At 62.4% G+C, this 50,062-nt stretch carries 45 protein-coding genes, 1 rRNA gene and 1 riboswitch (1 of these 47 cut by a window edge); of the genes, 18 read left to right on the forward strand and 28 right to left on the reverse strand.

The genetic code is table 11. From position 1 onward, the window contains the following. From BLQ92_RS28220 to BLQ92_RS28250, 7 genes are all read right to left on the reverse strand, one after another. Positions 1-343: the start of a hydantoinase B/oxoprolinase family protein gene (locus BLQ92_RS28220; protein WP_090689457.1), read on the reverse strand. 1,652 nt of this gene lie to the left of the window's left edge; only the first 343 of its 1,995 coding nucleotides appear in the window; its start codon is at positions 341-343; the stop codon falls past the left edge of the window. Positions 344-356: 13 nt separating this feature from the next. Then, the gene (locus BLQ92_RS28225; RefSeq protein ID WP_090689460.1) at positions 357-2,423 is read right to left on the reverse strand and encodes a hydantoinase/oxoprolinase family protein; all 2,067 of its coding nucleotides are present in this window, start codon (positions 2,421-2,423) and stop codon (positions 357-359) included. A gap of 61 nt (positions 2,424-2,484) precedes the next feature. Beyond that, a complete protein-coding gene (locus tag BLQ92_RS28230) occupies positions 2,485-4,356 on the reverse strand; it encodes an ABC transporter ATP-binding protein (protein ID WP_090689463.1) in 1,872 nt (623 codons plus the stop codon). Between the two features lies 1 nt (position 4,357). Continuing rightward, entirely contained in the window at positions 4,358-5,266 is a 909-nt protein-coding gene (locus BLQ92_RS28235) for an ABC transporter permease (protein ID WP_341807141.1), read from the reverse strand. A gap of 74 nt (positions 5,267-5,340) precedes the next feature. Further along, a complete protein-coding gene (locus tag BLQ92_RS28240; RefSeq protein WP_090689471.1) occupies positions 5,341-6,294 on the reverse strand; it encodes an ABC transporter permease in 954 nt (317 codons plus the stop codon). A gap of 110 nt (positions 6,295-6,404) precedes the next feature. Continuing rightward, a complete protein-coding gene (locus BLQ92_RS28245) occupies positions 6,405-7,979 on the reverse strand; it encodes an ABC transporter substrate-binding protein (RefSeq protein WP_090689475.1) in 1,575 nt (524 codons plus the stop codon). 539 nt (positions 7,980-8,518) lie between these two features. Beyond that, positions 8,519-9,667 carry a porin gene (locus BLQ92_RS28250; protein ID WP_090689478.1) on the reverse strand — a complete coding sequence of 383 codons (1,149 nt, stop codon included), beginning with the start codon at positions 9,665-9,667 and terminating at the stop codon, positions 8,519-8,521. 828 nt (positions 9,668-10,495) lie between these two features. Here BLQ92_RS28250 and BLQ92_RS28255 point away from each other — a divergent pair. From BLQ92_RS28255 to BLQ92_RS28265, 3 genes are all read left to right on the forward strand, one after another. Then, on the forward strand, positions 10,496-12,445 hold the full coding sequence (locus BLQ92_RS28255; protein ID WP_090689481.1) for an FUSC family protein: 1,950 nt from the start codon (positions 10,496-10,498) through the stop codon (positions 12,443-12,445). A gap of 322 nt (positions 12,446-12,767) precedes the next feature. Continuing rightward, positions 12,768-13,841 (forward strand): Dyp-type peroxidase, encoded by a 1,074-nt coding sequence (locus BLQ92_RS28260; protein WP_175772943.1) that lies wholly within the window; start codon positions 12,768-12,770, stop codon positions 13,839-13,841. Further along, the gene (locus BLQ92_RS28265; protein WP_090689484.1) at positions 13,834-14,634 is read left to right on the forward strand and encodes a family 1 encapsulin nanocompartment shell protein; all 801 of its coding nucleotides are present in this window, start codon (positions 13,834-13,836) and stop codon (positions 14,632-14,634) included. Before BLQ92_RS28260 ends, BLQ92_RS28265 begins: the two co-directional genes overlap by 8 nt. A gap of 309 nt (positions 14,635-14,943) precedes the next feature. On the opposite strand, the gene BLQ92_RS28270 is transcribed toward BLQ92_RS28265, so the two are convergent. Then, a complete protein-coding gene (locus tag BLQ92_RS28270; RefSeq protein ID WP_090689487.1) occupies positions 14,944-15,642 on the reverse strand; it encodes a DJ-1/PfpI family protein in 699 nt (232 codons plus the stop codon). Between the two features lie 85 nt (positions 15,643-15,727). On the opposite strand from BLQ92_RS28270, the gene BLQ92_RS28275 reads away from it, so the two are divergent. Further along, a complete protein-coding gene (locus tag BLQ92_RS28275; protein ID WP_090689490.1) occupies positions 15,728-16,711 on the forward strand; it encodes a GlxA family transcriptional regulator in 984 nt (327 codons plus the stop codon). An 11-nt stretch (positions 16,712-16,722) separates the two neighbouring features. Here the strand turns inward: BLQ92_RS28275 and BLQ92_RS28280 are convergent, their stop codons facing one another. After that, positions 16,723-17,169, reverse strand: a complete 447-nt coding sequence (locus tag BLQ92_RS28280; protein WP_090689492.1) for a hypothetical protein — start codon at positions 17,167-17,169, stop codon at positions 16,723-16,725. Between the two features lie 124 nt (positions 17,170-17,293). Then, a complete protein-coding gene (locus BLQ92_RS28285) occupies positions 17,294-18,145 on the reverse strand; it encodes a FadR/GntR family transcriptional regulator (protein WP_090689495.1) in 852 nt (283 codons plus the stop codon). 243 nt (positions 18,146-18,388) lie between these two features. Between BLQ92_RS28285 and BLQ92_RS28290 the strand changes: the two genes are divergently transcribed. The 6 genes from BLQ92_RS28290 to BLQ92_RS28315 all read left to right on the forward strand — a co-directional run bounded on the left by BLQ92_RS28290 (position 18,389) and on the right by BLQ92_RS28315 (position 24,579). After that, a complete protein-coding gene (locus BLQ92_RS28290) occupies positions 18,389-19,597 on the forward strand; it encodes an ABC transporter substrate-binding protein (protein WP_090689498.1) in 1,209 nt (402 codons plus the stop codon). 82 nt (positions 19,598-19,679) lie between these two features. After that, positions 19,680-20,540: a branched-chain amino acid ABC transporter permease gene (locus BLQ92_RS28295; RefSeq protein ID WP_090689501.1), complete on the forward strand. Its 861-nt coding sequence runs from the start codon at positions 19,680-19,682 to the stop codon at positions 20,538-20,540. Then, a complete protein-coding gene (locus BLQ92_RS28300; protein WP_090689504.1) occupies positions 20,537-21,589 on the forward strand; it encodes a branched-chain amino acid ABC transporter permease in 1,053 nt (350 codons plus the stop codon). Before BLQ92_RS28295 ends, BLQ92_RS28300 begins: the two co-directional genes overlap by 4 nt. Further along, positions 21,586-22,353: an ABC transporter ATP-binding protein gene (locus tag BLQ92_RS28305; protein WP_090689507.1), complete on the forward strand. Its 768-nt coding sequence runs from the start codon at positions 21,586-21,588 to the stop codon at positions 22,351-22,353. Before BLQ92_RS28300 ends, BLQ92_RS28305 begins: the two co-directional genes overlap by 4 nt. Next, positions 22,350-23,051, forward strand: a complete 702-nt coding sequence (locus BLQ92_RS28310; protein ID WP_090689509.1) for an ABC transporter ATP-binding protein — start codon at positions 22,350-22,352, stop codon at positions 23,049-23,051. The genes BLQ92_RS28305 and BLQ92_RS28310 overlap by 4 nt, the downstream gene beginning before the upstream one ends. Positions 23,052-23,082: 31 nt before the next feature. Further along, positions 23,083-24,579: a M81 family metallopeptidase gene (locus BLQ92_RS28315; RefSeq protein WP_090689512.1), complete on the forward strand. Its 1,497-nt coding sequence runs from the start codon at positions 23,083-23,085 to the stop codon at positions 24,577-24,579. 18 nt (positions 24,580-24,597) lie between these two features. On the opposite strand, the gene BLQ92_RS28320 is transcribed toward BLQ92_RS28315, so the two are convergent. Then, complete coding sequence (locus BLQ92_RS28320) at positions 24,598-25,497, reverse strand: LysR family transcriptional regulator (protein WP_090689515.1); 900 nt, start codon at positions 25,495-25,497, stop codon at positions 24,598-24,600. A gap of 104 nt (positions 25,498-25,601) precedes the next feature. On the opposite strand from BLQ92_RS28320, the gene BLQ92_RS28325 reads away from it, so the two are divergent. After that, the gene (locus tag BLQ92_RS28325; RefSeq protein WP_090689518.1) at positions 25,602-26,669 is read left to right on the forward strand and encodes an alkene reductase; all 1,068 of its coding nucleotides are present in this window, start codon (positions 25,602-25,604) and stop codon (positions 26,667-26,669) included. 247 nt (positions 26,670-26,916) lie between these two features. After that, positions 26,917-27,138: a hypothetical protein gene (locus BLQ92_RS28330; RefSeq protein WP_090689521.1), complete on the forward strand. Its 222-nt coding sequence runs from the start codon at positions 26,917-26,919 to the stop codon at positions 27,136-27,138. 72 nt (positions 27,139-27,210) lie between these two features. On the opposite strand, the gene BLQ92_RS28335 is transcribed toward BLQ92_RS28330, so the two are convergent. After that, entirely contained in the window at positions 27,211-28,320 is a 1,110-nt protein-coding gene (locus tag BLQ92_RS28335) for a CHAD domain-containing protein (protein WP_090689524.1), read from the reverse strand. Between the two features lie 83 nt (positions 28,321-28,403). Here BLQ92_RS28335 and BLQ92_RS28340 point away from each other — a divergent pair, with 83 nt between their 5' ends. Beyond that, complete coding sequence (locus BLQ92_RS28340) at positions 28,404-29,858, forward strand: alkaline phosphatase family protein (protein ID WP_090689527.1); 1,455 nt, start codon at positions 28,404-28,406, stop codon at positions 29,856-29,858. Between the two features lie 46 nt (positions 29,859-29,904). Here the strand turns inward: BLQ92_RS28340 and BLQ92_RS28345 are convergent, their stop codons facing one another. Beyond that, a complete protein-coding gene (locus BLQ92_RS28345; RefSeq protein ID WP_090689530.1) occupies positions 29,905-30,210 on the reverse strand; it encodes a putative quinol monooxygenase in 306 nt (101 codons plus the stop codon). A gap of 111 nt (positions 30,211-30,321) precedes the next feature. Between BLQ92_RS28345 and BLQ92_RS28350 the strand changes: the two genes are divergently transcribed. Then, entirely contained in the window at positions 30,322-31,281 is a 960-nt protein-coding gene (locus BLQ92_RS28350) for a GlxA family transcriptional regulator (protein WP_090689622.1), read from the forward strand. Between the two features lie 45 nt (positions 31,282-31,326). Here BLQ92_RS28350 and BLQ92_RS28355 read toward each other — a convergent pair whose 3' ends face one another. Then, positions 31,327-31,908 (reverse strand): TetR/AcrR family transcriptional regulator, encoded by a 582-nt coding sequence (locus tag BLQ92_RS28355; protein WP_090689533.1) that lies wholly within the window; start codon positions 31,906-31,908, stop codon positions 31,327-31,329. 224 nt (positions 31,909-32,132) lie between these two features. Between BLQ92_RS28355 and BLQ92_RS28360 the strand changes: the two genes are divergently transcribed. Beyond that, the gene (locus BLQ92_RS28360) at positions 32,133-32,909 is read left to right on the forward strand and encodes an SDR family NAD(P)-dependent oxidoreductase (RefSeq protein WP_090689535.1); all 777 of its coding nucleotides are present in this window, start codon (positions 32,133-32,135) and stop codon (positions 32,907-32,909) included. Between the two features lie 297 nt (positions 32,910-33,206). Here the strand turns inward: BLQ92_RS28360 and BLQ92_RS28365 are convergent, their stop codons facing one another. From BLQ92_RS28365 to BLQ92_RS28385, 5 genes are all read right to left on the reverse strand, one after another. Beyond that, positions 33,207-34,274 (reverse strand): FecCD family ABC transporter permease, encoded by a 1,068-nt coding sequence (locus tag BLQ92_RS28365; RefSeq protein WP_425194964.1) that lies wholly within the window; start codon positions 34,272-34,274, stop codon positions 33,207-33,209. Positions 34,275-34,337: 63 nt separating this feature from the next. Beyond that, positions 34,338-35,324: an ABC transporter substrate-binding protein gene (locus BLQ92_RS28370; protein ID WP_244106454.1), complete on the reverse strand. Its 987-nt coding sequence runs from the start codon at positions 35,322-35,324 to the stop codon at positions 34,338-34,340. Further along, the gene (locus tag BLQ92_RS28375) at positions 35,317-36,117 is read right to left on the reverse strand and encodes an ABC transporter ATP-binding protein (RefSeq protein ID WP_090689543.1); all 801 of its coding nucleotides are present in this window, start codon (positions 36,115-36,117) and stop codon (positions 35,317-35,319) included. The genes BLQ92_RS28370 and BLQ92_RS28375 overlap by 8 nt, the downstream gene beginning before the upstream one ends. 244 nt (positions 36,118-36,361) lie before the next feature. Further along, positions 36,362-36,512: riboswitch (adenosylcobalamin (AdoCbl) riboswitch) on the reverse strand. Between the two features lie 56 nt (positions 36,513-36,568). Then, positions 36,569-36,892 carry a hypothetical protein gene (locus BLQ92_RS28380; RefSeq protein WP_090689546.1) on the reverse strand — a complete coding sequence of 108 codons (324 nt, stop codon included), beginning with the start codon at positions 36,890-36,892 and terminating at the stop codon, positions 36,569-36,571. A gap of 50 nt (positions 36,893-36,942) precedes the next feature. Further along, on the reverse strand, positions 36,943-37,737 hold the full coding sequence (locus BLQ92_RS28385; protein ID WP_090689549.1) for an AraC family transcriptional regulator: 795 nt from the start codon (positions 37,735-37,737) through the stop codon (positions 36,943-36,945). Between the two features lie 151 nt (positions 37,738-37,888). Between BLQ92_RS28385 and BLQ92_RS28390 the strand changes: the two genes are divergently transcribed. The 3 genes from BLQ92_RS28390 to BLQ92_RS28400 all read left to right on the forward strand — a co-directional run bounded on the left by BLQ92_RS28390 (position 37,889) and on the right by BLQ92_RS28400 (position 40,328). Further along, entirely contained in the window at positions 37,889-39,112 is a 1,224-nt protein-coding gene (locus BLQ92_RS28390) for an FAD-dependent oxidoreductase (RefSeq protein WP_090689552.1), read from the forward strand. A 9-nt stretch (positions 39,113-39,121) separates the two neighbouring features. Continuing rightward, on the forward strand, positions 39,122-39,526 hold the full coding sequence (locus BLQ92_RS28395; RefSeq protein WP_090689554.1) for a hypothetical protein: 405 nt from the start codon (positions 39,122-39,124) through the stop codon (positions 39,524-39,526). 178 nt (positions 39,527-39,704) lie between these two features. Continuing rightward, the gene (locus BLQ92_RS28400; protein WP_090689556.1) at positions 39,705-40,328 is read left to right on the forward strand and encodes an ABC transporter ATP-binding protein; all 624 of its coding nucleotides are present in this window, start codon (positions 39,705-39,707) and stop codon (positions 40,326-40,328) included. 63 nt (positions 40,329-40,391) lie between these two features. Here BLQ92_RS28400 and BLQ92_RS28405 read toward each other — a convergent pair whose 3' ends face one another. The 9 genes from BLQ92_RS28405 to rrf all read right to left on the reverse strand — a co-directional run bounded on the left by BLQ92_RS28405 (position 40,392) and on the right by rrf (position 49,856). Beyond that, positions 40,392-40,802 carry a DUF2000 domain-containing protein gene (locus tag BLQ92_RS28405; protein WP_090689559.1) on the reverse strand — a complete coding sequence of 137 codons (411 nt, stop codon included), beginning with the start codon at positions 40,800-40,802 and terminating at the stop codon, positions 40,392-40,394. 145 nt (positions 40,803-40,947) lie between these two features. Further along, positions 40,948-41,787: an AraC family transcriptional regulator gene (locus BLQ92_RS28410; protein ID WP_090689562.1), complete on the reverse strand. Its 840-nt coding sequence runs from the start codon at positions 41,785-41,787 to the stop codon at positions 40,948-40,950. 11 nt (positions 41,788-41,798) lie between these two features. Continuing rightward, positions 41,799-43,085, reverse strand: coding sequence for a sugar efflux transporter (locus BLQ92_RS28415; RefSeq protein WP_090689565.1), 1,287 nt, complete (start codon positions 43,083-43,085; stop codon positions 41,799-41,801). Between the two features lie 352 nt (positions 43,086-43,437). Continuing rightward, the gene (gene cyoD / locus BLQ92_RS28420) at positions 43,438-43,770 is read right to left on the reverse strand and encodes a cytochrome o ubiquinol oxidase subunit IV (RefSeq protein ID WP_090689567.1); all 333 of its coding nucleotides are present in this window, start codon (positions 43,768-43,770) and stop codon (positions 43,438-43,440) included. Beyond that, on the reverse strand, positions 43,771-44,379 hold the full coding sequence (gene cyoC, locus BLQ92_RS28425; protein WP_090689570.1) for a cytochrome o ubiquinol oxidase subunit III: 609 nt from the start codon (positions 44,377-44,379) through the stop codon (positions 43,771-43,773). Next, entirely contained in the window at positions 44,379-46,370 is a 1,992-nt protein-coding gene (gene cyoB, locus BLQ92_RS28430) for a cytochrome o ubiquinol oxidase subunit I (protein ID WP_090689573.1), read from the reverse strand. Before cyoB ends, cyoC begins: the two co-directional genes overlap by 1 nt. Before the next feature lie 3 nt (positions 46,371-46,373). Further along, positions 46,374-47,267: a ubiquinol oxidase subunit II gene (gene cyoA, locus BLQ92_RS28435; RefSeq protein WP_090689576.1), complete on the reverse strand. Its 894-nt coding sequence runs from the start codon at positions 47,265-47,267 to the stop codon at positions 46,374-46,376. A 331-nt stretch (positions 47,268-47,598) separates the two neighbouring features. Then, a complete protein-coding gene (locus BLQ92_RS28440) occupies positions 47,599-49,146 on the reverse strand; it encodes a complex I subunit 4 family protein (RefSeq protein ID WP_090689578.1) in 1,548 nt (515 codons plus the stop codon). Positions 49,147-49,743: 597 nt separating this feature from the next. Continuing rightward, positions 49,744-49,856, reverse strand: a 5S ribosomal RNA gene (gene rrf, locus BLQ92_RS28445). Between the last annotated feature and the right edge of the window lie 206 nt (positions 49,857-50,062).

Consider the following 50,062-nt stretch of genomic DNA (forward strand, 5'->3'; position numbering starts at 1 on the left):
CAATCTCACCTTCGTAGAACACCGGCTTCCACAGCACGATATCGGGCGTGTGCGTGGCGACGAAGCCGCTGTATGCGTCGTTGGTCATGCCGATATCGCCCGGCTCGTAGTCATCGATCATGCCGATCACCGGCCCGTAGTCGAGGCCGACATACCAGGTGGCGCCGAGCGTTTTCGGCGACGCGAACGTGAGGCCATCCGGCGTCGTGATCGCGCACGAGAAGTCTTCCGTCTCTTTCACAAAGGTCGAGTGTGCGGTGCGCACCAGCGTGTACGCCATGCTTTCCGCCGCGGCGACGCAATAGTTGGCAAAAATCTGCAGCACTGCCTTGTTGAATTGCATTCCCGGCTCCGTTTCAGTTCGCGCCAACATAAGTAAGAATCAGATTGCCGTAGGTATCGACACGTCCAGTAAACCCGGGCAGCACACAGGTGGTGCAGTCGTCCTGCGCGATCACGGCCGGTCCGGCGATCCGCTGGCCAGCCAGCAGTTTGGCGCGGTGAAACAGCGCCGCGTCATGGAACGTGCCGTCCATCCAGACCTTCACCAAGGCATCCGGCACTGGCGCCTGCTCACTCGCTTCGATCGGTCGCAATGCGGGCTTGGGCGTCACTGAGGCAATCACGAGCCGCAGCGCCACCACCTGGATCTTTGCTGTCAGGTCGCTGTGGCCGTAGAGCCGCGCGTGCTCGCCGTGGAACGCATCGCTTAGTGCGGTCATGTTCCGTTCCTGAAGCCATGCCAGCTCAAGCGGGGTGTCGATCTCGAATGACTGCCCCTTGTAGCGCATGTCCGCCGAGACAGTGATGCGCGCCGAGCGCTCGCCTTCCGGCTGACCCGACCCACCCGTCTCAGCCGCGATCCACGCTCGCGCAGCAGTTTCCAGCGCACGGGCATCGTCGCGCAGCGCGTCGAGCGCAGCGGCATCGAGGTCGTAATAGGTGGTCTTGACGAAATCGTTCTTGGTGTCGGCAATCAAGCCGCCAAGCGCGCTCAGCACCCCGGGAGCCGTGGGCACGACAACCTGCTCCATGCCGAGCGCCCGCGCGAAATAGCACGCCAGCATCGGCCCCGCGCCGCCGAAAGGCAAAAGAGAGAACGTCCGCGGATCGATGCCGAAGCGCGAGACGATCCGGCTCACCCCCGCATACATGCCCGACACCGAGACGTTGACGATCGCTTCGGCAGTCCGGTGGCGATCGGAACCGAGCCGCTGGGCCAGCGCATCGATTGCGCGGCACGCGGCGTCGTGGTCGACCTTCACCGAGTTGTAGCCCAGGCTGGCGTTGCCGATCACGCCCATCACGGCAAAGGCGTCGGTGATGGTCGCACGCGTGCCGCCCCGCCCGTAACAGACGGGACCGGGGTTTGAGCCGGCGCTCTCCGGCCCGACCTTGAGCACGCCGAAGTCGTCGACCCACGCAATCGAGCCGCCGCCGTCGCCAATGGACGATACCGAGACCGACGGAATATGAATCTGAAAGTCGCCGATATATTCACCGGTTGCGTATTGCGGCTCGCCGTCGATGATCAGCGCGACGTCTGCGGTCGTGCCGCCGATGTCGAGGCTCATGCAATGCTTCAGGCCGCACAGTTGTGCAACATAAGCCGCGCCGATCACACCGGAAGCCGTGCCGGACAGGATCATCTGCACGCAGTTGGTCTTGCCGGTTTCGGCGCTCATCACGCCGCCGTTCGACTTGGTGACCTTCATGTCCGCCGCGATGCCGGTTTCGCGCAGCGCACGCTGCAGCGACGACAGATAGTGCGACACCTTGGGCTGCACATACCCGCCAATCACCGCCGTCGAGGTGCGTTCATACTCGCGGATGATCGGCCAGACGTCGCAGGAACACGAGACGAAAAGGCCCGGCTCGGCACGCTCGATGATCGCCTTGACCGCATGTTCATGCGCCGGATTGCGATACGAATGCAGCAGCGACACCACCACGCCTTCACAGCCGGCGCGACGCAGCTTCTCGAGTGCGTCAAGCACGCTCGCTTGATCCACCGGCGTCTCGACCGTGCCGTCCGCGTTGAGCCGCTCCACGATGCCGAAGACGCGCTCGCGCGGCACTAGCGGCGCAGGGCGCTTCGACATCAGGTTGTACATATCGGGGCCTTTCAGCCGCGCGATATCCAGCACATCTTCGAAGTGACGTGTCGTGATCAGGCCGAGCTTCAACCCCTTGCGCTGAACCACGGCGTTGACGCCCACCGTCGTCCCGTGCGTGAAATAGGCAACCTCACGGGGATCGACACCGTAGCGCTCGGCAAGCCCTTCCATACCGCGCAGGACTTCGGCACCTGGACTGTCTGGCCGGGAAAACACCTTCAGCGTCTTTAGTTCACCCGTCTCATCATTCAGTACTGCGAAGTCGGCAAACGAGCCACCGATATCCACGCCGATTCTCAAGCCCATGAAGTTTTTTCCTTTTGCGCGGCTTAGGTCAGTTCAGGTTGGGCAGATGCGGTATCCCGGCTCATACCACTGTGCCTTCGCGCACCGCCGGAATCTGCTTCTGCAGGCTTATCAAATCCAGTTCCGTGCGATGGCACAACACTTCAGCGCCGTTCGACAGTTGCCGGCGCGCCGGTGCCGTGGTGTTGCACAAGCCATCTACACGCAACGGACAGCGCCCGAGGAACGTGCACAGCTCCGAATGCTCCGCACGCGGCCCGATCGACGGCAACTCGCTATGACAGCGGACGGTCGCCTCGTCGAGCCAGCCCGTGCGCAACTCCGGCGCCGACGAAATCAGCAGATCGGCATACGGATGGAACGGCGGCGCACACAACGCTGCGCGATCGCCCGCCTCGACGCGACGCCCTGAATACAGCACGACGATGTCATCGCTGATGGCGCGCATCTTGCCGATGTCGTGAGTAATGAACAGGTACGAGACGCCCAGCTTGCGTTGCAGATCGGCGAGCAGATCGAGAATCGCCGCCCCCACCACCGTATCGAGCGCCGAGGTCACCTCGTCGCACAGAATCAGGTCAGGCTCGGCCGCCAGCGCCCGCGCCAGGTTGATCCGTTGCTTCTGCCCACCGGACAATTCGCCGGAGCGGCGCGTCGCAAGCGCAGCAGGCAGGCGTACCAGATCCAGCAACTCGACAACGCGCTGCCGCGCGCGCTCGCCCTTCATGCCGTGATAGAACGCGAGCGGCCTCGACAGAATCCGTTCAACCGTATGCACGGGGTTCAAGGCCGTATCGGCGTTCTGAAACACGATCTGGATACGCCGGAACTGTTCCTTGGTGCGCCCGTTAAGACGCTTGGGCATCGGTTCGCCGTCGAGCAGCAACGAACCGCTTGCCACCGGCACCAGCCCCGCGATGACCTTCGCAAGGGTGGTCTTGCCGGAACCGGATTCGCCGATCACGCCGACGGTTTTGCCGCGGTGAATCACCAGATCCACGTCGTCCAGAATGCGCGCGGCAGGAAAGCCCTTCGCATCGACCTTGCCGTAACCCGCAACCAGACGTTTGACCTCCAGCAACGGCCGCTCGTCGGCTCCGGCCACAGGACGAACGTCAGGACGCGCACCACGCGGTGTGGGCATGACCGCGGCGATCAGGCTTTGCGTATATGCATGGGCTGGCGCATTGAGAATCTGCGCCGTGCCGCCCACTTCGCGAATCTCGCCATCGCTCAACACCACGATGCGGTCAGCCATCTGTGCAACCACCGCCAGATCATGCGACACATAGACAGCCGTCGTGCCGAGCTCTTTCACAACCCGCTTGAACGCCTGCAGCACGTCGATCTGCGTGGTGACGTCGAGCGCCGTGGTCGGCTCGTCGAGAATCACCAGTTCCGGGTCTGTGATCAGCGCCATCGCCGCCAGCAGCCGTTGCAACTGTCCGCCCGATACCTGGTGCGGATAGCGCTTGCCGATCCGTTCGGGGTCGGGCAGCGCCAGCGCGCGGAACAACTCAATGGCTTTGGCCTGTGCCGCGGACTTGCTCATGAGCCGATGGATCAGCGCGCTCTCGATCACCTGATCGAGAATCGTGCGCGCCGGATTGAAGGCCGCTGCCGCGCTTTGCGCAATATAGGCAACCTTGCGGCCGCGAAGCGAGGCCAGTTGCTCGGGCGAGAGCGCACGCACGTCGCACTCGCCCACCCGGATCGAGCCGCCGGCAATCCGGCAACCGGTGCGGGCGTGGCCCATCAGCGACAGCGCGATCGTCGTCTTGCCCGAGCCGGATTCGCCGATCAGCGCGAGCACCTCACCGCGCGCCACCGTAAAGTCGATATCGTGCACGATGGTGGTTTCGGGCCGCCCTTCACTGCTGCCCACTACTCGCAAGCCGCGCACTTCAACGAGGTTATCGTGTGTCGTAGTCATTTCAGCGAGCCTCCGCGGCACGGCGCAAACGCAGACGCTTGCCACGCCCAGGCAAACCGTCGATCAGCAGGTTGACGCCGACCGTCAGGATTGCAATCGCAATGGCCGGCATCAACACCACGGGCGCGCCGTCACCCAGCCCGGCGATGTTTTCTCGCACCAGCGACCCGAGGTCCGCATTCGGCGGCTGGACGCCCAGGCCAAGGAAGCTCAAGCTGCTCAGCAACAGCACCACGAACACGAAACGCAAGCCGAGATCGGCTAGCATCGGATGAATCATGTTCGGCAGGATTTCCACGCAGCAGATATAGATGGCGTTTTCGCCGCGCACCTTTGCCACCTGCACGTATTCGAGCGCGCTGATGTTCACCGCGAGCGAACGCGCAATGCGATAAGCGCCAGGCGTATAGCTGATTCCTGCCGTCAGCACCAGCAAGGTCAGCGACGAACCGAACGCCGCCACGATCATCAGCGCGAACATCTTGGTCGGAATCGAACTCACCGCATCAAGGACGCGGCTCATGGTCTCATCCACTGCGCGTCCCGCGACGGCGGCCAGCAAGCCGAGCCCGGTCCCGCACAGGGCGGCAAACAGGGCCGCCGCCAAGGCCAGCAACACGGTGAGGCGGGTGCCGTACATAATGCGGCTCAGCATATCGCGCCCCAGGTAGTCCGAGCCGAGCGGCAGATGGGAGCTGAACGGCGCGAACACGTCCTGCGTGACGATCGCGCCGACCGGATAGGGCGCGAGCCACGGTCCGAAGATCGCCACCAGCAATGCCAGCGCCACCATGGCAGCGCCGATCCAGCCACTCAGCGAGAGCGACGGCATGCGGCGCGCAGGCCGCTTGACCGGGGGCGTCGGCGCAGCGCCGCCGCCGGACGGCACGGGTGAGTGAGGGGCGGGCATGGCAGAACTCCTTCTGAGCGCCGCATCGGCATGCGTCGGTGAACCAGGATCGACGGGGGACGGATGTGGAATATTCATGTCCGCAACCTCGGGTTGGAAACGATCGCGCACAGATCCGCCAGCAGCACCAGAATCAGATAGCCGAGGCAAAAGATCAGCGTGCAGGCCTGTACTAATGGCATGTCGCGATTGCTGACCGCATCCACCATCAGGCGCGCGAGGCCGGGATAGTTGTAGATCGTCTCGACGATGATCACCCCACCCAGCAGATACGACAGGCTCAGCGCTACCGCATTGGCAATCGGGCCGATCGCGTTCGGCAGCGCGTGCAGCAGCACCACGCGGGCCGGGCGGGCGCCCTTGAGAATCGCCATCTCCACATACGAGGAGCCGAGCTGTTCGATCACTGCCGCCCGCGTCATCCGCGCCATCTGCGCGATGATCACGCAGCACAGCGTAATGACCGGCATCGCATAGGCACGCATGAAGTGGTCGAAACTGTCGATCTCGCCGCCGTACGACAGGGCCGACAGCCAATGCAACTTGACCGCGAACACCAGCACCGCGAACGTGGCGATCAGGAATTCGGGCGTCGCCACCAGCGCCAGCGTGCCGAGACTGACGATGCGATCGAGCAGCGAGCCGCGCTTCACCGCGGCGAGGATGCCCAGTGAAATCGCAATCGGCACCGAGACGAGCGTGGTGATGGCGGCGAGTTGCAGCGACTTCGGCAAGCGGCCGGCAATCATCTCGCTGACCGGCAGGTTGCTCGACAGGGACAGTCCAAAATCGCCGCGCATCAAGCCTACGAGCCAGTGCAGATAGCGCAGGTAGGCCGGCTGGTCGAGGCCGAACTGCAGCCGCAAGGCGGCGATCGTTTCCGGCGTCGCCGCCTGACCGAGCGCCTGTTGCGCAGCGTCGCCGGGCAGCAGGTTGGTAATCGTGAAGATGATCATCGACACGATCAGCAGAATCAGCAGCGTCAGCGCAATGCGCCTGACGATCAACGCCGCAATGGTCTGGTTCATCGCACAGGCCTCCTGGGAGGAATGCAGGGGCAGTGGCGGAACTCGCGCTCCGCCACTGGCAAGCCGGATTACCGGGTGACCGGCTAACCGGTCCGCAAGCGTCTAGCGGGTCAGGCTTCCCACCAGACGTTCTCGGCAAACGAAAAGCCCATCATCCCGCCGGTCGGAATCGAGCCGAGACCCTTGAGGCGCTTGTCGTAGCCGTCGAGCAGGCTGATGAACGACGGAATGCCGATACCGCCCTGGTTGCTGACGATGGTCTGCATATCAGCGTACATCTGCTTGCGCTTGGCTTCGTCGGTTTCGGCGCGTGCTGCCAGCAGCAACTGGTCGAATTGCGGATTCTTCCAGCCGGATTCGTTCCACGGGGCATCCGACTTGAAGAACTGGGTGAACAGCACGTCCGCGCTCGGCCGCGGGTTGATGCTGCCGAAGCCGAGCGGATGCTTCATCCAGTGGTTCGACCAGTAGCCGTCGGGCGGCACGCGGTTCACGGTCAGGTTGACACCGATCTTCTGCGCCGACAATTGCATCATCTCGGCCATTTCGATCGAACCGTTGGCGTCCGAGGTCGCGTAGATCGGCGGCAGCGTCAAACCGATAGCGCCGGCTTTCTGCAGATGGAACTTGGCCTTGTCCGGGTCGTACGGACGCTGCGGCAAGCCAGCGAAGTAGTAGCGGTGGCCCGGAGGAATCGGCTGATCGTTGCCGATCACCGCGTAACCGCGGAACACCGCCGTGCGGATCTGCTCGCGGTCGAACAGGTACTTCATGCCCTGCACGAAGTCCGGGTTGCCAGTGAGCGGATTGTCGCGCCGCATGATGAGGTCGGTGTAGAGACCCGATTTGGTCTCCTTGATCGCATAGCCAGGTGTCGACGCGACGCGCTGCGTGGCACGCGGATCGACCGCGCTGATCAGATGGACGTCGCCCGAGAGCAGCGCGTTCACGCGTGCCGAGTCGTCGCCGATGCCGATCAGCTCCACCTCATCGAGGTAGGGCTTGCCCGGACGCCAGTAGTTGTCGTTACGTGCGCCCACCGTGCTGACACCCGGCTTGAAGGTCTTCAGCTTGTACGGTCCGGTACCCACCGCCGTCGAAAAGTCCGTGGTGCCGTCCTTGATGATGACGAGCTGCGGCGTGGCGAGAATCGCCGGCAGGTCGGCGTTCGGCGTCGTCAAGGTAATCTGCACTTCGTCCGGACCGCTCGCCTTGACCTCGTCGAACTGGTCAGCCACCGACTTCACTTTCGAGGCCGTCGCCGGGTTCTTGTGACGCGTCAACGAGTACGCCACGTCGGCGGGCGTCAGCGGCTTGCCGTCATGGAAGGTCACGCCCTTGCGCAGCTTGAGGGTCCAGACCTTGGCATCGCTGGTGGTGAACGACTCGGCCAGCGCCGGCTGGGGTGTCAGGCTGCTGTCGAACTGCGTCAGCCCGCTATAGAACATGAAGAAGCGGATGTAATCGGCGCCTGTCGAGCCTTTGGCCGGATCAAGCGTGTCCGCGGTCGAACTGGAGTCATAGGCAGCCCGAATCTTGCCCCCCTTCTTCGGCGTGTCGGCAAAGGCGCTGGTGGCGCCTACCAGCATCCCGCCCGCGCCCGTGGCAAGCATGCCGCCCGCAGCCAATACACGCATCATGTCGCGGCGGCTGAAACCGGCTCGTTTGATTTCGTCGTCGTTCATGGACTCTGCTCCTGGGACCAAGGGAAGAATGAATACAGCTTGTATGAGGCTGCTTGCCCGTCAAGTCGCGAAACGTTGCGGGTTGAGTGAATTTAAGCACCGCAAAATTAACGGAATGTCCTGATTCGGCATCGCGCGCAAGCGAAACGAATCGTTTTGATGGCGCTTCACAGCATGAATTGCTGCGCGCGTTGCGGCATGCGGCTCTCAGGCCGGCGGGGCGGGCGTTGCGGGGATTGCACGGTACATGCAAGCGGGCCGCAGCTGATTGGGCGTCCATTCTGCGGCGCGTTGGCACGCCCGGGATGGCGGCTATCAGCCGTGAAGGGCAGAATTAAGCGTTTACTGCGGCGGGCGACGGCATGATATGCCGCGTTCGCCGACGGCTAGTTCGGGATGCCGGCGTTCAAACGGCCACCTCATCGCGGCCGCCCAAACAAAAAAAGCCCATCGCGTATCTCTCGATGCACGATGAGCCGACTAAAGGCATCACGTCACACACTTCGCGTCACGCAATGCCGCGTGGCGGAGCAAAAAACTTAGAACTGGTGACGCAGGGCGACACGAACGACGGTCTGGTTCGAGTTCGAAGACGGTGCGTCGGTACCGAGCACAAAACCACCGTCGAGAACAGAGTTCGTCTTGTCGCCGCCCACGTACTGGTACACGCCCTGGATGTAGACGTCGGTACGCTTCGAGAGGTTGTAGTCAGCCATCAGGCCCACTGTCTGAATCTTCGGTTTCACGTTGCCCGTCGAGGCATCGAAGTTTTCGAGCGTGTAGACGTACTCCGCGCCAACGTAGAACGCCGGGGTGATCTGGTATTTGCCGTTCACTTCGAAGTTCTGGAACTTCAGGGTATTGAGCGTCGCGCCCGTTACAAGGGGAGCCGTCGTGCTGATGTAGCCGTTCGCCGCCGGGTTCTTGTAGTTCGAGTTGGTGTACGCGAAGCCCACGGTGGCCGGGCCGAACGTGTAGTTGATACCGGCGCCGAAGACGCGCATGCGCTCGGCGATGAAGCTCGCGTCGTTGGTGGTGATCGCGCCGCTGGTGGTCACGCCAGGATTGTCAGCCTGCATATAGGCGGCTGCCACCAGCAGGCCACCGTTGGTGTATTGGCCGCCGAAGCTATAAGCACGGTCGTTGGCGAAGTTGGTGTCGTTACTGAACGCATAAGCACCGCCGAACTGGAAGCCGCCGATATTCGGGCTTGCGTACTTGACGGCATTGCCCAGACGGAACGAGTTGTCGGTGTTGTCGTTGTCGTACGGGTGGGCGAACAGATAGCCGGCCCAGTTGCCATTAGCCGTGGTTTGCGCAAGGTAGTCCACCACGGAGTCGTACTGGCGACCGAACGTGAGCGTGCCGTAGGTGTTGTCCGCGAGGCCAACGTACGCCTGACGGCCGAACATGCGGCCACCTTGACCCAGTTTGCCGGTGTTCACGTCAAAGCCGTTTTCCAACTGGAAGATCGCCTTCAGGCCGCCGCCCAGATCTTCCGTACCCTTGAGCCCCCAACGGCTGCCCTGTGCATAGCCGCTCTCCATCTCGTACGCGGCGTTACCGCCTACATTGCTCGTGTAGTTGAAACCTTCGTCGATCACGCCATACAACGTGACACTGCTTTGAGCGAATACAGGGGCGGCAAATGCTGCGGATACAGCCAGTGCAATGACTTGCTTTTTCATTACGATCTCCGGGCTCTTGAATATTTAAACGACGCGTTTTTCGAACTGCCATTGCGGGACAACGGCAAACCTGGTTGGCAGTTGCGGGGTCGGCAACACACAACGCGGGACGGATGCTTGCATGCCGATAACGGGTCGTCTATCCGGACAAGACGCGAAGCGAATAAAACGTTGTGAAATACCAACCGGAAGCGATGCAATCCTCAGGATTGACTTTGCTATGAGACCTTGAATGAAGTCATTTCCGCGCTTTGCCACCCTTTCTGCGAGGTCTTGATTTTCCATGCAGTGAGCGTGCTTCACGCTTTCGCAATGCACAAAATCAAGGTCACAAAATAATCCGCCTTCGCTTAATGATCGATCATATAAATTTACTAAGGATGGCGTATTAACTGCCGTTTTATAACGAGTGGATTTTGTTTTGGCGATCTCGTTCGGCAGGCTGCGGCATCCTCTGCACGCCAGCGCATCGACATCGTTTTCGAGGCCGCCAGCTCAGTCCGAAACCGCGCCCGCCGGTTCGCGCCGCCAGTGCCGCCTTTCAAAATGCCTTCATCCGGCGCCAGAAATTTGTCTCGCTTTGCTAGACACAGCCAATTTTGAGCAGATATGATCCGGGAAAACCCGAACATGCCGCCGCTCCGCAGAGTCTTTTCCCTGCGGCCGATGCGGTCATGCGCGGGCCGTCGTTTGTCGTCGAAAGGACGGTTAGCCGGTGATCCCGGTTAACCGCCCATTTCGTCGGCTTGAAGCAAGCGGGTCTCACCCCCGCTCTGTCGCAGTCGGCCACAAGCCGGACTCGACCTCTTAGCCTGGATATCATCGATCATGATTGTTGTCGCGTTTTCACGCGTCGCCGGCCGCCTGCTGGTTGCAGACCCGGGACTCGTACGCCTCCAGACCGCGCTGCGCGCCGCGCTTGCCTGCCTGTTAAGCGGCATCGCCTGCGTAGCGTGGACGACCGGTCACCATCTGCCGATCACCCTGGCCGCCCTGGGCGTCCTGTTCAGCATGATTGCCCCGCTGTTCGTGCGCGATGCGCGCCGTGGCGCGTGGTTCACCACCCTGCTCTACCTCTATCTGTGTGGTTGCGCGAATTTCGCCGTTGCCGCGGCACTGAGCCGCTACCCGCTGGCGGGCGACGCCGGCTTCCTGCTCGTCATGTTTAGCGGCATGCTCTGCCAGGCGTGCGGCCCACGCGCGCTCGGCTGCGCGATGATCGGCGTCGTCACCTTTTATCTCGGGCTGTATCTGCACCCAACGGCGCTCGAGGTCGGGCAATCGATCGCCTTATCGGTTGCCGGCCCCGCGATGGTGGCGCTGGTCGGGCGCGTGCTCGTCCCCATGCAGGCAGCGCGGACCTTGCGACTGGCCGTGCATACCGTCACGCTGCGCGCCGAGCGGGTGCTGGCTGCCGCGCGCACTGCACAGACACCAGGCATGCTCACTGCCGCACGCGTCTCCGAGCTGAACGAGGCCGCGCTGGCGCTCGAAGAACAGCTTGCGCTGCTCAATCCGCCCGATGCGGCCATGCTTCGCGAACGGCTTGTCGAACTGGAAGTGGCGGCCGGCCACAACAGCTTTGACACCGCTTCGCTCACGGCCGGGCATGACCCGCTGCGCCACGCCATCGACCGGCTCAAGGAGGCCGCCCGGCGACAACGCGCCACGCCGGCGCCGCCGGTAGTGCGCGGCACGAGAAGCGCCGCTACATGGTTCGGCGAGATCCGCGCCAGGTTGGCGTGGCTGCCGGCGGCACGCGCCACCACTGCGGCGTTGCTGGCCATGGTGATCGGCCATTCGCTGTCACCGGAACGCTGGTTCTGGGCGGTGATTACGACCTTCGTCGTGTTTCTCGGCACGCGCTCACGCGCCGACACCGTCTACCGCGGCGCGCAACGGCTTGCTGGCACGTTCGCGGGGGCGCTTGCGAGCGTGCTGCTGGCATTGTCGCTGCACGACGCGCCAATGTTGATGGCCGCGGCGATGGTGCTGTGCGTATTTGGCTGGGCGTACTACATCCTGAATGCCTACGCGCCCGGCGTGTTCTTTATCACCGTGCTGGTCGGCCTCGTTTATGGACAACTCGGCTTTGCGATGGGGCCGCTAGTCGAACTGCGTATCGAGGAGGTACTGGTGGGCTGCATCGTCTCGTTTGCCGTCGCGATCCTGATGATGCCGCTGGCAGCCACACGCCACGTCGAAGCGCGGCTCGCAGCCGTGCTCGCAGCGCTCAGGCAGGTGGTGCGGCTCGCAACCGCAACCGATGCGCCAGCAGACACCGCGGCAGCAAGCGCGGCGATGCGTGCGCTCGATCGTAGCTGGCACGACCTGCGCGTCGCCTTGCGGCCGTTGCAAACCCAGCGGGTCTTTGTATGGAATCCGGGTGTCGAGCTCGCGACCGGCTCGTTGCTCAGTTGCCTGCACTGGGCGCGCGTGCTGAGCCGCCCCAATGAAACTGCGCTTGCTGTCGGGGACGCTAGCGATCCGGCCTCGCAGGCTGCGAGCGTGGTGCATGCCACGTCGATTCTCGCGCGGCTCGATGCCATGATTGCCCGCTATCAGACGAGCGCTCCCGTATCGGCTGCGGGCGAACAGGTCGGACAGCCAACCAAAGACGCTCGATACGCGCCGGGCATGATGCCAGGCGATCCCGGCCATGCCCAGACTCTCGCGCAACTGGATGGCGCTGTGGCCCAGCTTGCCGAGCGTCTCGCCCATCCTAACGCCTGCATGCACAAACGCTTGAACTGGGCTCTGCGCACAAGGAACGCTTAAGACCTCCCGATGCCGATACTTCATATCGCCCCAACGGCCGTTGGGCAATATGTATAACGCAACACGCCACCGTTAGAATCGGACTGGGGAACCGGCAGCAAAGCCCTCAGTCCGCGCCGATTCAAACGGAGCATTCAATCCGTTTCGCCAAACCCGTGCGAGTGCCCCCGGCAAATTCCCCGTACATCTGTGGCGCATACGGATTCGACGCAGCAAAACCCACTCCCTGCTACGCTTGTCATTCTCCGCCCCTTTGGGTGTTATATCCTGTGGTCCAGCGTCCCGTGGCCCTCCCACTTCCCTGCCCTAAAAGGCCGAAGCGATGTCCGACATCCCGATCCCCGCTGCTGTCACCCCCGAACCTCAAGACGTCTCCACCCAAGTGAGGCGCAGTGCGATCTTCCTCGTCGCCACCGTCAACCCGGACCCGGCAAGTCATGAAACCGTCCGCGCATGGTGCGCCGATATCGCCGCACTGGTGCGAGCGGTCGGCAAGCGCGTGCCGGCCGGCGGCCTCTCTTGCGTCTGTGCGTTCAGCTCGGATGCCTGGGACACCCTGTTCGGCGCGCCGCGCCCCGCCGGCCTCCACCCGTTCCGCGAATTCGGCTCGGGCGAGCGCGTCGCGGTGGCGACGCCCGGCGACATCCTGCTGCACATTCGCGCCGACCACATGGATCTGTGCTTCGAACTGGCCACGCAACTGATGAACCGGATCGGCACGGCCGTGACCACCGTCGATGAAGTCCACGGCTTTCGCTTTTTCGATCAGCGCAGCATTATCGGCTTCGTCGACGGCACCGAGAACCCGACCGGTAACGAGGCCCTCACGTTTACCGTGGTCGGCGAAGAGGACCCGGAGTTTGCCGGCGGCAGCTATGTGCTCGTGCAAAAGTACCTGCACAACATGACCGCCTGGAATGCGCTCACGGTCGAAGCGCAGGAGCGTGTGATCGGCCGCACCAAACTCGCCGATATCGAACTCGACGAGGCCGTTAAGCCCACCTGCTCGCACAGCTCGCTCACGACACTCGAAGAGAACGGCCAGGAGATCAAGATTCTGCGCGACAACATGCCGTTCGGCCGGCCAGGTTCCGCCGAGTTCGGCACGTTCTTTATCGGCTATGCGCGCTCACCGGCACCGATCGAACAGATGCTCGAAAACATGTTTGTCGGCCGCCCGCCCGGCAACTACGACCGGCTGCTCGATTTCAGCCGCGCGGTCACCGGCGGCCTATTCTTTGTGCCGTCTGAGACGCTGCTCGAAGCGCTGGCCGAGCGCAGCCCCGCCGTGGCAGCGAACGCATCCGGCGCCGCCGAATCCCTACCGTCTGCCGAGCCCGTCAGCGATGGTTCGCTGAAAATCGGCTCTCTCAAAGGAGCACCTAAGTATGAATAATCTGCATCGCGAGCTCGCCCCCATCTCTGCGGCCGCCTGGTCGGAAATCGAGGAGGAAGTCGCGCGCACCTTCAAGCGCTCCGTGGCCGGACGCCGCGTGGTCGATCTGAAGGGTCCCGGCGGCGCCAGTCTGAGCGCAGTTGGTACCGGCCATCAATCAGCCATCGCCGCGCCGCAGGACGGCGTCAGCGCCCGCCAGCGCGAAGTGAAAGCGCTGGTGGAACTGCGCGTGCCGTTCGAATTGCAACGCGACGCCATCGACGACGTGGAGCGCGGCGCGCTCGACTCCGACTGGCAGCCCGCCAAAGATGCCGCGCAACAACTGGCCTACGCGGAAGACCGGGCGATTTTCGATGGCTACAAGGCGGCCGGCATCGTCGGCATCCGCGAAGGTTCGTCGAACCCCACGCTGCCCTTGCCGGCGAATGTCAGCGATTATCCGGCCGTAATCGCGAAGGCGCTCGAGCAGTTGCGTCTTGCCGGCGTAGACGGCCCGTACTCGGTCCTGCTGGGTGCGGATGCCTACACCGCCGTTAGCGAGGCGAGCGATCAGGGTTACCCGGTGCTCGAACATCTCAAGCGGCTGGTGAACGGCGAGATTATCTGGGCGCCGGCTATCGACGGCGGCAGTGTGCTGTCCACCCGTGGTGGCGACTTCGACCTGCATATCGGCCAGGACTTGTCGATCGGCTATCTGAGCCATACGGATCAGGTGGTGCGGCTGTACTTGCAGGAGACGCTGACCTTCCTGTTGCTGACGAGCGAAGCGTCGGTGGCGGTGCTGCCGGAATAAGCGAATCGTCTGCGGCTAAAGTTCTCCACAGAAATTGTCCATAAGCTTGTGGATATCCTGCGGACTGCTAGCTCAAGTGCTTGATCGGGCTGGACTTGTTGGACTTGCGTCAGACGCCTTGTGCCCGACCCGCGACGGTTATCAACAGAAATTGTTCGCAAGGCTGTGGATAACATTAGGGCAAGCGCGCCAAGCCATTGATGCAATGGGGTTCTGGCGCGCTGCTTCAGGGATGCGATTTTTGGTGTGCGGCTAAGCCGGCCCTCCGAAGGTCCAGGCGGTCCCTCTTCAAGTCTTTAAGGCCAGTGATTAGCGCGGTCCCACGCGCCGATACTCGGCGGCCACCTTCTCAGTCACCGGACGACGCAATGGCAGCGTCTGCGCGTTGCGCGCCAATACCCGTTCGAGCACTTCGGCCGGAGCCGTCTCGGGACGTCCCGCATCGAAAGGCGGCTGCGGTGCGTACTCGAGGCCAAGCTGCACCGACTGCGCGGTGAAATCGTCGGTCAACTCGGCAACGAGCGTCAGCGCGAAATCGATCCCCGCCGTCACCCCGCCGCCCGTGATCACGTTGCCGTCCCGAACGACCCGTCCATCATCGGCAATGGCGCCGAACAACGGCAGCATGTCGCGCCATGCCCAATGGCACGTCGCGCGCTTGCCCTCGAGCAAACCCGCCGCGCCGAGTATCAGCGAGCCGGTACATACCGACGTGATGTAGCGCGCCTCGAGCGCCAGACGCCGGACGTGATGCATGAAGAGGTCGTCGAGCATCGCGTCGGTCACGCCACCTCCGCCGGGGACACACACCACGTCACAACGCTCGATCGCTTCGAGGGGCGCAAGGTCCGCAAATGTCAGCCCGTCCGCGCGTACGGGCCTGCCGCCGACCGATGCCACCGTGACGCTTATGCCCGGCGTGCGCGCCAGCACCTGCTGCGGGCCGGTGAAGTCCAGGTGAGTGACGCCTGGGTAAATGGGAAACACAACTGTGAATGGCTGAGTCATCGAGCAGTTCTCCGTGGGATTGACGAAACCCAGTCTAGCGGCTCAGACTCGCGTCTGAAATGACATTGATCCCATGATTACTGACATGACGCGCGTCATCGCTATTCCGCTCTTTCCAAAGTTCCAGTTGCTCGATATGAGCGGCCCAGTCACCGCGTTCGATTACGCCGGATCGATCGTTCCTGACGCCTATCGCATCAAGCTTGTCTCGGCCCAGGGCGGCGCGGTTGTGAGTTCGAGCGGCGTGAGCGTCGCGACCGAACGGCCGGGCAAGGAAGCGCCGGACACGCTGCTGGTTCCAGGTGGTCTGGGCGTGCATGCCTATGCGGCCTCAGAGGAAGGATTGGCGCTGGTGCGCAGCCTGGCGGCGCAGGCACGGCGCACCGCAAGCGTGTGCACTGGCGCCTTCCTGCTGGCGGCCGCAGGTTTGCTGGAGCGGCGCCGTGTGACGACGCACTGGCGGCACACGGCGCGTTTGCAGGCGGCCTATCCGGCTTTACGGGTCGATCCAGACAAGATTTTTATCGCGGACGGCCCGGTGTGGAGTTCAGCCGGCGTGAGCGCCGGCATCGATCTGGCGCTTGCAATGATCGACGAAGACCTGGGCCTCGAAGTCTCGCGCACCATAGCGCGCGACATGGTGGTCTATCATCGCCGCCCCGGCGGGCAGACGCAGTTCTCTGCGCTGCTCGAGCTCGAACCCGCGTCCGACCGCATCCGCGACGTCTTGCGCTTTGCCCGCGAGCATCTGCGGGAATCGCTGCCGGTCGAGCGGCTCGCGGAGGTCGCACGGCTCAGTCCGCGGCAATTTGCGCGCGCCTTTCTGGCGGAAACCGGACAGACCCCGGCGAAAGCAGTCGAGCGCTTGCGCGCCGAGGTGGCGCGCCCGGCCGTTGAAGACAGCAAGACGCAACTCGAATGCATTGCGCGCGAGGTCGGTTTTGGCGATCCGGAGCGGATGCGGCAGGCTTTTATCCGCGCGTTCGGCCAACCGCCGCAAGCGTTGCGGCGCGCGGCGCAGGCGCAGTTACACGCCCCAGCACAGTACATTGATCAGGATGCCGACTGAATTCTAACCGCTTACTTGCCGCTAACCACCAGCTTTAGCTTGGTTGGACCGGCCGTGGTTGCGGTGATCTGCGTGCGCTGGTCACGCGCACCAAGGTAGAAATGCTGGCGCGCCGGCGAGTTCTGGTCGTGGGTTGCATCGGGCAAACATGAGGCGATATCCGCCGCGACCGACTGCAACGCATCGGCGCTCGATCCCGCATCGTGATGCGGCGTCCACAGGCACTGATAGCTGTCATGGCTGGCGCTGCATTGCGCGTCGTCGCCGTACGGCTGTGCGACACCGTTCACGTCCGCCTGGCTCAGGCCGGTAAAGCCGCCCGGCGCCGCGGCCACGATTCGTTTGAGGGCTGCGCAGGGCGACGGGGCGTCGTCGGCCGTCGCGATGGCCGGCAACAAGGCAGCCACTAGCGCTGTCGCGAAGGCCATACGCAGCATAGGGCGATGAATGGGTTTCATTGGCGTGGTTCCTTCGGGAAGATCGTTCAGGTGACTGCGGGCTAAGCGCAGCCTTTCGCTTCCTCTGTACCAGCACAATTCATGCCGCGTGGGCCGACAACCACGCCGTTACGCACCCGTGCCGTCACTCCTCCGAAGCGTCGCCATCCTCCACAGGCGCCGCGCTGCGCGTACGCAGCCTTTTGCGAATTTCCGAATCCAGAATCAACCGTCCGCGCAACTTGCCCTTCATCCGCTTCACGTAACGCGGAGCCTCGGTCATATGAATCACCATCAACTCGCGCACCTTCTCGACATCCCGCGCACGCGCCGCTTTGGTGATCGCCTTGTGGATCTTCACGTTGGCCTCGCCGAAGCGCTCATGTTCGGACTGCGGCGTATCGTTACGAAACTCGATCAACTGACGGATCATCTCGTTGATCAACTCACAGCTAAAGCGCAGGAACGGATTCGGATTCGCGGCCGCGAGGATGTCGTGGAAATTGACGTCCTCCTGACGTTGCTTGACGATATCGCCGCTACCGTGTGCCGAAGCCGGTTTATCGCAACACGCAATGCTTGCCTCGAGCGCGGCAAAATCCTGCTCGGTCAGATGCGGCACCGCGCCTGCCGCCAGTTCCGGTTCGAGCAACTGGCGCACGGTATAGATGTCGTCGATCGACACATCTTTGAAGAACAGATAGTTCTGCATCAACTGTAGCGTGCGGGCGAGCGGCACCTCGACCACCATGCCGCCGCCGTTCGGCCCGGTCGTCACCTTGATGAGGCCCTGCACCTCCAGCGACTTAAGCGCTTCACGAATCGTGCTCTTGCTCACTGAAAACAGCGCCTGCAATTCGACCTCGCGCGGCAGACGGTCGCCCGGCTTCAGGTCTTTCTCGGTGATGAGCCGCTTGATCTCTTCGGCGACCAGATCGGGACGCTTCTGCTGCTTGATTTCAATCGCGACGCCGCCCTTGGCTCGATCCATGACCATCTTTCTTGCTCCTCATAAGAACGCTCACGGTCAACCCGCAGCGGCCACCGGCGGGTAGCCGGCTCGCTACGGCGCGGGAATTTTGCCTTATTGACACCCGAATTTATTGTACCTAGCATCGGGATCATTCTATTTATCATGATAAATAGATCCCTGTCGGCGTGGTCAAAAAAGACCGTGCGGCGGCCAGCCAGGTTTCGCAGTCGGTTGCAAGCGTGTCTCTTTCTCACAAGGAGCGTCATTTTGAATCGCCGAAATATGTTGAAGCTGGCCGCTCTGTCGGCCGTCCCGGGAACGCTCGGCTCGCTGGTCGCGCGCAGCGCGTTTGCCCAAGGCGCGCCGCTCCAGTTCGCTTGCCCCGTGCCGATGTCGGGCGCCTTCGCCGCCAACGGCAAATACGCCGATCTCGGCATGAAGCTCGCCATCGAGCAGTACGGCAAAGTGCTCGGTGAACCGCTTTCCTACACCGTGCTCGACACGGAAGGAAAGCCGGCCACCGCGGTGCGCCGTGTCCAGGAAGTGGCGCAACAGAAGAACGTGCGCTATTTCGCGGGCGGTATTTTGTCGTCCGAAGCGTTGGCGATGGGCAACGAGGTCGAGAAGGATGGCGGCGTCTTCATCACCACTGCGGGGGCCGATGAAATCACCGGCAAGGACTGCAACAGCGCCACGTTCCGCTGGTCGGTGCCGACCTTCGGCGCGATCGACCAGACCGTGCGCCCTCTGATCCAGATGCTGCCCAAAGCCAAGCGCTGGTACACCATTACGCCGCAATACGTATTCGGCGACGGTTTGCTGTCGGCGGCCAAGGCGGTGTTCCAGGAGAAAGGCATCGAGCACGTGGGCAACAGCTATCACTCGCTCAACGAGAAGGAGTTCAGCGGCTATTTGACCAACGCCGTAGCCGCCAAGCCCGACGTGCTGCTGATCCTCAACTTCGGCTCGCAGTCCTCGGATACGCTGCGTCAGGCCGTCAGCTTCGGCATGAAGAACAACTGCACGATCCTGATTGCGTGGGCCTCCGGTCTCGAACAATTCCAGGCACTCGGCGCCGATCTTTGCGAAGGGGTGTACTTCGGCGCGCAGTACTGGCACGGCATCGACTCGCCGCTCAATCACGATCTGGTTGCACGCGCAAATGCGGCGTTCAAGGAGAACCCCAACTACAGTCTGGCGGGCTCCTACATCTGCACGAAGATCCTGCTCGACGGCATCGTCAAGGCGGGCTCGGCCGATCCGAAGAAAGTGGTCGCCGCGCTCGAAGGCATGAAATACGCGGGCCTGACGGGGCCGGAAGAAGTGCGCAAAGGCGACCATCAGGTCATCAAGAATTACTATTTGCTCAAGGGTAAGGCGAAGGCCAAGATGAAGAACGCCGACGACTTCGCCGACATCGTCAGCTCCGGCCAGTCGTTCCTGCCAGTCGACAAAACCGGCTGCAAGCTGGCCTGACAGGCTGCACGTCAGCGCAGCGCAGCCCAGCCCAGCGCAGCCCAGCGCACCGCCCGCGCCGGAACCTTCAGCGACGAACGCCATGAACGTCTATCTCCTGCAAATCGTCAACGGCATCGGAGTGGGAATGTTGTATTTCCTGCTCGCGGTGGGCTTGTCGATCGTCTTCGGCCTGCTGCGCTTCGTCAACTTTGCGCACGGGGCGTTCTATCTGCTCGGCGCGTACTTCTGTTATCAGGCGCTGCAGTGGTCGATGAATTTCTGGACCGCGCTCGTTATCGTGCCGATTGTGGTTGGCGCACTCGCGTGGGTGGTGGAGAAACTGATCCTGCGGCATGTCTATGAGCAGCAGCACGAGTTCCACATTCTCGTGACGGTGGGCCTCGCGCTGGTACTGCAGGAATGCGCGATCCTGATCTGGGGGCCGCTCGGCAGCAACGTGCCGGTGCCTGATTCGCTGAACGGCGTCGTGATCTGGGGCAGCTTCGTGTATCCAAAGTACCGGCTGTTCGTGATCGGTTTCACCGCCGTGCTGGCCGCCTTGTTGTGGTGGGTGCTGGAAGGCACGCGCCTTGGCAGCGCGGTGCGGGCCGGCAGCGAATCGACCGAGATGGTCTCCTTGCTCGGTATCAACGTGCTGCGCGTGTTCAGCCTGGTGTTTGCACTGGGCGCCGCTACCGCAGCGCTGGCCGGTGTGCTCGCGGCGCCGATCCGCGGGGTCGATCCGTTCATGGGCATCGAGGCGCTCAGCGTCGCCTTCGTGGTGGTGGTCGTCGGTGGTCTCGGTAACTTTCTGGGTGCGCTGGTCGGCGGACTGCTGGTCGGCATCGTGCAAAGCGTGATGAGCACACTGTGGCCCGAAGGTGCGCGCCTCATGATTTACGTGGCAATGGCCGCCGTGCTGCTGTTGCGCCCGAACGGACTGCTCGGGAGAGCCGCATGATCGACACATCGAAGACGCTCGCGACGGATGACGCGTCGGCTCAGGCCCCGTCAAAGCGCACGCTCAGACAAGCGCTGCATCGTTATCGCTTCATGCTGCTGGCGCTGCTCGTGGTCTGCGTGTTGCCGCTCACCTTGCGCTCCGGCTCGCTCGCCACGGAGGTGCTGGTGTACGCGCTCGCCGCGCTCGGCTGCAACCTTTTGCTAGGCTTTACCGGCCTGCTTTCGTTTGGCCAGGGGATTTTCTTCGGGCTTGGCAGCTATAGCGCCGGCATCATGCTCACCCGGCTCGACGGCGCGCCGGTATCGTTGGCATTGCTGGCGGCGATCGTCGTTGGCGCCGCAGCGGCCGCCCTCGTGGGATGGTTCTCGATCCGCCAGCGCGGCACCTACTTCGTGATGCTCACGCTCGCCTTCGGGCAGATGTTCTACTTTCTCGCCTACACGACGACCAATCTCACCGGCGGCGACGACGGCCTGCTCGGCATCCCGCGCCCCGCCCTCTCGTTGTTCGGCAAGTCGCTGGTGCCGCTTGCGTCGCCTTGGCAATTCTATGGCTTCGTCGCGGCGCTGTTTCTGCTCGCGTTCTGGCTGTTGATGCGCGTGTCGCACTCGGTCTTCGGCCGCACGCTGCTGGCGATTCGCGACAACGAAGCACGCGCCGCCGCAGTCGGTTACGACGTCAAGCGTTTCAAGCTAATGGCATTCGTGATCTCGGGTGCGGTGACCGGGCTTGCCGGCGCACTGCACGCGCTGATGACGGGCATCGCGCCTTTGTCGAATATCGATTACCACACGAGTGAGATGATTCTTGTGATGACGGTGATCGGCGGCACCGGCAATCTGTTTGCCTCGGTGCTCGGTGCGGCCTTCTATGTGCTGTTCGCCGACTGGCTCTCGACCTTGTGGCCGCGCTGGCTGCTGCTGCTCGGACTGGTGCTGATCGCGGTGAGCCTCTTCATGCAGCGCGGTCTGTGGGGTCTCGGCGAGCGCATCTGGCAAGCGGTACGCCGCGAGACTCAGGCGGATTCCAGCGAGGAGCACGCATGAGCGAAGCCATCCTGCAGGCAAGCGGTATCGTAAAGCGCTATGGCAAGTTCACCGCGCTCTCCGAGGTCGATCTGCGTATTTTGCCGCGCACCGTGCATTCGGTGATCGGACCGAACGGCGCCGGCAAGACGACGCTGTTTCATGTCCTCACCGGCACCTTGCCGATCACCGCGGGCAAGATCGTGTTCGACGGTCACGACGTGACGCATGAGCCCGATCACAAGCGCGTGCGCCGTGGCGTCGCACGCTCGTTCCAGGTGACGAGTCTGTTTGCCAATCTCAGCGTGCGCGAGAACCTGCGGCTTGCCGCGCAAGGTGTGGATGCCCGGCGCGCGCTCAATGCCTGGACGCCGCCGCTCGGCCCGCTCGCGCACGCCGATGTGGTGGACAGTGTGCTGGAGCGGCTGGCGCTACAGCGCTTTGCCGGCACCGTTGCGGGCGCGCTGTCGCACGGCCAGCAGCGGCGTCTCGAAGTCGGCATGGCGCTCGCCGCGCGCCCCAAGGCGATCTTCCTCGACGAGCCGACCTCGGGCATGGGCATCGACGATCTCGACGACATGAAACAGTTGATTCGCGGCCTGCGCGACGACTATACGGTGGTGCTGATCGAGCACAACATGGGCATCGTGATGGATATCTCCGACACCATCACCGTTATGCAGCAGGGCCGCGTGCTGGTGGAAGGCCGCCCCGACGAGATTCGCGGCGACGAACGGGTGAGGAGTGCTTATCTCGGCAACATGATCACGGGAGGCCGCGCATGATCCTCGACGTCCAGCAGATTCATGGCTTTTACGGCAAGAGCCACATCCTGCAAGGGGTGACGCTACGCATAGACGAAGGCGAGACCATTACGCTGCTGGGCCGCAACGGCGCAGGCAAGTCGACCACGCTCAAGAGCATCGCCGGGGTGGTGACGCCGCAGCTCGGCACGGTGACCTTTAAGGGCGAGCCGATCCACAAGCTCGCGCCGCATCGGATCGCCTCGCGCGGGGTGTGCTTCGTGCCCGAGCATCGCGGTATTTTCCGGTTGCTGTCGGTCGAAGAAAATTTGCGGCTCGGCGCCCGCAAGGATTCGCCATGGCAACTCGACGACATCTACCGCATCTTCCCGCGCCTGAAGGAACGGCGCACGAATGGCGGCGCGCAACTGTCCGGGGGCGAGCAGCAGATGCTCGCGATTGGCCGCGCGTTGATGAACCATCCGCGTCTGCTGATGCTCGATGAACCGGTGGAGGGGCTCGCGCCCGTGATCGTGGAAGAGATCGTTGCGCAGTTGAAGCTGATCAAGCAAGCGGGTGTCGCAATCCTGTTGGTTGAGCAGAACCTCGAGGTATGTTCGCAACTCGCGGACCGGCACTACATTATCGAGCAAGGAGTGATCGTGTACGAAGGCGATAACGCCGCGTTTATCGCCGACGAATCGATCAAGGACCGCTATCTGGGCGTGGGTGTCGTCTGAAGGCCGCGCCGTTTATCGCGAGGAAGCGCTGATGAGAGTCCTCATCGCAAGGATGAACCACGAGACCAACACGTTCTCGCCTGTCGCAACACCGCTCGAAGCGTTCGGGCGCAACGGTCCGAGCTACGGCGAAGCGGCATGGCGCGAGAACAAAGGCATGCAGACTGCGATGGCCGCGTTTATCGATGCAGCCGAGCGCGAGGATGCGCAAATCGTGACGCCGGTTTCGGCTTCCGCCAACCCGAGTGGACCAGTCGCGGCGGCCGCCTACGACGCGATCTGCAACGCGATCGTCGCGGCCGCGCCCGGTTGCGATGCGGTGCTCCTCGATCTGCACGGCGCCATGGTCGCGGAAAACTCGGCCGACGGCGAAGGCGATCTGCTCGCGCGCGTGCGGGCTGCCCTGCCGCAAGCGCCCATCGCGGTGGCGCTCGATCTGCATGGCAACGTCACCCAGAAGATGATCGACAACGCCGACGTCATCGTCAGCTTCAAGACCTATCCGCACGTGGATATGTATGAGACCGGCGCGCACGCCGCCCGTTTGCTGTTCGATCTGATCCATCGGCGGGCGCGGCCGGTGATCGCGTGGCGGCAGCCGCCCCTGCTCACACACACGCTGCGCAGCGCGACCGCCGAAGGGGCGATGAAACGTGCGGTCGACGCCGCGCGTGCAGCCGAGGCCGGCGGGATGCTGGCGGTATCGGTGCTGTCGGGCTTTTCGCTGGCGGATATCGCGGCGCCTTGCATCAGCGTCGTGGTCGTGGGCGACGGCGATCGCGCCGCTGCGGAACAGGTCGCGCAACGCATCGCGCAGCAGATCTGGGACGAGCGCAATGATTTCTTTTATCGCAGCGCGGCACTGGCAGACTCGGTCGCGCAGGCAGCGAGGCTTGCCGACGGCGCCGACAAACCGGTGCTATTGCTGGATCACGGCGACAACTGCATGTCGGGCGGCACGTGCGACACCATGGATCTGCTCGCCGAAGTTCTCAAGCAGGGCCTCGACGGTGTGGTGAGCGGGCCGCTTTGCGATCCCGAAGCTGTCGCGGCATTGAATGACGCAGGCGTAGGCGCCACTGTGACGCTACCCGTAGGCAACAAGCTCGCCGGCAAGGCTGTGCAGCCGCAATCGCCGATGACAGTGACGGGTGTGGTGCGCGCACTCACGGATGGCGAATACATCATCAGCGGTCCTACCTATACCGGTCAGCGCGCCTTCATGGGACGCGCCGCTGTACTCGATATCGGCCCGGCAACGCTGGTCGTCACCGAGCGCACGCATGAACCGTGGGACCTGGGTGTGTTCGAAAGCGTCGGTATCGATCCACGGCGCGCGCGCTTCCTGCTGCTCAAATCGCGGATGTATTGCCGGCCGGTATTCGTGCCGATTGCCGCGGCGCTGGTGGAATGCGACAGCCGCGGGGTGACGAGTTCGGATTATGGGCTGTTCAACTTCGAGCGGATAAAGCGGCCGGCTTATCCGTTGGATGCGGGTGCAACGTGGCCAACGCGTCCGGCGCAGTAATGGCGCAGTCGAGACAGCTTATGCGTCGCTCGACATCCGCGCCTTCAAGAACTCGATAAACAACCGCGTCCGCGCCGGCAGCAAGCGCGTTTCCGTAATCGCATGCACCTGCACGGGCGCGAGGCTCCACTCAGGAAGCACGCGCACCAGCCGGCCGAAGGCGACCTCGTCGCGTGCGAGTAGCTCGTCCAACGCGGCGATGCCCATCCCTTGAGTCGCCAGCGAACGGCTGAGGCCAACGCTGTTCATCGCGAACCGGGTGGGCGTCATCACCTCGACCGTCTCGTCGCCGCGATGCAGCGTTCGCCATGTTTCCCCCTGCCGCGTGGCCCCCTGGGCGACGCACAACACATGCTGACTGAGATCGTCGGGATGACGCAGCGGCGGCGCCTGCTCCACATAGCCAGGCGCCGCATACAGGTACCTCGGCACCAGCGCGATGGGCCGTGCCACCAGCATCGACGGCGCCGTGGGCGGCGGCCCCATGCGGATGGCGAGATCGAACGGCTCGGTCTGCAAGTCGATACGGCGCGGCGTCAGGTCGAATTCAAAAGCGATCAACGGATACGTCCGCGCAAAGTCGGCGAGGATCGGCGCGAGGCGCCCGGTGGCGAGATCGACGGGCATCGAGACCCGTAGCGTGCCGGTGGGCCGCTCCGCCACATCCAGCAGCGATTCATGTGCAATCCGCGCTTCCTCGACGATGCTCTGGCAGCGCTTGAAATACACCTCACCAGCTTCAGTCAGTTCCACCTTACGGGTCGAGCGGTGCAGCAGCCGCAAGCCGATAGTCTTCTCCAGTTCCGCAATATGCCGCGAGAGCGTCGAATTCGGCATATCCAGCGCCTCCGCCGCGCGGCGAAAGCTACGGGTGCGCGCCACTTCGACGAACAGGCGCATATAGCTCAACAGTTCCATGCCGATTGCTCCACTGATGGATCACTGTATTCAATTATAGGTCTTTATCTCTCTGATGGATCAGTCCATTCTGTCGATACACCCTCACTCGCCAAGGAATCGACATGAACCCGCTCTACCAAAGCACCCGTATCGGCCGCCACACCTTGCGCAACCGCCTTGTCATGGCGCCGATGACCCGTTCACGCGCCGACGATGCGACCGGCGTGCCCTCGCCGCTCGCCGAGCAGTATTACGCCCAGCGCGCCAGGGCCGGCCTGATCGTGACCGAAGGCACCTTCCCGTCGCCGATGGGCAAAGGCTACGTGCGCACCCCCGGCATCCATTCCGCCGCGCAGATCGAGGCCTGGAAGCGCATCACCGCCGCGGTCCATGCCAAAGGCGGCCTGATCTTCCTGCAACTGATGCACACGGGGCGCATCTCGCATCCGAGCCTGCTGCCGGACCACGCAACGCCGGTTGCGCCCTCGGCTATAGCCGCCCAAGGCAAGGTCTTCACCGCCACGGGACCGCAAGACTTCGTGGTGCCGCGCGCTTTGGAAACCGAGGAAATTCCGGGCATCGTCGAGGAGTACCGGCTTGCCACGCGTCATGCTCTCGAAGCGGGTTTCGACGGCGTCGAGTTGCACGCCGCCTCGGGCTACCTGCCGGAGCAGTTCCTGTCCTCCGGAACCAACCAACGCACCGACCGCTACGGCGGCTCGCTCGCCAACCGTGCGCGCTTCGTGCTGGAAGTGCTGAGCGCCATGGCCGAAGAGGCCGGCAGCGATCGCGTCGGCATCAAGATCGCACCGGAGATGGGCTTTAACAGCGTGAGCGACGCAGCGCCGCAGGAAACCTATCAGTACCTCGTGCAGCGCATCGGGGAGCTCAAACTGGCCTACCTGTACGTCGCGAAAACCAACAGCCCATTCGACTACCGCGCGCTCCTGCGGCCCCTGTTCAACGGCCCCTTGCTGCACGGCGGCGGCCTCGACAAGGACAGCGCGCAAACGCTGGTCGCCGAGGGCAGCGCCGATGCGGCCGTATTCGGCAGCCTGTATCTCGCCAACCCGGATTTGCCGCAACGCTTCCTGAAGGACGCGCCGCTCAACACACCCGACCGTGACACGTTCTACTCGGCCGGCCCGCTAGGCTACATCGACTACCCCGCTCTGGAGAGCGCACAATGAACCGGGCCATTGCAACCGCGCCGCTCGCGCAGATCGCATGACCGACTATCGGATCGCCATGGACTCGTTTCAATTCGGTATCCGAAATGAGTCCATGCACTTTGGGCAAATCCGCTCAAAACATCGGAAAGTGTCATGAAAAAATAATCTAAAAATGATGTTGCAGCGCAGCATTTAAACGCCTATGCTGAGTCAGCGGAGCTTGGGGCCTGCGTGCCTATCGGGCCCTCTAACTGCGGAGGCATACATGACACATCCGCGCATAACTGATTTGACGCTGCACGTATTTGAACAGGAGGGTGGCTGGCATTGGGCCCTCACCACCGAACGACTGCGCGGCGCCGGCAAGAAAGTGGTTGCCTATAGCGAGGAGGTGTTTTCCTCGCAGGCGCAAGCACGTGCCGACGGAGAACGCGCCGAAGGGCAATGGGAGCGTGACGGCGGACTGCGGCGCTCGGAGTTGGCATAGCGGCAGTACGCGAATCGAAAGGTAACGCTTTGTTTCTTTTTCTGCCGTTGACGAGCGCCAAACGCTGACGCGCTAGCCTTCCTTACACAATATCTCGTGAACGCGGTGCATATGATCCGCAGTCTGCTTTTGCAGGTACGCGATCGCTTCCTTGATCCGCTTCGCCTCGCCTAGCTGAAACGCATACTCGCGCAGCAGCGCTTCGCTCGTCACCTGGTCATTCAGCGTGCCGAGTTCATCCTGCACCACGGTCAGGTGCTCGATCACGGCCTGATGGCCGCCATCCAGAACCGGCGCGAAGAACTGCAGCAGGTAGCGCAGTTTTTTTCCCGCGATTCTGACCTCGTGAAGCGCGCCGTAATCTGACTCCTTCGCTGCAATCGCGCGTTTCACGCGCTTTTTCAAGGCTTTTTCGGCGACTTGCACGCGCTCTTCGGCAAAACCCGTAATGGGCTGGCCAGCGCCGTGCGCCTCGAGTTGTGCTCGGGCGGCGGCCACTGCCTGCTGCAGGATCCGCTCGACACCCGCGTTGCCGATTGCCCTCAAACTGAACGACAAGGCCTCGGTCCGGTGCGCCTCGATGGCTTCGATCAGCCACGCAAACGAATGCTTACTCGATGGTGCTGCGGGCGCTATGAGTTCGTGCAGAACGTCCCAGTCGCGCGTCCTGCCGGCAGCGTCCGCCAGCGACTTGAACTCGCGGCGTTGCAGTTTCGCATCGTGTTTGTCGAGTAACGGGTCGTAGGCCCACCAGAGTGTTCGCAGGCGACGCATCGCCACCCGCAGCTTATGCAGGTCCTCAGGGTCGGCCCCACGATCGAGCTTATGCGCTCTGTCTAGCGCCTCTCTACAAATCGACTCGGCGAGCAGCACGAACGCCTCGGCAACCGTCATTGAAGCGTCGATCAATCCGATACGGCCAGGGCTGGCGGCGGGCGATGGCGGACGGGTGTCTGTCGATTCGGTGGCATCCGGACGAGTGCTCATCATAGGGTGCGCCTTCTGGGCTAGGGTCCTTTTCAATCCTACAACGTACGACCGCCGCGACCAAACCGAACTCAAACAATATTGCCGCGTGACATCAAAAGGTAATGAATTCGTGGGGCATTTTGACCTGGCAAAACGAAAGCAACGATCTGCCGAACCCGCAGCGAAGCTCGATGTCGAAGCCACGGAACGCATGTAGGTGACATGAAGCGACTTGCAGCGAGCTTACCGTGCCATGCATGCCGGGTATCGAAACGACATCAACCAAGGAGTTGTCTATGGCTAACCAGCTTGGCGAGATTCAGCATATCGTGGTCCTGATGCTGGAGAACCGTTCGTTCGATCATATGCTAGGTTTTCTTTATGCGGACCAGCAAAATCAGTCGCCTTCGGGCCAGCCTTTCGACGGGCTGACCGGTAACGAATCCAATCCTGCTTCGAACGGCGAAGCGGTCAAGGTGTACGCCATTCAGGCGAGCGACAGCAACGCCTATTTTCAGCCTGGCGCCGACCCCGGCGAAGGCTATAGCGCGACCAACTCGCAGTTGTTCGGCACGGTGGCCGCGCCCTCACCGCCGGTCGCCACCAATCAGGGTTTCGTGACCGATTACGCCTATACGCTCGGCTGGGAATCGAAGAAGCCGAGTTGGTCCGTGTTGCCGGACACGGTTGCCTCGGACATCATGGGGATGTTTACGCCCGACATGCTGCCGGTGCTCTCGGGTCTTGCGCGCGGCTACGCCGTGTGTGACCAGTGGTTCAGCTCGGTGCCGACCGAGACCTTGCCGAATCGCGCGTTCGTGTGCGCGGCGACCAGTCAGGGGCACATGGACGACAACACCAAAACCTATACCTCGCCGAGCATCTTCGGCTTGATGTCGCAACACAATCAAGGCTGGGCCATCTACGGTTATAACCAGGCGCCACTCACACGGCTCAACTTCCCGGACACGACCAACGCGTCCGACGCTCACTTCGGCCTGTTCACCGATTTCCAGGCCGCCGCGCGAAACGGCACACTGCCGGCTTATACGTTTCTTGAACCGAGTTGGGACGCCGCCGGCAACAGCCAGCATCCCAACTACGATGTGGCCTTGGGCGAGCAATTGATCCACGACGTGTACTACGCTCTGCGCAGCAACGCGGCGCAGTGGAACAAGACGCTGCTGATCATCACCTATGACGAGCATGGCGGCTGTTACGACCACGTCGCGCCGCCGTCGGGCGCCGTGCCGCCGGATAACTCCGCGGGCGAATACGGTTTCGACTTCAAGCGCTTCGGCTTACGGGTGCCGACCGTGCTGGTCTCGCCGCTGATCGAGCCAGGTACGGTGTTCCGCGTTCCACCGGGCACGATGCCGCTCGATCACACCTCGATCCTGAAGACGGTCGAAACCCGTTGGGGGCTGCCTGCCCTGACGGCGCGCGATGCCGCCGCTCCCGACGTGGGCAATGTGTTGACGCTCACTACACCGCGCAGCGACGACCCGCTGGCTTCTGTGACCGTGCCGACCTCGGGCGGCAGCAACAGCGCGGCAGAGCAGCCCTCGCATCTGCAACAGGTGCACGCCGAGCTGGTGTCGCGCTTGCCGGTGCCGGATGCACACGGCGGCACGTATCATCAGATGCCGGCTTTGCGGACCAACGCCGATTACGCGCATTACATTGCTTCGCGCACCGAAGCATGGCTTGCGAGCCGCAAGACGCTGAATACTGTGCGCGAACACAGTTGAGTGAGGCGGTGCAAGCGCGGGCTAGCCACTAGCCCGCGCTTCTGCTTCAGGCAAGCTGATTCTTCAGGCCCAGCACTTCGATCTTCTCGATGCTCGGCGGCGCCACGAACAACTCGTCGGCCCGCGCCATCAGTGCCTGGGCAATCGACCCTTCGAGGTGAGCCTGACGGCCCGCCTCATCAGTAAACGCATCGAACACCCCAAAGATGTGCTCCGAAAGCTTCAGGGCAAACCAGATGGGCGTGGTGGCTTCCTGGTTCGCCAGCGCGAGCCCGGTTTCCAGAAATGCGGCGACCTCCGACTCCTTACCGGGCCTGGCTTCAAAACGTGCGAAAAGTGCGTACTTGATCATGGTCCTGCTCCGTCTTTAAGGGCATCGCAACGTTTGCGACAGAAGCCACTTTACAGCGTGGACGGCATCTGGGATGCTGGCACGATTGACATCTTTGGTATCGATCACGCCATGAACATCACGGTCCTCGCGCTGGAGGGAGTCTTCGATACGGGGCTCGCCATCGTGCTCGATGCATTGAGTACGGCCAACGAGCTGGCGGCCATGCACGGCTGGTCGAATCCGCCATTCACCGTGTCCGTAGCCAGCACGCGGCGCAGGGTAAAGAGTTCGCAGCGTCTGAGCGTGCCCGTGCTGCCGCTAGCAGAGTGCCCGCAGCCTGATCTGGTGATCGTGCCCGCACTCGGTTACAAGATGCCCGAGGCTTTACAGGAGGCCTTGGCGCGCGCAGATGTCGTCGAAGCCTGCGAGGCGCTGCGCGCTTGGGCAGCGGCTGGCGTACGCATCGCCGCGGCGTGCATCGGCACCTTCGTACTCGCCGAGAGCGGCCTGCTGGATCAGCACGATGCCACCACCACGTGGTGGCTCGCGCCGCTGTTCCGGCAGCGCTACCCCGCCGTACGTCTCGACACGAGCCATATGATCGTCAACGCTGGCCCCTTCGTCACCGCAGGCGCAGCGCTCAGCCATATTGACATGACGCTCTGGCTGATTCGCCAGAGCAGTCCGGAACTGGCCGCGCTGGTTGCCCGCTACCTGGTGGTGGATTCGCGGCCGTCGCAATCGGTCTACATCATCTCGGATCATCTCGCGCATTCCGATCCGCTGGTCGAACGCTTCGATCGCTGGGCGCGCCAGCACATGACCGAGGGTTTCAATCTGGAGCTTGCCGCAAGTGCACTGGCGACCAGTAAGCGGACACTGGCGCGGCGCATTCATGAGGTATTGGGCAAGACGCCCGTGACCTATGTTCAGGACCTGCGCATCGAGCAGGCCGTGCATCTGCTGAAGACCAGCAGCAATAGCGTCGACAGGATTGCCAACCTGGTGGGCTATGCGGACGGCGTGACGTTGCGTACGCTGCTGCGCCGCCGTTTAGGCAAAGGCATACGCGAGATCCGAAGCGCGTAAGCGTGTAAGCGAGTGGCGAGGCGCGTCAGCCTCGGACTCCCGGACTTACTGCGTCACCCTATCCTGCGTCATCACCAGTGCGAGCGATGAAGAAAGAATCGAGCGCGCCAGTTCGTCATCGTCCACGGCTCGCGCCAGCGTAATCGCGCCGACAATCGTCGCGACGATGCCCAGCGCGGATTTTTCATCTTCGCAGGAGGCGGCCTGGGCAACCAGCGACGTCAGTTCGCGCAAATACTTCGTCAACAGCGCCCGCACATCGGCGCTGGCGTGCCGCGCTTCGCCGGCCAGCGCGCACAGTGCACAGCCGTTGCCCGGATTGTCGAGGTGCTGCTCATTGAGAAAAGCCTCGGCAATCGACTGCAGCGGCGTATCCGCACGCTTGCCGGCATCGATGGCGCGCGCCGCCATGCGCTCCTCGCTCTGTGTCAGCGCGTACTCGAGCGCTTCCACAATCAACGCATCGCGCGACGAAAAATGCCCATAGAACGCACCGTGCGTGAGCCCGGCGCTACGCATGCAGTCAGCCACGCCGAGCGCTTCGATGCCGTGCTCGCGAATCTGCCGCGACGCGTTCTCCAGAACGCGTTGCCGGCTCTCAGCCTTTTGTGCCTGCGAATAGCCCATTTTTTCTTCCCTTCCGTCCACGTGTGACGCTTGACAATCTGCATGATGAGGATAATACTGAAATTGTGCATGACGATCAACATGCAGATTTCAGATGTTGACGATGCTCGTGATGTTTCGATTGCGGCTGCCGTCCGGCGCCGCGCAGCAGGTTTCAGGCTCTCGCGACGCGAGCCTCCGTGGCATCGGCCACGCTCTCGCCGCGCCTACACAGGAGAAGGAAGATGCGTTTTACAGGGAAAACAGCGCTCGTCACGGGCGGCAATAGCGGGATTGGTTTTGCGGCGGCAAAGCGGTTGGTCGCCGAAGGCGCTCGGGTGGCCATCACGGGGCGCGATCGCGCCAAACTCGACAGCGCGGTGTCGGAGCTCGGGCCCAATGCGCTCGGCATACAGGCCGATCTCGACGATCCCAGCGCAATCGACGCGATGATTCAACAGATCAAAGACACCTACGGCTCGCTCGACATCGTCTTCGCCAATGCCGGCATCTCCGGTCCGACACCGCTCGGCGGCACAACCGCTGCCGCTTTCGAAGCCGTTCTGCGCACCAACCTCACCGCGGTCTTCCTCACGGTCCAGGCGGCTTTGCCGTTGATGGGCGCCGGCAGCTCGATCATTCTGAACGGCTCGGTGATGCGCGAACTCGGCTCGCCGGGTTCGGCGGCATACTCCGCGACCAAGGCGGGCATCACAGGGATGGCGAAGGTGTTTGCAGCCGAACTGGTGACGCGCGGCATCCGCGTGAACACGGTGATCCCCGGCGGCACGCGCACGCCGATCTGGACCCGCGGCGCGCGAGCCGGTGCGACCCTCGACGGGACCGAAGCAGCGCTCGCACCACGTATTCCGTTGGGCCGTCTCGCGACGCCGGAAGAAGTCGCTGCGGCTGCGCTCTTCCTCGCCTCCGACGATGCTGCGGGGATTACGGCTGCGGAAATTGTCGTGGACGGTGGTACAACCGGTGCGCCGTGGGGCTCGCAGGCTTTGGGTCAGGCATAACACGCCGGATAGGAAGCCTAATCTTTCTATGTTGGGCTTCGCCCGCCGCATGCGCTCGATGGCGAGCGTCGCGCGGCGGGCGCAGACGGCCCCGCGTGCTTAGAAGCTATGCTTGATGCCCGTGACAATCAGCACCTGGTTGTTCGTCGAGGAGGCCTCGTCGAGCGTCGCCTCATGGAACCTCGACCGCCGCGTTCCGCTCGAGAGGTTGCTCTTGCCGTCCGTATAGGCGTAGGCCAGCCCAACGAGGAACGCCGGGGCGATCTGGTACTGCCCGTTGATTCAGGCATGCGCCACTTAGCGCCGCTTCATGAGCCAGATAAAAAAGACCCCGCCGATTGCGGCCGTCGCGACGCCGATCGGCAAGTCCTCCGGCGCGATCACCGTGCGTGCGGCGACGTCGACCCAGATCAGGAAGATCGCACCCAGGAGCGCCGTAACCGGCAGCAGCCAGCGATGATCGGCACCGACAAAGCGGCGCGCGATATGCGGAATCATCAAGCCGACAAAGCCGATGGAACCGCTCATCGCGACCATCACCCCTGTCATCAGCGAAGCCACTACGAACACCTGAATCCGCAATGCCGATACGTTGATGCCAAGGGTCGCGGCGGTCTGGTCGCCCGCGATCACGGCGTTCAATGAACGCGCCGTCGCCGTCAGGAACACGAAGCCGGCAGCGAGGACAACTGCGGGAATCGCCAGCAGGCTCCAGCGTGCGAGACCGAGACCGCCCAGCATCCAGAACAGCACCGAGGACGTGGCGCGGTGATCGCCCAGAAACAGCAACAGGTTCGCCATCGCCATCACGAAGAACGACACTGCGACACCGGACAGCAGCAAGCGGTCCGAATTCAGCCGTCCATGGCGCATCGCCACCGCCATGACAATGAACATGGCCAGCAAGGCGCCGATGAAAGCCGCGATCGGCAGCGTGGCAATGCCGATCGTTTCGCCTAGATACAGAATGACCGTCACGGCGCCGAGCGTCGCGCCCGAAGTCACGCCGAGCAGATGCGGATCGGCCAGCGAATTGCGGGTGACGGCCTGCAAGACCGCGCCGACCAGCGCGAGTCCGGCCCCGACCAGGCCGCCGAGAATCACGCGTGGGAAGCGGATCAGCCAGACGATCGTGTCCTGTCCGCTCGACCATGCCCCCGTGCTCTCGCGTCCGGCCAGCAAGCGCAGCGCGTGGCTGGACAGAACCTTCCATGTCACTGCCGGCGCAATCTGCACCGGGCCGATGCCGATTGCCATGGGCACGGACAACGCCAGCAGCGCCAGCAGACAGATCAGCAGCAAGCTGGAGCCGTAAGCCCGCTCGCCCGAGGCAAACCATGCCCGGGTCGCCGGCGTGCCGCTCAGGCTGTCATGGCGTCGCATGAGGACCCGTGTGTAGCGTGGGAGGGATGGCGCAATGCCGGGCTGTCATGGCTGGAACGCCGCCGGATGCAGTCCTTTCGCCAGCGTGCCGATCGCGCGCACATTGGCGACACCTGGGGTCGCGTCGTCGTAAGGCAGGACGATGAAGCGGTTGTTCTTCACGGCGTCTATCTGGTTCAGAGCCGGGTTGTTACGCAGGAATGCTTCCTTTTGCGCCGCGGTGACGCTGCCGTAGTCGACGATCACAATCGCTTGCGGATTGCGCGCCACCACCGTTTCCCAGTTCACGCGGGTCCAGCTATCGTCGAGATCGTCCATTACGTTGCGCCCGCCAGCGGCGGCGATCAATGCGGTTGGAATCGCTTCCCGGCCTGCGGTAAACGGACGGTCCTCACCGCTGTCGTAGACGAACACGCTAACCGGCTTGCCGTCTTTGGCCGCCTTCGCGGAGACGGCCTGAATCCTGGTCTGCATGTCCTTGATGAGCGCATCGGAGCGACTCTCGACATTGAAGATCTTGCCGAGATTGACGAGGTCGCGATACACATCGTCGAGCGAGGCCGGTGGGCGCTTCATCACGTGCGCACACGATTCGGTCAGCTCATAAACCTGAATACCGAGCGGCGCCAGCGTGGCAGGCGTGACCTCGCCGCCCACTTTCATGCCGTAATTCCAGCCGGCGAAATAGAAATCGGCGTTCGCGCCGACCAGCGTTTCGACCGACGGATACGCCTTCGACAGCTCAGGCAGCGTGCCGAGCGATTCCTTCAGTTCCGCGGTGCCGGTGTTCCAGCCGCTCACGCCGGTGTATCCGACCATACGATTTTTCAGGCCGAGCGCGATCATCATGCCGGTCAGGTTCACGTCATTGCTGATGGCCCGTTGCGGCGGCCCTGCAAACGTGACGTCGCGGTTGCAACTGCGGATCGTGACCGGGTAGGTGGTCGCCGAAGCGTTCGACATGATTGCGGCGGCCAGCAGGCCGGCGGCCAGCGCTCCGCTCACGCGGCGGGCCAAGGAGTGCTTAAGCACGGGAGTGTTCTCCATGAGTGAGTAGAGTAATGCGGGGATAGCGGGACACTGGGTGCGCATCGACGATCGCCGCCACGCCGAATACGTCGGCGAGCAACTGCTCGGTGAGCACTTCATGAGGCGTGCCATGCGCGACGATCTCGCCGTGGTGGATGACGTACAGACGGTCGCAATAGGCCGCGGCCAGGTTCAGATCGTGGATCGTCGCCAGCGTGGTGATGCCCATACGGCGCACGAGGGCGAGCAATTCGATCTGATGCTGAAGATCGAGGTGATTGGTGGGCTCATCGAGAATCAGCAAGGTCGGCTGTTGGGCAAGCGCCCGCGCCAGCAAGACGCGTTGCTTTTCGCCGCCCGAGAGGGTGTAGAAATTCCGCTCGTGGTAAGCCGACATGCCGACCTTCTCGAGCGCGGCGTCGACAATACCTGCGTCGTCAGGCGTATCGCTGCTAAAGAGCGTCTTGTGCGGCGTGCGTCCCATATAGACGACATCGAGCACGGTCAGTCCGAAATCTTCCGGAAACTCCTGCAGGACGACTGCGGCGCGCTGGGACTGCCACTTCGCCGATTTCTTCCAGACATCTTCGCCGTCGATCTCGATGGTCCCAGCGAGTGGCGTGTTGAAGCGAAATGCACACCGCAACAGGCTGGTCTTGCCGCTGCCGTTCGGTCCGACCAGGCCGACGAACTCGCCCGGCTTCGCCGCCAGACTGACCGCCCGAAGAATCCTGGACGCGCGCTCGCCGTTCGCGACGGGCGACCAGTCGATTTCGGATACGAGCAATGACGACATGCATGCCTCTTTCATGGAAGCCAGCCTCGCAGGACGAACGAACGCGCGCACAAATAGCCGCGCAACAGGCTGCAGGCCCGGGGCTTTAGCCGCGGGCAGCGGAAATCAATGGTGTGGTGTAGTGCTCACCTGCGAGCCTGATGACAGGCGGGCACGCCGGTCATCCACGTGTTGTACGGACGCGGACGAGCAAGGAGCGAACGGTCCGGCTGGCAGCCAGGAGCGCGCGAAGCATGGGTCATACGAACATCTCCTGGGGATAGCGCGCCCCGAAGTCGAGAAGAGGGATACGACGCCGAGGTCTGACTTCCGGTTTCGCTTGAAACCGGTCACAGTGGCGCGACCGCGCTGGATTTGCACCAGCTTCCACGAGTCGTACGGGTGGTATTTTACGTGCGAATCGGTACCCGCTGAATTTATTCTGATGCAGGCGGCGAACGCACATCGCGTGTTAAGCGGCGTAGTACTTCAGCCAGAAGGCTTCGCGGCAGGCATTGTCGAAATTCTTTTTGGCCGGGCTCACGCGCGACCCGCTGGGCTGCTCGATCACTTCATAGCTGATCCAGCACTCGGCGCATACCAGTTCAGTCGGAAACTGATCTTGCTCGACCACGCGACGAATCACCACGCCGTTGTCGAACGTATAGCGCGTTTCTTCTTTCTGCACGTCGAACCCCTGATCCGACCAGCTATCGCGCTGCACCGTTTGCTTCAGGATAGCGACGGGACTCACGTGCCCGTGGATCGCGCTGACGTAAGTGACGAGTTTATCCATAGCCTCATTCCTCTGGAATACATACCAATGTGCTGCCGACTTCGCGCACTCTAATCCGTATGACGACGCTTCGAGAAATAGCGCGCCGGCGATTCGCCGAACGCCTTGCGAAACATTGCGATGAAATTGCTCGGCGTGGCGTAGCCCAGCGCATCCGCCACACACGCCACCGCTTCGCCGTTTGCGAGCTGCTCGAGCGCAAGCGCGAGGCGCGCCTGCTGACGCCACTGCACGAAACTCATCCCCGTCTGCGCAGCGAAGTGGCGGCGCGCCGTGCGTGCAGAGAGACCGGCCCACGCCGCGAGCTCGTCGAAGGTCCGTTCGTCTTCCGGATGCTCAATCAGCAGGTTCGCGATCGTCAATAGACGGCGCTCGGCAGGCAACGGCAAATGCAGCGCTTCACGGCGGGCGAGACGGATTTCGTCGAGCAGCACCCCAACGATGCGCTCCTGCTCGGGTTGCAGGTCCGCCTCTGCGGTCCAGCTCGCGGCGCGCCGCACGAGGGCGCGCAGCATCTCGCTCACACCCATTACACAGGGATCGCTGGGCAGGCCATGAAGCACATCCGGCCGTAGCATCACCCCCCACCCGCTCAGCGCACCGCTCACGCTCGCCTGATGATCGACACCCGCCGGAATCCAGCCGGCGCGATGCGGCGGCAACAGCCACGAGCCGCGCGCCGTGCGAACCTGCACGAGGCCGCTTTCAATGCAGAAGAGCTGGCCGCGTACGTGGCGATGCCAATCGTATTCCCGCGTGCCCAGACGGAATTCGTTTTCAGGTGCGTCGGTGCCCCAGAACGCGTACAACGCGGGGCCGTCTGGCCGATCGCTTAGATCTGTCATGCACTTGCCCCTCCAAGTCGAACCGGGCCAACTTTGGCCGAATTTCATTGTTTATCGTCCGACTGTCATTATCGGGCTAACGCGGTAGGCCGTTAGCCTTGACAGTATGGGCAGGAGGGGAATGGCCGCTCCTGCCGCAACGGGAGAACGGATGCAACAGCGGCATGTTTCGATCATCGGCGCGGGCCTGGGCGGCTTGTGCCTGGCACAAGGTCTCAAGCGGGCGGGGATCGCCTTCAATGTCTATGAGCGGGACCCTGGGCCCGCCAGCCGCAGCCAGGGATATCGGATCAGGATCGACGCCGATGGGCAGCGCGCCCTTGCACAGTGCTTGCCGGCGCATCACTACGAACTGTTCCGGCAAAGCTGCAGCGTCTCGACTAGCGTCCGGTTCCTGAACCCCTGCATGGAGCCGATCGAGGGGCGGCCGGCGAGAACCTGGCGCGTACCGGTACCGGATGCGGCCGGCGAGCCTCAGGCTGAGCTTCCCGACCTCAGCGCAAACCGGCAGAGCTTGCGCGAAATCCTGCTGTCGGGAATCGCGGACCGGGTGCATTTCGGCAAGACATTTCAGCGCTTCGACGCCACCGCAGACGACGAGGTACGCATCCGCTTCGAAGACGGCGCAGAGGTGACGTCGACACTGCTGGTCGGCGCCGACGGTGTGAACTCCGTGGTACGCGGCCAGCTCGTGCCCTCGGCGCGGCCTGTCGACACCGGTGCGGTCTGCCTGTACGGCAAGTCGGTCGTGACCCCGGCGCTGCGGACCATCATCGGCGCCGCCTTGAGCAAGGGCACATCTGTGATCTTCGCCGACGGTTTCGCGGCGATCCTGGATGCCATGCAGTTCTCGGCTCCGCTGCCCGTCATCGCGGCAAGGATCGCCCCGGAATGCCGGCTCAGTGCGGTGGATGACTACGTGTACTGGGCCTTCATCGGGCCGCGCGCCACGCTAGGCGTCGGCGCGGCCGAGTCGGCCGCCCCGGCGCGCCTGACGGCGCTCATCGCGAGTCTCGTGCGCTGCTGGCATCCGCAACTGCGCACGCTGTTCGCCCACAGCGACACCGACACGCTCGCAATGCTGCCGGTTCGCAGCGCAGCACCAACGATCGCAACGTGGCGCCCAGGTCCGGTGACGCTGCTCGGCGACGCGATTCATGCGATGAGCCCGGCTGGCGGGGTCGGCGCTAACACCGCGTTGCGCGATGCCGCGGCGCTCGCCGAAGCGATCTCAGTGCCAAGCGAGCTGGGGAACGCCGTATCCGCCGTATCCGCCTATGAGGCCGCGATGCGCGAGTGGGCGCAGGCCGCAATCACGGCTTCCGAAGACGGTGCACGCCGTTTGTTCGCTGCCGTCAATACTAGCGAAGCGTAAAGGAGAGCTATGGAATCAATCGTCCGCTTTATCGTGCATGATATCGAAAACTTCCCGATCGTCTGGTCGCGCCGCGCCGCGATCACGCCGGGCTATGCCGTGCAGTGGGAGCGCGAAATGGATGCGCTGACGGCGCGCGCCGAGCCGTTCGTGATCATTTTCGAGGAAGACCAGCCCGACGAGATGCACGAGGATCGCAAGATGCGAGGCATCTGGCTCAAGCGCAACAAGCTTGTCCTCGCGGAACAGTGCAAAGCGGTGCTGGCGATCGAACCGGATGCCATTAAACGGAGTGCATTGAAAGTGCAGTCCGCCCTGGCCGCGCGAGCCTTCGGCGTCACGATGGATGTCGCGGCGTCCGCGGAAGATGCGCGTTCGATGGCGTATGGCCTGCTCGGCGAACCGGCGCGTTAATCCGGAACGGGCCGGGAGGGACCGAGCGAGCGAAACAGCGCTTTACGCCGCAAGTTCCGCACGATATCGTCGCGCTGCGGGACGTTCAGATTTGACCGAAGCGGGTAGCCGCGTGGCGGCGTCGACTGGACTCGCCGCCTTACGGCCCCTCTTCTTCGTCTGACAATCTGGATCATTCATGCTTCGATTCGAGAATCTGTGCAAACGCTACGGCGAGCACACTCTCTTTCAGGGACTGCGTTATAGCGTGGACGCAGGGTGTATTGCACTGAACGATGAATCCGGCAGCGGCAAATCGACCCTGCTTGGCATCCTCGCCGGGGAAATCGAGCCCGACGCCGGCGAGGCCTGGCTCGATGGACATTCGCTGCGCACGGCCCCGCTCGCGGCGAGGTCCGCACTCGCGTATGTGCCTGAGGACTGCCTCGCGTCTTCGCTGCAGACCGGGCGCGCGTTTCTCGAAGCCGTCGCCGCGCAGCGGAACACGGCGCTCGACAAGCGCACGCTCGAACTGGCCGACCGCTTTGGCCTGACACCGCATCTGGAGAAGCGCTTCGAGCAAATGTCGTTCGGCACGCGCAAGAAAATCTGCCTGACTGCGGCGACGCTCGGCCGGGTTGCCGTCGTCATTGCGGATGAGCCAAGCGGCGGACTCGATGCCGCCGCGCGCGCCGTCCTGGTCGACCTGTTCAAGGAGCTGGGGCGAGACCGCGTGGTGTTCTTCACGAGCTACGACGCGGCACTGACGAGCGCCTGCGAGGCGCAAGCAATCAGTTTCGCGGATCTCGCTGCGCGCGGCTGAGCGGCGGGCCGGACGCAACGCATCCCCCTTCTAGCCGCGGCGGCCCAAGGTATCCGCGCCGCGTCACGGATGCAACGACAGGCCCTTGACGGCCTTATCGACCATCTTTCTAGGCCCGCGCAGCGCGATCCCCACCACGTCGGGCCGGTCTGCGGGCTCGGCATGGAACGCCGCCCGGTTGTCGTCGTCATTGCCTGTGGAAAACATCGCTTTCACGTACACCGCGAGCGTCAACTCCCGTTGCTGGCCCTGTTGAAATGCCCTCAGTAATCCGGCTGCGTCACCGCCGTAGATCATGATGGGCTGCCCGAGCAACGCAGCATATTGCCTGCCGTTCGCGTCCGCGTAGGGCTTTCCAATCGCCTCGGGGGCGGTCGCCGCGATCCCGGTTGCCAGAAACGCGGTGACATTGAGTTTCTGCCACGACGCGAGGTCATCGCGAACCACCAGCGCGACTTTTGTATCGAACTCCATCCCTTCCATCCTTTTGCCAATTCACGTGGATGCATCCTGCGGGCCAAGGCGGCCGTGTGGCTGACGCGGCGCGATACCCCCGCTACGCAGGACCCCAACGGTCCCATCGGACCGCTTCGTGGAAAGACTAATCGTAGTTTGGCGCTCAGTCTGGAACGTTTGTGCAGCGCTTACTGTAGTGAGCCGGCGTCAGCCCGTAAGCGCGCCGGAACCAGCGGCCGAGATGGCTCTGATCAGCAAAACACAGCGCATGCGCAACCTCGGCCGGCGCCACGCCTCGGGCCAACCATTGGCGCGCTTTGGCGAGCCTCAACTGAATCAGGTAGGCGTGCGGCGCAAGCCCGAAGCTCGCCTTGAAAGCACGCGTCAGGCGGAAGCGGTCGACTCCGCAGGCCATTGCCAACTCATCGAGTCCAATATCGTCGTGCAAATGTGCGTGCAGGCATTCGCGCGCGCGTTGTGCGACCTCGGGCAAGCGGGGATCGCGCTGATGATGCAAACGCCAGTCGAGATGGCGGGTCAGGCTGTCGAGCAAGCTGTCGGTGGCGGCCTGGCGCGCGAACCGGGTCTCTTCGCTGCGCAACACGCGAAACAACCTTGCAATCGCCGTAGCGAATGCAATATCGTCGATCAGGGTGGCGGGGAACTGCGGCTGGCCCGTGACCGGCACCTCATCGGACCAGGCTCTCAGTTCGCGCATGAGCCAATCCGGCTTAAGGTAAAGCATCGAGTAAGTGAAGCCGCCCTGCGCCGGAGCGTGGCCGTCGTGGATATCGCCAGGCTCCAGCATGAACACATGGCCCGGTGTGCTATGGAGACGCGCGCGGCGGCATTCGAACTGTTGCACGCCTTGCTCGGTAAAGCCGAGAAGATACGCGTCATGCCAATGTGGATCGTAGGCATGGCCTTCGAAATGCGCACGTAGCGTTTCTATTCCGGTGCTGGCGTGCTGACGTAGGTCGACCCAGTTGTGTGCGCCCTTCATGGCCTCGCCTCCTATCGGGTGGCCCACCTGTCCTGTACGTAACGCGCCATCCGGCGCCACGGCGGATCGGCAAACAGGATCAGCGCCCCCAAAGCCAGGCAGCCGCAAAACAGGAAGGTGCCCCGGTAACCCACCCCAGCGACCAGCAAGCCGGACAGCACGCCGGAGAGGATCGAGCCGACGCGAGCCGAATTGAAGAACAGCGCCGTCGCCGCGCCGGGCGAGCGCGGCATCAGATCCTGCACGTAGGTCATGCCCAGGCACGAGGTCACGGCCACCACGAACGCATTGAGCGCCTGCATCGGGATCAGGAACGAGATCGAACTGGCCGCCGCCACGCAGATGAAATACAGCATATGGACACCCGCGCACGCGGCCAGCCAGCGCAGCTTGTTCAAGCTCGCGCCACGGGCGCCCAGCGCGAGCATCATCGGAATTTCGAGGAAGGCGCCTAGACCGAGCATGATCGACACGTCGATGCGGGTGCCGTGCAGCCCATGAACCACATAGAGCGGCAGCACGATCATGGTCGCGTTGGCGGCGAGGCCGATCAGCGTCAGCGCCAGCACCGAGCGCCAGATCACACGCGACGGCGCCACCGGATGCACAAAGTCCGGCTCGACCGGCACTTCCGGTTCGACCGTCGTGACTTCGAGCGAGGATGCCGGGTCGCCGGCGACATGATCCGGCGCGCTGTGCAAGTCTCCCCCCGGCGCCTCGTGCATGCGCCAAATGATCGCGCCGCAGGCGGCGAAGCACGCCGCCGCAAACAGAAACAGCCCATAGAAGCCGGTGCCGGCCAGAACCAGCGCCCCCACCGAGGGCCCGAATACCCATGCGACCGACAACACGGTTCGCAGTGTCGCCGTGGCAAAGGTCCGCTCCGCTTCGTTCGTGACGGGCAACGCGGCGCGGCCGAACGAGAACACCAGTGAGAGCGCAGAACCGCCCGCGCCGAGAAACGCAATCCCAATTATTAGGAGAGCCCGGTAATCGCGCACGAAACACAGCAACAGGAAACCGAGTGTCGCTGCACCCAGCGCCGCTAGCAACAGCGTGCGGTGATGGCCGTTGCGATCGGACCACTTGCCGGCCCAGGCGCTCGCCGCCACCCCGCTCGCGGCAATCAGCGTCATGAAAAGCCCTAGCTTTAGCGGCGTCATCCCGGCGCGCTCGACGCCGAATAGAGACAGATAGGGGGCCGTAAACGACATGGCGACCCCGAGCATCAGGGTCGCGCCCGCCAGTGACATGAACGAAGGGATGCGCGTGAGACTGACGAGCCGGGAGTAGTTCATCGATGACGCGAAGTAATGCTGACTGCATACATCGTCGCGCGAGAATCCGCTCAGCGCACGCAGTTGGCTAACGGCAAGGGAGCGCGCACCGATATCCCCAAAAGTCGGCCGGTACAACGCACGGGTGAACCGGCAGTATGCCAAAGCTTGCTGAAACGCGTTAGCGAATCGGTCAGCGGCGCCAACGCACGCGGATTCACGCTGTTACGTCGCATGTGCGAGTTCGCGGCTCTGCCCGGCGCTCTAACGAAAGCCACTAGAGGCAAGTCGGGATCGAGCGCTTGTCCGAGCCCAGAACGCAAAACGGCCCCTCCGGGGAGGGGCCGCTCTTTGCACCAGGCGCGTGACGCGCTTAGCGGGACATCATGTTCATGCTGACGTTATGCATGATCCACAACGAACCGACAATCAGAATCACGGCGGTCAGCACGGTAAAGCCGAACGCCATGACATTCCAACGCTGTGCCGACGAAGTGTTCATATGCAGGAAGAACACCAGGTGCACGATGATCTGCACGAACGCCAGTCCGGCAATCGCCAGCAGCGCGCTATTGCCGGTCAGCGAACCGGTCATGATGATGCCGAACGCCGCAGCAGTCAGCAGGACGGACAGGATGAAGCCGGCCGTGTAGCTGCCAAAGCTGCCATGGCTCTCACCCGAGTGAGCGGTATGGCTATGATCCATTTAAATCACACTCGTAAGGTAGACAAAGGTAAAGACACCGATCCAGACGATGTCCAAGAAGTGCCAGAAGAGGCTCAGGCACGTCAGGCGCGTCAGTTCGCGCTCGGTCAGCTTAGGACTGCGGATCACCTGAACACTCAGGACGATCATCCACAGCAGGCCGAACGTCACGTGCAAACCGTGTGTGCCGACCAGCGTGAAGAACGACGACCAGAACGCGCTGCGGTCCGGACCGGCGCCTACCGCGATCAGGTGCGCGAATTCGCGCAGTTCGAGCACGAGGAACGACACGCCGAGCAGGAACGTCACTGCGAGCCAGCCGAGCAACATGCCCTTCTTACCCTTGTGCGCGCCGATCATGGCGAAGCCGTAGGTGATCGAGCTCAACAGCAGCGCGGCTGTTTCCAGCGCAACGCCTGGAATCTCAAACAGGTCCTTGGCGGTCGGGCCACCGGCGAACTGGTGGCTCATCACTGCGAAAACCGCAAACAGCGAAGCAAAGATGATGCAGTCGGTCATCAGGTACAGCCAGAAACCGAACACCGATTGCGACGGCACGTGGTCCGCGTCGTGATGGACGTCGTGCCCTAAAGTAGTCGTCTGTGACATTAATCCACCTCTGCCAATTCAAGCGCCTTACCAGCGCTACGTCCTTCTTCGATCTGGCGAACCGTATCGGCCGGAATGTAATAACCGTGGTCGTCGCTGAAGCTATGGACGATAACCGTACCAATCGCCCCGACGATCCCGACGATCGCCAGCCACCAGATGTGCCAGATTGCTGCGAAGCCGAGCACCAGGCTGAACGCGGCGATAAAGAAACCAGCGCTCGTGTTCGACGGCATGTGAATGTCGCGGTACACCGGCTTGGTCTTCTCAGTCTTCGCACGCTGCTTCATGTCGGTGAACGCATCCAGCTCGTGCACCGTCGGCACGATCGCGAAGTTGTAGACCGGCGGCGGCGAGGTCGTCGACCATTCCAGCGTACGGCCATCCCACGGATCGCCCGAGACGTCGCGGTTTTCCGGCAGGTTGCGGTCGCGAATGCTCACGAAGATCTGCAGCAGTTGGCACGCAATACCGATCGCGACCAGCACAGCACCCACTTCAGCCGCCAGCAGCCACGGATGCCATTGCGGGTTGTCGTAGTGATTCAGACGACGCGTCATGCCCATGAAACCAAGCACGTAAAGCGGTGTGAAGGCGACCCAGAAGCCGACTTGCCAGAACCAGAACGAGGCCTTGCCGAGCTTTTCGTTCAGCTTGAAACCAAACGCCTTCGGGAACCAGTAGTTGAAACCAGCCAGATAACCGAACAGCACGCCACCGATGATCACGTTGTGGAAGTGAGCAATCAGGAACAGGCTGTTGTGCAGCACGAAGTCCGCGCCCGGAATCGCCATCATCACGCCGGTCATGCCGCCGATCGTGAAAGTGACCATGAAGCCGAGCGTCCATAGCACCGGCGTCGTGAATTCGAGGCGGCCCTTGTAGATCGTGAACAGCCAGTTGAAGACCTTCACGCCGGTCGGAATCGCAATGATCATGGTCGCGATGCCGAAGAAGGCATTCACGTCCGCACCCGAACCCATCGTAAAGAAGTGGTGCAGCCACACGAGGAACGACAGCACCATGATCCCGCAGGTCGCATAGACCATGGTCTTGTAGCCGAACAACGGCTTCTTCGCATACGTCGCGATGACTTCCGAGAAGATACCGAACGCCGGCAGGATCAGGATGTACACCTCCGGATGGCCCCACGCCCAGATCAGGTTCAGGTACAGCATGGCGTTGCCGCCGCCTTCATTCGTGAAGAAGTGCATGCCGAGGTAGCGGTCGAGGCCGAGCAGCGCCAGGGTGACCGTCAGAATCGGGAACGCAGCCATGATCAGCACGTTCGTGCACAGTGCCGTCCAGGTGAACACCGGCATCTTCATGAACGTCATGCCAGGCGCGCGCATCTTGACGATCGTGACAAAGAAGTTGATCCCGGTCAGCAAGGTCCCGATACCCGAGAGCTGCAAACTCCAGATGTAGTAATCTACTCCCACACCCGGACTGAACTTCAGCTCGGAGAGCGGCGGATAAGCCAGCCAGCCGGTCTGCGCAAATTCACCGATCACGAGCGAGATGTTAATCAGGATCGCGCTGACTGCCGTCATCCAGAACGACAGCGAATTCAGGAACGGGTATGCCACGTCGCGTGCGCCGATCTGCAGCGGCACGATCAGGTTCATCAGGCCCACCATGAACACCATCGCCATGAAGAAAATCATGATGACGCCGTGCGCGGAGAAGATCTGATCGTAGTGATGCGGCGGCAGGTAGCCGGGGTTGTGATACGCGAGCGCCAATTGCGTACGCATCATGATCGCGTCGGCGAAGCCGCGCAGCAGCATGATCATCGCAACCACGATGTACATGACACCGAGACGCTTGTGGTCAACCGAGGTGAGCCATTCGGTCCACAAGTAGCGCCACTTGCCGAAGTACGTCACGGCGCCGAGCACCGTAACCGCGCCGATGCCCATCAGGGCCGCGGCGAACATAATGATCGGCTCGTGGTACGGAATCGAGTCGAGGGTTAATTTACCGAACATGCGTTACCCCTTGGCCTTGCAGTTACTGTTGTCCTGCAGATCCAGGACGTTGCCGTTGTTGTATCGGGCGATGATGTTGTGGAAGAGCTTCGGATCGACCGACGAGAAGTAGGTGACCGGCTCTTTTTCGCCCGGCTGCGACACGACGTTGTAGCGGTTCATGTCGAGGCTGTTCGACGATGCGCGCACCTTGGCGACCCATGCGTTGAACTCTTCAGGCGACTGGGCAAGTGCGCGGAACTTCATGTCCGAGAAGCCCTTGCCGCTGAAGTTAGCCGACTCGCCTGCGTAATCGCCGGCTTCGTCAGCGATCAGGTGCAGCTTCGTCTGCATGCCTGCCATCGCGTAGATCTGGCCGCCGAGCTGCGGGATGAAGAACGAGTTCATCACCGAGTCCGACGTGATATTGAAGTTGACCGGCGTGCCAACGGGAATCGCGAGCTGGTTGACCGACGCGATGCCGAGATCCGGGTAGATGAAGAGCCACTTCCAGTCGAGCGCAACCACTTCGACGTTGATTGGCTTGACGCTCGATTCGAGCGGACGGTACGGGTCGAGCTCGTGCGTGCTCTTCCAGGTGAGCACGCCAAGGAACAGAATGATCAGCGTAGGAATGGTCCAGATCGCGATCTCAATGCCCGTGGAATGCGACCAGTTGGGACGGTATTCCGCGCTCTTGTTGGACGCGCGATAGCGCCATGCAAACAGCAGCGTCATCGCGATGACCGGAATCACGACGATGAGCATGGCCCATGTCGATGTAGCGATAAGGTCACGCTCCGCCGCGCCCACGCTGCCTTTGGGGTTCAACAGATCGAGGTTGCTGCAACCTGAGAGCAGAGTTGCCAGCCCGATGGCGGCGGAACTCATCGCCCCTCGTAGAGTCTTTTCTTTCATATCGATTGCCTGCTCTTTACGACTTTAGTGAACATCATCCGACCGCTCTCCATTAGTAAGCGGTCGCATAGTAAAGCCCCGTTATCTCGACATAAAGAACTTTTTTTGCAACGATCTTTTGTGAGCCTCGTTTGTGCGACACGTTGCCGCACAAATGCTGCGCACATGACCGGTGCTTGCCTTATATCAAGCGATAAAACGACTGCTAACGCTATGAACCGCGAGCCAGTAACGACCGCACATCCAGGCGGCTGCGCGCGCTTAGGTACAACAAAAACGAACGCGCCGTGTCCGCTGTGACGGACACGACGCTGTTAAACATTCCCTTCGATTAGCCCGGCGCGTGTGTTGCGTTTACCGCAGCACGGGCTTGCAAACGTTCCGCATTTTCGACAGCCGCAGACTCGACCGGTTGAGGCGAGCGATTGGTCTGTGCGAGCAGGCTTGTCGACGACGGGGTGATCGCATCCGTGAACGGCTTCGGATACACGCCAATCGCCAGCACCAGCACCGCCATCACACCCAGCAGCACGAATTCGCGCTTGCCAAGGTCGGTCAGTTTCGCAACACGGGCATTAGCAATGGCGCCGAAGATCACGCGCTTGTACATCCACAGCGTGTAGGCCGCGCTCAAGATCAAAGTCAGCGCCGCGAGTGCGCCGATCCAGAAGTTAAAGCCGACCGCACCCATCAGCACCATGAACTCGCCGACAAAGCCAGCCGTGCCCGGCAGGCCGACGTTCGCCATCGAGAACAGCATCACGAAGACCGCGAACTTCGGCATGGTGTTGGCCACACCGCCGAAGGCGTCGATCGAGCCAGTTTGCGTGCGGTCGTGGAGCATGCCCGTGCACAGCAGCATCGCGCCGGAGACAATGCCGTACGAGATCATTTGCATGATCGCGCCTGCCTGGCCCAGCGGATTAAAGATGAACAGGCCCAGCGTGACGAGGCCCATGTGCGACACGGACGAATACGCGAGCAGCCGGCGAATATCGGTTTGGACGAGCGCGAGGAGGCTCGAGTAGATCACGGCGACCAGCGAGAGCGTGATCATGGCCGGCGCGAAGAAGTGGCTCGCTTGCGGAGTGATCGGCAATGCGAAGCGCAGCAGACCATAGCCGCCGATCTTCAGCATACCGAGCATCACCGCGGCGCCCGTCGGGCCGTCGAGGTGGACGTCAGGCAGCCAGGTGTGGACCGGCCACATTGGCACCTTCACCGAGAAGGCTGCGAGGAAGCCGAGGAAAATCAGCATCTGCGGCACGAAGCCCAGTTGCGTATTGCGCCAGATCTCGAGGTCGAAGCTGTGTGTCTGTGCAAACAGATACAGCATCGAGAGCAACATCATCAACGAGCCGATGAGCGAGAAGAAGAAGAACTTGACCGCCGCGTGTCGGCGGTTCGCGTTACCCCACGTACCGATCAGCAGGTACAGCGGAATCAGCGTCGCTTCAAAGAAGACGAAAAACAGCATGCCGTCCTGCGCACTGAAGACGCCTTGCATGAAGCCCGACAACATAAGGAAGGAGCCGAAATACTGTGCGCTGCGCTCCGTAATCGACTCCCAACCCGCCACCACGATAATGACCGTTGTCAGCGCTGTCAGCGCGATCAGCCATAACGAGATCCCATCCACGCCGAGGTGCCATGCAATATCGAACGAAGGCAGCCACTTGACGTTCTCGACAAACTGCAGCGACGGCAGACCGTTCTGGAAACCCATGACCAGCGGGATCACAGGCAAGAGGCCAGCGATCGCACCAATGAGTGCGAGCCAGCGGGCACGTCCGGGGGAACCCGAACCCACTCGCAAAACGATGATGCCCGCCACGATGGGGACCCAGATCAGAAGGCTTAGAAGCGGTGCGGATTGCATTTGTTCTTTAAAGGGCTAAAGCAGGAAAAACGTCCGGATCAAGGCCGTCACATTGAAAGCATTGAAATATAAATTACATTCTGGTTGCGCCCGACAGGCGCAGCACTCGATTCGGGGGCCAGGTCAACGCGTCCCAATGACGCACATACGTCAAGGGTTAACGAGGATAACCTGAAATTAAGATTTTTGCAGCGCCGCAAACACATGCGAAGCGATTAGTGCAGTAGTCAATAGACTCTATTGCAGACTTAGGTGTTGCGCGCATGAGACGAGATGTGCACCTGCACAAATTTCAGACGTTTTTGTCGGCAAAACGTCCTGTTTTGGTGCACGGCAGAGGCAGTTTGAATTGATTAACGAAGTTGAAAGCTAGCAGTGTATGTGACTAATTTTTCTTTACAAATAGAAAGCTAATTACCTATCGACATTCACAAAGCTTACAAAAACACTTCTCTCACCTATTCTTCAATCTCGGCTCGTGCCGACGCATTTCGCTTGGGTTCCGGAACCCAGATTTTGGACGGTTGCTATTGATGGTGTTTTCGTAAACGCAAAAACCCCGCCTTTGTTGGGCGGGGTTTCTGGTCTTGCTAGAGAGCCTGACGATTACCTACTTTCACACGGGAATCCGCACTATCATCGGCGTGGAGTCGTTTCACGGTCCTGTTCGGGATGGGAAGGGGTGGTACCGACTCGCTATGGTCATCAGGCATGACTTGTTGCCGTGTCGCCTTTGTGGGCGGCACAGCCAATCTGGAAGAAGTAGCTGAGAGGATGCCTCTCGTTTGATGCGGGTTGTGTTGTTTCTGGCACAACACTGATCACTCAACCTGTGCGTGGTGTCCTGCCCCCCTTCGGGGGTGGGATCACTGTAAGAGCTTTGCATGGGCCCGGAGTAAGTGCTAAAGCACTCACT

Source organism: Paraburkholderia phenazinium, assembly GCF_900100735.1.
Lineage (GTDB): Bacteria > Pseudomonadota > Gammaproteobacteria > Burkholderiales > Burkholderiaceae > Paraburkholderia > Paraburkholderia phenazinia.

Excerpts from the sequence above, each read along its gene's own strand:
- BLQ92_RS28410 (WP_090689562.1), bottom strand. The coding sequence starts at position 41,787 with ATGAAGGGCGCACACAACTGGGTCGACCTACGTCAGCACGCCAGCACC.
- BLQ92_RS28340 (WP_090689527.1), top strand. The coding sequence starts at position 28,404 with ATGGCTAACCAGCTTGGCGAGATTCAGCATATCGTGGTCCTGATGCTG.
- BLQ92_RS28270 (WP_090689487.1), bottom strand. The coding sequence starts at position 15,642 with ATGACTCAGCCATTCACAGTTGTGTTTCCCATTTACCCAGGCGTCACT.
- BLQ92_RS28315 (WP_090689512.1), top strand. The coding sequence starts at position 23,083 with ATGAGAGTCCTCATCGCAAGGATGAACCACGAGACCAACACGTTCTCG.
- BLQ92_RS28235 (WP_341807141.1), bottom strand. The coding sequence starts at position 5,266 with ATGCCCGCCCCTCACTCACCCGTGCCGTCCGGCGGCGGCGCTGCGCCG.
- BLQ92_RS28275 (WP_090689490.1), top strand. The coding sequence starts at position 15,728 with ATGACGCGCGTCATCGCTATTCCGCTCTTTCCAAAGTTCCAGTTGCTC.
- BLQ92_RS28415 (WP_090689565.1), bottom strand. The coding sequence starts at position 43,085 with ATGAACTACTCCCGGCTCGTCAGTCTCACGCGCATCCCTTCGTTCATG.
- cyoD (WP_090689567.1), bottom strand. The coding sequence starts at position 43,770 with ATGGATCATAGCCATACCGCTCACTCGGGTGAGAGCCATGGCAGCTTT.
- BLQ92_RS28395 (WP_090689554.1), top strand. The coding sequence starts at position 39,122 with ATGGAATCAATCGTCCGCTTTATCGTGCATGATATCGAAAACTTCCCG.
- BLQ92_RS28360 (WP_090689535.1), top strand. The coding sequence starts at position 32,133 with ATGCGTTTTACAGGGAAAACAGCGCTCGTCACGGGCGGCAATAGCGGG.
- BLQ92_RS28245 (WP_090689475.1), bottom strand. The coding sequence starts at position 7,979 with ATGAACGACGACGAAATCAAACGAGCCGGTTTCAGCCGCCGCGACATG.
- BLQ92_RS28255 (WP_090689481.1), top strand. The coding sequence starts at position 10,496 with ATGATTGTTGTCGCGTTTTCACGCGTCGCCGGCCGCCTGCTGGTTGCA.
- BLQ92_RS28285 (WP_090689495.1), bottom strand. The coding sequence starts at position 18,145 with ATGGTCATGGATCGAGCCAAGGGCGGCGTCGCGATTGAAATCAAGCAG.
- BLQ92_RS28230 (WP_090689463.1), bottom strand. The coding sequence starts at position 4,356 with ATGACTACGACACACGATAACCTCGTTGAAGTGCGCGGCTTGCGAGTA.
- BLQ92_RS28345 (WP_090689530.1), bottom strand. The coding sequence starts at position 30,210 with ATGATCAAGTACGCACTTTTCGCACGTTTTGAAGCCAGGCCCGGTAAG.
- BLQ92_RS28225 (WP_090689460.1), bottom strand. The coding sequence starts at position 2,423 with ATGGGCTTGAGAATCGGCGTGGATATCGGTGGCTCGTTTGCCGACTTC.
- BLQ92_RS28250 (WP_090689478.1), bottom strand. The coding sequence starts at position 9,667 with ATGAAAAAGCAAGTCATTGCACTGGCTGTATCCGCAGCATTTGCCGCC.
- BLQ92_RS28300 (WP_090689504.1), top strand. The coding sequence starts at position 20,537 with ATGATCGACACATCGAAGACGCTCGCGACGGATGACGCGTCGGCTCAG.
- BLQ92_RS28405 (WP_090689559.1), bottom strand. The coding sequence starts at position 40,802 with ATGGAGTTCGATACAAAAGTCGCGCTGGTGGTTCGCGATGACCTCGCG.
- BLQ92_RS28295 (WP_090689501.1), top strand. The coding sequence starts at position 19,680 with ATGAACGTCTATCTCCTGCAAATCGTCAACGGCATCGGAGTGGGAATG.
- BLQ92_RS28305 (WP_090689507.1), top strand. The coding sequence starts at position 21,586 with ATGAGCGAAGCCATCCTGCAGGCAAGCGGTATCGTAAAGCGCTATGGC.
- BLQ92_RS28390 (WP_090689552.1), top strand. The coding sequence starts at position 37,889 with ATGCAACAGCGGCATGTTTCGATCATCGGCGCGGGCCTGGGCGGCTTG.
- BLQ92_RS28325 (WP_090689518.1), top strand. The coding sequence starts at position 25,602 with ATGAACCCGCTCTACCAAAGCACCCGTATCGGCCGCCACACCTTGCGC.
- BLQ92_RS28320 (WP_090689515.1), bottom strand. The coding sequence starts at position 25,497 with ATGGAACTGTTGAGCTATATGCGCCTGTTCGTCGAAGTGGCGCGCACC.
- BLQ92_RS28350 (WP_090689622.1), top strand. The coding sequence starts at position 30,322 with ATGAACATCACGGTCCTCGCGCTGGAGGGAGTCTTCGATACGGGGCTC.
- BLQ92_RS28335 (WP_090689524.1), bottom strand. The coding sequence starts at position 28,320 with ATGCGTTCCGTGGCTTCGACATCGAGCTTCGCTGCGGGTTCGGCAGAT.
- BLQ92_RS28380 (WP_090689546.1), bottom strand. The coding sequence starts at position 36,892 with ATGGATAAACTCGTCACTTACGTCAGCGCGATCCACGGGCACGTGAGT.
- cyoA (WP_090689576.1), bottom strand. The coding sequence starts at position 47,267 with ATGAAAGAAAAGACTCTACGAGGGGCGATGAGTTCCGCCGCCATCGGG.
- BLQ92_RS28440 (WP_090689578.1), bottom strand. The coding sequence starts at position 49,146 with ATGCAATCCGCACCGCTTCTAAGCCTTCTGATCTGGGTCCCCATCGTG.
- BLQ92_RS28400 (WP_090689556.1), top strand. The coding sequence starts at position 39,705 with ATGCTTCGATTCGAGAATCTGTGCAAACGCTACGGCGAGCACACTCTC.
- BLQ92_RS28355 (WP_090689533.1), bottom strand. The coding sequence starts at position 31,908 with ATGGGCTATTCGCAGGCACAAAAGGCTGAGAGCCGGCAACGCGTTCTG.
- BLQ92_RS28280 (WP_090689492.1), bottom strand. The coding sequence starts at position 17,169 with ATGAAACCCATTCATCGCCCTATGCTGCGTATGGCCTTCGCGACAGCG.
- BLQ92_RS28260 (WP_175772943.1), top strand. The coding sequence starts at position 12,768 with ATGTCCGACATCCCGATCCCCGCTGCTGTCACCCCCGAACCTCAAGAC.
- cyoC (WP_090689570.1), bottom strand. The coding sequence starts at position 44,379 with ATGTCACAGACGACTACTTTAGGGCACGACGTCCATCACGACGCGGAC.
- BLQ92_RS28330 (WP_090689521.1), top strand. The coding sequence starts at position 26,917 with ATGACACATCCGCGCATAACTGATTTGACGCTGCACGTATTTGAACAG.
- BLQ92_RS28265 (WP_090689484.1), top strand. The coding sequence starts at position 13,834 with ATGAATAATCTGCATCGCGAGCTCGCCCCCATCTCTGCGGCCGCCTGG.
- BLQ92_RS28385 (WP_090689549.1), bottom strand. The coding sequence starts at position 37,737 with ATGACAGATCTAAGCGATCGGCCAGACGGCCCCGCGTTGTACGCGTTC.
- BLQ92_RS28375 (WP_090689543.1), bottom strand. The coding sequence starts at position 36,117 with ATGTCGTCATTGCTCGTATCCGAAATCGACTGGTCGCCCGTCGCGAAC.
- BLQ92_RS28240 (WP_090689471.1), bottom strand. The coding sequence starts at position 6,294 with ATGAACCAGACCATTGCGGCGTTGATCGTCAGGCGCATTGCGCTGACG.
- cyoB (WP_090689573.1), bottom strand. The coding sequence starts at position 46,370 with ATGTTCGGTAAATTAACCCTCGACTCGATTCCGTACCACGAGCCGATC.
- BLQ92_RS28310 (WP_090689509.1), top strand. The coding sequence starts at position 22,350 with ATGATCCTCGACGTCCAGCAGATTCATGGCTTTTACGGCAAGAGCCAC.